The organism is Leucobacter weissii (genome assembly GCF_017565745.1).
In the GTDB taxonomy this organism is placed as follows: Bacteria; Actinomycetota; Actinomycetes; order Actinomycetales; family Microbacteriaceae; genus Leucobacter; species Leucobacter weissii.
This window is the reverse complement of record NZ_JAGDYM010000009.1, coordinates 56447-112670: the sequence shown is the minus strand read 5'-3', so window position 1 is coordinate 112670 and position 56224 is coordinate 56447. Positions and strand designations below refer to the sequence as shown.

Genomic DNA, 56224 nt, shown 5'->3' with positions numbered 1-56224 from the left:
GACGCAGCCGGCGAGATCAAGCGAAGGCTCCTGGCTGGGCGCGCGGCGCAGTCCGTCACGTCTCCCGCCGCTGTAGCGGCCGCCCGAGCTGCTGGACAGGCGTCTGCTGTCGCCCACATGGGCGCTCACGCGTTGGGGGCTGCCGCATATGCGGCAAAGGCGGCTTCACTTGCCTCCTGCGATCAGGAGACTGCGCGCCGCGAAGAGGTTCGCTGGCAACTGGAGCACATGACGTCGGACGCTCGTGCCGCGTTGTCCCGTCTGCCGCTCTTGGGCGAAGACTCATCAGGGCCATTGGGGGCGGGGCTCCTGTCGTCGGGCATGCTCGCACAGACGATCCGTGAGATCCAAGCAGACCTGGCCCCCGCCCGATAGCTGAAGCTCTACCTCGACGTGCAAGAGGCGTGAGCCGTCAAAGCAGGGTCTCTGAACGCTGATGATCGGATGTAGTCCGCATACCGCGCGGACGGGGGAGACCGGTTCGCCGACGAACCTGGCAATGCGCCGATTCCCATGCCATATTCCGAGTCCGCGCGGGAGGAGCCCCTAGCCTTGAACCAGGCGATCGGCACTTGCCCTTTGGCCCCACTCCTCCGGCACCCGAAAGGACCGCCGGCTTCAGCAAAGGGCGCTCTCATCTCATCCAGCCTTGTCTTTAGCTCCAGCACTCTCGGACCGATCCGACAGACCTATGCCCGGAAGGAAGATTTTCCGCCGATCGCCCGCGCCTACGTTCAGGTGTCGCAGGTCGTGCGGGAGAGCGGGCTCCTGGGGCGAACCCCCTGGTTCTACCTCCTCGTCGGCTGCGCGCTCGTCCTCGGCTTCGGCGGGGCGATCGCGGGGTTCGTCCTCCTCGGGGACAGCTGGTTCCAGTTGCTCATCGCCGCGGCCCTCGGCATCCTGTTCACCCAGGTCGCCTTCCTCGCCCACGAGGCCGGGCATCGTCAGATCCTCTCCTCCGGCCCCGCGAACGACCGCCTCGCGAGCGCGCTGGCCGCCGTTGCGGGCATGAGCTACTCCTGGTGGGATGCGAAGCACAGCCGTCACCACGCCAACCCGAACCGGGTCGGCAAGGATCCCGACATCGAAGTCGACACGATCTCCTTCCTCGACGCGGATGCGGCGCAGGCGAGGGGGCTGCGTCGGATCATCACCCGGCGCCAGGGCTGGTTGTTCTTCCCGCTGCTCACCCTCGAAGGCCTGAATCTTCACGTCCAGAGTCTCAGATACCTGTTGGGTCGCGGCCCGGTCAAGCGTCGCTGGCAGGAGCTCGGGATGGTCGCCGCGCGGTTCGCCGTCGTGCTCGCTCCGGTGTTCGTGCTGCTCCCACTCGGGATGGCCTTCGCCTTCACCGGGGTCATGATGGCCGTGTTCGGCGTCTACATGGGGGCCTCATTCGCCCCGAACCACAAGGGGATGCCGGTCATCGCCCCGGACGCGAAGATCGACTTCTTCTCGAAACAGGTCCGCACCTCGCGGAACATTCGCGGCGGATGGTGGGCGACGTCCCTCATGGGAGGATTGAACCACCAGATCGAGCACCATCTGTTCCCGAGCATGGCCCGCCCGCATCTGGCGAAGGCCAGGGAGATCGTACGTGAGTTCTGCGAGACCCATGACGTCCCCTACACGGAGACGTCGCTGTGGAGCTCCTACGCCATCGTGATCGACTATCTGAATCGGGTCGGCCTCGCCGCACGGGATCCCTTCGGCTGCCCCATGGTCGCGCAGTACCGGAGGGGGTGACGGTGCCCGGGACCGGAGGGGCACCGCCGGGCCGCGGGGTCCCGCTGACGAGACGAGACGCGGTCCATCGAGACGAACGCGGGGGAACGAGGAGGATCATGGGTCACGAGACAGGGGCGGCGGCATGAGCGGGCGGGTGGTCGAGCGGGTGGCGACACCCGAGGAGCATGCCGCGCTCGCCGCATCCGTGGGGTGGGAATCGCATTTCGACGAAGAGCTCCGGTCGGCATCGCTGAGGGGGTCGATCGCCGGCGTCGTCTACCTGGACGACGCGGACGGAGCGGTGGGGATGGCGCGCGCGGTCGGGGACGGGTTGCAGTACGCCTACATCCAGGACGTGATCGTCCACCCCGACCATGAGGGGGAGGGCATCGCCACCGAGCTCGTCGCCCGCTTGATCGATCTGCTGCGTCCACCGCCGGGGACCGACATCTTCATCGGTCTCTTCGCGAGCGAGGAGGCGCACGGCGTGTACGAGTCCCTGGGGTTCTCCAGCACGGGCGCGATCGGCATGCACCAGCGGGTCGCGAGCCCCGGCGACGCCGGAGGGCAGCCCTCCTAGGGCCGCCGCCGCTGCTCGGCCTCCTGCTGCTCGGCCTCCGCGCCGCCGATCGCCTCGCCCCGCGCCACGAGACCGGCCTGCTCGGACAGCGGGATCTGCTTGAGGAGCAGCGCGACGATCAGCGCAGCCGCGAGGAACGGGATCACGTACCAGAAGACCGGGGCGAGAGCCTCCGCGTAGGCGTCGACGATCCCCTCGCGGAGATGCTCGGGAAGACTGCGCAGCGTCTCGGGATCGATGGTCGCGGTCGCGGTCGCCGCCTCGTCCGGGTCCGCTCCCGCGCCCGAGAACGCCGCTACGAGGCGCTCGGTGAGGCGCGTCGTGAAGAACGCCCCGAAGACCGCGGTGCCGAGCGAGGCGCCCACCTCGCGGAAGTAGTTGTTGGTGCTCGTGGCGGTGCCGATCTCGTCGGCGGGCACCGCGTTCTGCGCGACCAGCACGATGATCTGCATGACGAGCCCGAGCCCGAGCCCGAACACCGCGAGGTAGGCGCAGATCAGCCAGATCGGCGTGCTCGCGGTCAGCGTGGTCATCGCCAGGAGCGCGACGATGGTGATGCCCAGCCCGGCGATGGGGTAGATCCTGTAGCGGCCGGTCTTCGACACCAGGATGCCCGACAGGATGGAGGCGCCCATCATCGTCGCCATGAGCGGCAGGAGAAGCAGCCCGGAGGCCGCGGCAGAGGTTCCGGATGCCATCTGGAGGAAGGTGGGTACGAAGCCGATCGCAGCGAACATGCCGATCCCGAGGGTGAAGCCGATCGCCGTGGTCTGCACGAAGATGCGGTTGCGGAACAGGGAGAGCGGGATCACCGGATCCTCGGCGCGGGATTCCACCAGGACGAACAGGCAGGCCGCGATCAGCGCACCCGCGCCCCAGGCCCACGTGACCGGGGACGCCCAGCCGTGCTCGGCGTCCCCGCCGAAGTCCGTGAAGAAGATCAGGCACGCCGTCGCCGCCGACAGCAGCACGACGCCCAGCACGTCGAGCCGCTTCTCCGGTCGTTTGCTCGGCAGCTTCAGGGTGAAGTAGCCGATCAGGAATGCCGCGATCCCGATCGGGATGTTGATGTAGAACGCCCAGTGCCAGGTCAGATGGTCGACGAAGTAGCCCCCCAGCAGCGGGCCGGCGACGGACGAGAGCCCGAAGACGGCGCCCAGCGGGCCCATGTACTTGCCGCGTTCGTTCGCCGGGACGATGTCCGCGATGATCGCCTGGGAGAGGATCATGAGACCGCCGCCGCCCAGCCCCTGGAGCGCCCGGAACACGACGAAGGTCCAGAAATCGCCGGCGAACGCGCAGCCTACGGAGGCGAGGGTGAACAGCGCGATCGCGATGAGGAAGAGATTGCGCCGCCCCAGCACGTCTCCGAACTTGCCGTAGATCGGCATCACGATCGTCACCGCGAGCAGATACGCGGTCGTGATCCACACCTGGTGCTCCACGCCGCCGAGCTGCCCCACGATCGTCGGCATCGCCGTCGAGACGATGGTCTGGTCCAGGCTCGAGAGCAGCATGCCGGCGATCAGCGCGGAGAAGATCAGCCAGATGCGGCGCTTGGTCAGCAGGAGAGGGGCCGACGTCGTCATGGGTGGATCCGTTTCGGTGCGGGGCGGAGCAGCATAAGATGCAGAAACTGCAGATAAATACTACAGTAACTGAATATTCAGTTCGCGACTGGACGTGTATCGTGAGTCCGGAGGGGTGGAGGACGATGTCGGGAACGCGGGGAGCCGCGACGGCGGCGGCGATCGAGGACGCTGCGCTCGATCTGGTGCTGGACCGCGGCTATGAGCGGGTCACGGTCGATCTGATCTGCGAGGTCGCCGGGGTGAGCCAGCGGACGTTCTTCAACCACTTCCCGACCAAGGACGACGCCCTGCTCGGACGCGATGTCCCGGACATCGACGAGCCGGCCGCCAGGCGCTTCATCGTGGGCACCGGTCCCATGCTCCAGGATGCGCTGTCGCTGGTCGCGCCGCCCGCCGAGGGGGCGTCGATCTCCCGGCTCGCGGACCGCATGAAGGCGATCTCGTCGGTGCCGTCGCTCCTGGCCGGACACCTGGCGAGGATCGCGGCCGTCGACGACGAGGTGCGCGAACTGGTGGATCTCCGTCTCCGAAGGCAGAAACCCGAGATGGACGAGCGACGGCGCCTCGAAGAGGCCGAGATGCTCACCAGCCTGCTCGGCGCGGTCATGCGCTGGATCGCGGTCGCCTCGTCCCGCGACGACTCCGACACCGTCGGCTTCGCCGACCTCGTCCGACGGGCGCGGCTCGTGCTCGACGAGGTGGTCCGGGATTCGCCGCCCGCGCCTGCCGACCCGCTCTGAGCGGCCTGCTCGTCTTTACCCCGCGGAACGCGTGGGATACCATCGTTGCATTGTGGCTGTCTCCGCTTCGACTCATCACCCGGGCCCTTCCCGGACGCCCCGCGTCCGCGGGATCGGGGCCGCCGCCGCGGTGCTCGCGCTCTTCGGCACCGCGGTCCTGGCGCCCCTGTCGGTGTCGAGCGCCTTCGCCCGCGACGGGCTCGGAGCGATGGCCGCCGAGGTGCCGGATCAGGAATTCACCTCCGCGGCCTCGGTCGAGCAGGATTTCGAGCTGACCGTGTCGACGGTCGAAGCCGTGCCGGGGACGGAGCGTGGATCCGGCTTCACCGGCAAGGCCGTCGCGGGCGCGCTCTACACGCTGCAGCAGTTCATGTTCAGCGGGGTAGTCGAATGGCAGGGCTACAAGTTCACCTACTACAGCCAGCAGGTGCTTCCCGGTCCGGGGCTTCAGATCCCCGGCCGCCACGTCAACGAGGACGGCTATGTGAGCGACGAGGACGGCTACATCGTGCTCGCGGGGTCGGCCCCCAAGGGCACCGTGTTCGAGACGCCGTTCGGTCATCCGGGGAAGATCTACGATCGCGGCACCGTCGGCAACCACCTCGACGTCTACATCCGCTGATCGAGCTCCCATCCGGGTCCCGTCGCACGGCAGGGGCCGAGTCGCTCACAGCCCGATCCGGCGTGCGCCGGAGCCGCTGTCTCCGAGGCGATCGTCGGGGTTGAGCAGCCGACACGCCCTCATCGAGAGGCAGCCGCAGCCGATGCAGCCGGTGAGCTCGCGCTCCAACTGCTCGATGCCGCGCCTCCGCTGCTCCAGGGTGCGCTTCCAGCGGCGCGAGGCGCGCTGCCAGTCGGTGTGGCTCGGAGTCGAGGTGAGCGGCACCTCCGCGAAGGCCTCCTGCACGTCGGCGAGCGGGATGCCGAGCCGCTTCGCCACCGAGATCAGCGCCACGCGTCTCAGCATGTGACGCGGGTATCGGCGTTGCCCCCCGGACGTCCGCTCGGCGGCGATCAGTCCGAGGCGCTCGTAGTAGTGCAGCGCCGAGACGGCGACCCCGGTCCGGGCGCTCATCTCGCCCACCGAGAGCAGCGCGGGCGTCTCCGCCGGGGTCTCTGGTGTCGACGTGCCCATGATCCTCTCCTCTCGTGCTTGACCTCAACCTTACTTGAGGTTGTAGCGTGAGAACCATGTTGGAATCACGAGCCGGGTCCCCGCCGGCGTCCTCCCGATCCGAACTCGCAGCTCCGGCAGAAGCAGACCCGCGGTGAGCGCGGGGGCTGGAGGAGACGTCGCGAACGCCTTCAGGACGGCATTCCGCGGGCATCCGGCCGGGATCGCGCTGATCACCGCGCGCGGCGCAGACGGCGGTCCCGTCGGGCTCACCGCATCGAGCGTCGCGTCGGTCAGCGTCGATCCCGCGGCCCTCGCGTTCTCCGTGACCCGCGCGACGGGCAGCGCGGGCGCGCTGCTCGCCGCGGACGCGCTGCTGGTGCACCTGCTCGACTCCCGCCACATCGGGCTGGCCCAGCAGTTCGCCCGCTCCGGGGGCGAACGGTTCACCCCCGAACAGGGCTGGCGGACGCTCGAGACCGGCGAACCCTATCTGCCCGGCGTGCGCGCGGCCCTGCGCTGCGCTCCCCTGCAGATCACTCCGGTGGGGGAGTCGTCCGCCGTGATCGCGGAGGTGCTCGAGGTGCTTCCGGGAGAGACGGGCGCCCCCCTGGTCTACGTCGATCGGGCCTTCCAGTCCCTCGCCGGGGATGCCGACCGGCCCGGCTCCGCTCCGCACTCCGAACCCCAACCGAAAGGACACCTCCGATGACCGCCTACACCCTTCCCGAACTGACCTACGACTACTCGGCGCTCGCCCCGCACATCTCCGCGCGCATCATGGAGCTGCACCACTCGAAGCACCATCAGGCCTATGTGACCGGAGCGAACACGGCGCTGGAGCAGCTCGCCGAGGCACGGGCCGCGGGCGATCTCGCGGGCGTCAACAAACTCGAGAAGGACCTCGCCTTCAACCTCGGGGGGCACATCAACCACAGCGTGTTCTGGCAGAACCTGTCGGCCGACGGCGGCGGCGATCCCGAGGGCGAGCTCTCCGCGGCCCTCGAGGACTCCTTCGGCTCGCTCGACGCCTTCCGCGCGCACTTCACCGCGACGGCGCTCGGCGTGCAGGGCTCGGGCTGGGCGGTGCTCGCCTGGGAGACGGTGGGGGAGCGGCCGGTGATCTTCCAGCTCTTCGATCAGCAGGGCAACGCCCCCCTCGGCGTCGTCCCCCTGCTGCAGCTCGACGTGTGGGAGCACGCCTACTACCTCGACTACCAGAACGTGCGGGCCGACTACGTGAAGGCCTTCTGGAACGTGGTCGACTGGAGCGACGTGCAGCGGCGCTTCGAAACCGCGCGGCGCGATGCGCGCGAACTCATCGTGCGCCGCGACGTCTGAGCGCGCCGGCGGCGCCCGTCGGCGGCGCTACCGCGCGTCGGCGGGCGCGCTCGCCGAGTGGCGATCCCGGAAGGCCTCCCGCGGTACGAAGCACAGCAGCACCGCGGCGAGCATCGCCGTCGCGCCGCAGACGAGCCACACGGTGACATAGCCGGACAGGGAGCCCGCGGTGCCGGCCGTCGCGCCGGCGCCCTCCGCGACGCCCTGCATGAGCGCGATCCCGAACACCGCCGAGGCGATCGCGCCGCCCACGGTCTTCACGGAGTTCGTCAGTCCCGTGGCGACCCCGGTCTGCGTGGCCGGCGCTGCGGATGCGGCGGCCGCGGGAAGGGCCGCGACCAGCGCGCCCGAGCCGATCCCGGCGATCACCATGTTCGTCACGACCTGCGCGTAGCTCGCGTGGAACGGCAGGAAGAGGAGATAGCCGACGCCGACGAGCGCCGCCGCGCCGATCAGGGTGACGCGGGGTGAGAACCAGCGCGAGAACTTCGGGAAGAGCAGCGCCCCGACGATCATGCCGATCAGATACAGGCCGATGATGAGCGAGGTCGCGAAACCGCTCGTGCCGAGACCGTAGCCGTGCGCATCGGGATCGGTGCGCGCGAAGGTCGACAGCGGCGCCTGGGCGCCCAGCACGCTCACGCCGAAGAGCCCCGCCGTCAAGAACACGGGCCCGAGGGCCGGCGACCGGAACATGCGCACGTCGATGAGCGGATCCGGATGCCGCAGCTCGACGAGCACGAAGGGGATCAGCAGGGCGATGCCGAGCACCACCACGCCCCAGGCCAGCGGGGATCCCGCGCCGTGGAGCCTGAGCAGGCTGAGCCCGCCCGTGAACGCGATCAGCGCGACGGAGACGAGGCAGAGTCCGAGCAGGTCGAGTCGGCCGCCGTTCGGATCGGGCGACTCCTGCACGCCGAACCGGATCACGAAGTAGCAGGCCACCACGAACAGGGCCGGCACGAGCAGCACGATCCAGAGCGGCAGCGTGTCGACCAGCTGGCCGCCGAGGAGGGCGCCGCTGATGGCACCGGCCTCGAGGGTGGCGACGAGGATGCCGGCGGCGCGCGCGGTGAGCAGCGATCCGCCCTCCCGTCCGCGCGTGCGCGACCAGATGATCGCGATCTCGAGCGGCAGCCAGACGACGTAGAAGCCCTGCAGCGTCCAGGCGACCAGGAACACCGCGAACGAGTCGGTGAAGGGGAGCGCCAGCGAAGCGATCGCCGTGAGCGCCGTCGACCACAGCAGCATGCGCTTGTGGCCGAACATGTCGCCGAGCTTCGCGAAGGCGGGCACGACCAGGGCGGAGAGCATCAGCTGCGTGCCCTCGAACCAGTTCACGTCGGCGTCGTGGATCCCGAGGTGCCGCGCGATGTCGGTCAGCATCGGCGTGTAGTAGCCCTGCAGGATGCCGCTGGTGAACTCCACGAACGCGAGGAAGCCGACGATGCCGGTGAGCGGGCCGAGCCGCACCGGCGCGCGGCGGCCGGGCGGGCGGGTCGATCGGCTCATGCGGGCAGCCCCTCGATCAGTGCGCGGTGGAAGCGCTCGCCGCGATGCAGCTCGGCGATCTCGACCCGTTCGTCGACGCCGTGGATGGTGGCGCGCAGCTCGGCGTTCATGGCGAGCGGCGCGAAACGATAGGTGCTCGCGCAGAAGCGGTGGAAGTAGCGCGAGTCGGTCGCGGCCATCGTGACGTAGGGCACCGTGACCGCTTCGGGATGCGAGGCGCCCACGGCGCGCGCGATGAGCGCGAAGGGCGCGTGGTCCGCAGACGACTCCGGGGAGGGATCGTTGCCCTCCACCACCTCGATGTCGACCAGCGGGTCCGCGATCCGGCGCCGCAGGCGCCGCACGGCGCCGGCGACCGTCTCCCCGAGTGCGAGGCGCAGATTCACCGTCGCACTCGCCTGCGAGGGAAGCACGTTGTTCGCCGTCCCGCCGCTCAGCCTGGTGGGCGCGATCGTGGTGCGCACGAGCGCCGCGGCCTCGCCGCCCAGAGCCGCGAACGCGCGCGCGTTCAGCCAGGGCCAGGCGGAGAGCGTGCGGTAGAGGATCCGGCCGGCCCCCGAGCTGCGTGCCGCGAAGAGTCGCAGCATGCGCGGGATCGCCCGAGGCGCGCGGGCGGGGAAGATGCGCGGGGTGAGCCGGTCCACCGCGCGGGCGACCCGACCGACGGCGGTGAGACGGGGCGGCACGGAGGCGTGGCCCCCCTCGCTGCGGGCCGTGAGGCGCACCGTGGCGAGTCCCTTCTCGCCGACGCCCACCATCGCCGCGGTACCCGACACGAAGGGCAGCGGCGCATCGGTGACGGCCCCGCCCTCGTCGAGCACGATCCACGGAGCGATGCCCCTCTGGTGCAGGGTCTCGGAGATCTCCCGCGCCGCGGCGCCGAAGCTCTCCTCGTTGCCGCCGAAGGAGAGATAGACGTCGCGGGCCGGCACGAAATCGGCCGCGAGCAGGTTCTCCACCGCCTCCAGGATGACGAGCAGGGGGCCCTTGTCGTCGAGCGCCCCTCTCCCGTGGACCCAACCGTGCTCGATCCGTCCGGCGAACGGGGGATGCGTCCAGGGGTCGCTCTCATCCACCGGCACGACGTCGTAGTGGGCCATGAGCACCGCCGGATCGGCGTCTCGGTTGCGGCCGCGCCAGTGGAACAGCAGGCCGAACTGCGTGATCCGCTCGCGGGCGAGCCGGCGATGCACGAGCGGATAGAGCTCTTCGAGCAGCGAGACGAACGCCTCGAAGGGCCCACCGCCGCGCTGCTCCAGCTCCGCCGATACCGTGGGGATGCGGATCATCCGGGCGAGGCGCTCGTCGCTGCCCGGCCGGGGGTCCACCTCGACCGCATTCGCCATGAGTTCACTCTAGTGTATGCACACCGCGTCGAGCCGGGGTGGGGGGGGGGGGGGGGGGGGGGCCCGCCGAACGCCCAGGCGCCCCCCCCCCCCCCCCCGCCCCCCCCCCCCCCCCCCCCCCCCCCCCCCCCCCCCCCCCCCCCCACCCCGATTCGCCCCGAGGGCAGGATCAACCGTCCATGAGCCGGGAGCGGGTGAGGAAGCGCTTGCCCTCCGGCGCCTCGACCGAGAAGCCCGAGCCGCGGCCGTCGACCACGTCGATGGTGAGAAAGGTGTGCTTCCAGTACTCGAACTGCTCCGCCGACATGTAGAACGGCACCGTGCGGTGCGCGCCCGACAGGTCGCCCGGTGCCGGCCCGAGGTCGACGGTCCCGAGCTGCACGTCGGCGCCGCCGATGATGAAGTCGCCGAGGGGGTAGCACATGGGCGAACTGCCGTCGCAGCACCCTCCGGACTGGTGGAACATCAGCGGGCCGTGTCTGTCCCAGAGCGCGTGCAGCAACTCGACCGTGTCCGAAGCGAACGCCAGTCGGGGGCGCGTCTCGCCGGGGATCGCCGGATCGGCGAGGATCTCCTCTGACATCGTGGTGCTCCCTCCTGGGGCAGCGGCCGGAGCGCTCCGCTCCGGCCGCTCCGCCCGGGCCTCGTGCTCGGGTTCAGAAGAACCCGAGCTTGTTCTCGCTGTAGCTGACCAGCAGGTTCTTGGTCTGCTGGTAATGATCGAGCATCATCAGGTGGTTCTCGCGCCCGATCCCGCTCGACTTGTAGCCGCCGAAGGCGGCGTGCGCGGGGTAGGCGTGGTAGTTGTTCACCCACACGCGGCCGGCCTGGATATCGCGCCCCGCCCGGTAGGCGACGTTGCCGTTGCGGCTCCACACGCCCGCGCCGAGCCCGTACAGGGTGTCGTTGGCGATGCTCAGGGCGTCGTCGTAGTCGGAGAAGGTGGTCACCGCCACGACCGGCCCGAAGATCTCCTCCTGGAAGATGCGCTGCCTGTTGTGGCCTCGGAAGATCGTCGGCTGCACGTAGAAGCCGTCGGCGAACTCGCCGCCGATGTCGGCGCGACCGCCGCCGGTCAGCACCTCAGCGCCCTCCTGCTTGCCGATGTCGATGTAGGAGAGGATCTTCTCGAGCTGGTCGGTGGAGGCCTGCGCGCCCACCTGCGTGTCGGTGTCGAGCGGATTGCCCTGGATGATCGCCTGCGTGCGGGGCACCACATCGCCCAGGAAGCGATCCGCGATGCTCTCCTGGATGAGCGCGCGCGACGGGCAGGTGCAGACCTCGCCCTGGTTGAAGGCGAACAGCGTGAAGCCCTCCTGCGCCTTGTCGTAGAAGGCGTCGTCCTGGGCGACGACGTCCTCGAAGAAGAGGTTCGGGCTCTTGCCGCCGAGCTCCAGGGTCACCGGGATGAGGTTCTCGGAGGCGTACTGCGAGATCAGGCGGCCCGTCGTCGTCTCGCCGGTGAAGGCGATCTTGCGGATGCGCTTGTTCGAGGCGAGCGGCTTGCCGGCCTCGAGCCCGAAGCCGTTGACGATGTTGACCACGCCGGGGGGCAGCAGATCCCCGATGATCTCGAACAGCACGAGGATCGACGCCGGGGTCTGCTCGGCCGGCTTCAGGACGACCGCGTTGCCGGCTGCGAGCGCGGGGGCGAGTTTCCAGACCGCCATGAGGATCGGGAAGTTCCAGGGGATGATCTGGCCGACCACGCCCAGCGGCTCGTGGAAGTGGTAGGCGGTGGTGTCGTCGTCGAGCTGCGAGAGGCGCCCCTCCTGCGCACGGATCGCGCCGGCGAAGTAGCGGAAGTGGTCGACCGCGAGCGGGATGTCGGCGTTGAGCGTCTCGCGCACCGGCTTGCCGTTGTCCCAGGTCTCGGCGACGGCGATCTGCTCGAGGTTCTCCTCGATGCGATCGGCGATCCGGTTCAGCACCAGCGCTCGCTCGGCCGGGCTGGTCCTGCCCCAGGCGGGCGCCGCGGCGTGCGCGGCGTCGAGGGCGGCCTCGATGTCCTCGGCGGTGCCGCGCCCCACCTCGGTGAAGGCCTTGCCGGTCACGGGGGTGACGTTCTCGAAGTACTGGCCCAGCTTCGGGGCGACCCATTCGCCGCCGATGTAGTGCTCGTAGCGACTGCGGAAGGTCACCTTGGAACCGGGCGTCCCCGGCGCTGCGTAGACGGTCATGTCGTTCTCCTTGACATCTTTGTCGGTCGTCATGCCCCGGTAGTGGGGTGTCCGAGACGTTACGCGGTGCAACGTTGCAACCACGTTGCAGTCGTGTCTCAGACGCGCGACCGAGGCCCCTCAGTCCGAGCCGGCGAGGTGCTCGAGGTGGGCGACCACCTGCGCGCGCTTCGGAGACCGGGCCGGCAGCCGGCGCAGGAGAGCCCACCAGATCTCCGGATCGTCCACAGCATGGTCGCTCCTCGCGTACGCCTCGAGCACGTCCACGGCGGCATCCGCGAGCATCGCCTCGCGGAGCGACCCGGCGACCCGGTCCCGTATCTCCAGCACCCCCGGCGAATTCGAATCTGGGAGGACCGGCCCCGCGGCCAGGCCGAGCGCCTGCCGATGGGATCCGCGGTGGAGCAGGCGCAGCACCCGCGCCGCGTCGGAGCCGAGCGGTGCGGAGAGGCGGTAGGGCTTCGGGAGCAGTTCCAACCCCGTTCGCAGCCCGCTCAGCTGCTGCCTGAGCCGCACGAGCTCGGCGCGCAGCGTGCCTTCCGAATCGGGGCTGCCGTAGATCAGCTCGGCGAGCCGCCGGCTGCTCAACCCGTCCGGATGCCAGGCGAGGAGCAGCAGGATCTCGGCGTGGCGCAGGCTCAGCCGGGTCTCGCGCGCGCTCGCGTCCGCGCGGAGCCGATGGGCGGCGGCGCCCAGGACCGACAGCTCGGGCGAGGTCCTCCTGCGCGCGGCGGTGAGAGTCGGGTTCGTCGCGGGCTCGACCATCGCGCGGAGCGCCGTGAGCCGAAGCTCGGTCTCCAGCACGGCGACGGCGGCCTCGATGAGCGTCAGCGTCTGCGGCTCGACGGCCTCATCGCCTCCGGTGATGTCGATCACCCCGAGCACGGATCCCGTCACCGGATCGTGGACGGGCGCCGCGGTGCAGCTCCAGCGGTGCACGTGCCGGTTGAAATGCTCCGCTCCCATCACCTGCACGCCGTGGTCGAGGGCGATGGCGGTTCCGGGCGCGCTGGTGCCGACCACCCGCTCCGACCATTCCGCTCCTGCGACGAACCCCATCGCCTCGGCCTCCGCTCGGAGCCGGTGATCGCCCTCGACCCAGAGCAGGCGTCCCGAGGCGTCCCCGACGGCGACGAGCAGGCCGGCATCCTCCGCCTCCGCGATGAGCAGTCTGCGCAGCACGGGCAGCAGGGGATGAAGCGGATGCGCGCTGCGCCGCGCCCGGAGCTCGGCCTCCGCCGGGATGTCCTGATCCGGAAGCCGATCCGGGTCGAGCCTCGGCGCGGATCGGGCCCAGGAGTCGAGCACGATCCGCCGCATCCCCGCGCGTCGGGAGGGATCCTCGACACCGGTCAGCGCGACCGTGCCGGACGACCGCTCGGCGAGCAGCAGCTCGTGGGCGAGCGCCACGGTTCGCTTCCGCTCCTGCACGGAAGCACCGCGATTCACCGCCACCCAGGGATTCTCGCGCATCGGCACCTCATCGTGTATCGCGATCGCGGGCCGAACGCACTCGGTCGGCGCCTGCGACTCGTCCCATCATCATAGTGCGAAGTCGCGTCGGCCGGGCGAGCGCGATGCCGTCGCGAGCGGGGTCCGGCTCAGGCCCGCGTGACGATGGTGGTGCGGGGGAGTGCCTGCAGCACTCCGTGGCTGACCGATCCGAGCAGCAGGCGCTGCAGCCCGCCGCGGCCGCGGCTGCCCACGACGATGGTATCGGCGTCTTCGGCCGCCTGCAGGATCGCGGCCACCGGCGGGGCCTGCACGATCCTGCGCTCCACCGAGAGATCCGGGTAGCGCTCGGCGAGGCCCGCCGTGCCGATCGCGATGGACTCCTCGGCAGCGGAGCGCTGGGATTCGACCAGCTCCTCGCTCCAGAGGTACTCGAGCCCGGGGGTGAGCGGGGGCATCCAGGCGTAGACCGCGATCAGGGGGACCCCGCGGAACGACGCCTCCTCGGCTGCGAAGGCGATGGCGCGCTGGGACGCCTCGCTGCCGTCGACGCCGACGACCACGCCCGGCTGCGGCTTCCCCTCGACGTTGCTCGGCACGACGGCGACGGGGCAGTGCGCCACCGCAGCGATCTTCACGGCGCGCGTGCCGAAGAACGAGCCCGCGAGCTTGCTGCCGGCGTGCGCTCCGAGGATCACGAGATCCGCGTGCCGCGAGGCGTTCTCGACCTCCGCGATGGGATGTCCGACCACCGCGGTGCCCGAGATCTGGCCGGTGAAGCCGGATTCCCGCGCGAACTCCCGCTCCGCCTCGAGCATCTTCTCCGAGGCGGCCTGCGCCTCGGAGAGGAACGCCACGCTCTCGGACAGGAAGGAGTCGTCCGCGACGTGGAGCAGTTCGACCGTCGCCCCGCTCTGCGCGGCGCGGGTGAGGCCCCATTCGAGCGCCGTGCGGCTCTGCTCGGAACCGTCGACTCCGATGATGTACTTCTCCGCCATTTCGGTGACCCTCTTTCCTCGTGGATGGATGCGGACGCTCGTCCCGGCCGTCAGTCGGTGCGCGCCGGGAGATGAGCCGGGTGGCTCCCAGCCAGCTGCTCGATGATGCGCACGACCTGGCAGCTGTAGCCGTACTCGTTGTCGTACCAGACGTAGAGCACCGCGCTGTCGCCGGAGGCGATCGTGGCGAGCCCGTCGACGATGCCCGCGCGGTTGCTGCCGACGAAATCCGTCGACACGATCTCCGGGGACTCGACGTAGTCGATCTGCGTGCGCAGCGCCCCGGTCAGCGCGACCCGCTCGAGGTGGGAGTTGATCTCGTCCCGGGTGACCTCGCGCCCGAACTGCAGGTTCAGCACCGCCATGGAGACGTCGGGCGTGGGCACCCGGATCGCGTTGCCGGTGAGCTTGCCCTCGAACTCGGGCAGCGCCTTGGCGACGGCCTTGGCCGCGCCGGTCTCGGTGAGCACCATGTTGAGCGCGGCCGAGCGTCCGCGGCGGTCGCCCTTGTGGAAGTTGTCGATGAGGTTCTGGTCGTTGGTGTAGGCGTGCACCGTCTCGACGTGCCCGCGCTTCACGCCGAAGGTGTCGTTGAGCACCTTCAGCACGGGCGTGATCGCGTTGGTCGTGCACGAGGCGGCGGAGACGATCGTGTGCTCGTCGGTGATCGCGTGACTGTTCACGCCGTACACGACGTTCAGCATGTCTCCCTTGCCCGGAGCAGTGAGCAGCACCCGCGCGATGCCGCGGTTCCGCAGGTGCTGGCCCAGCCCCTCGGCGTCGCGCCACCTGCCGGTGTTGTCCACGAGGATCGCGTTCTCGATGCCGTAGCCCGTGTAGTCGACGCTCGCCGGATCGTCCGAGTAGATCACCTGGATGCGCACGCCGTTGGCGAGGATCGCGTTCTCCTCCTCGAGCACCTTGATGATGCCGTTGAACGGGCCGTGGACCGAGTCCCTGCGGAGGAGGTTGGCGCGCTTGACGAGATCGTTCTCCGATCCCTTGCGCACCACGATCGCGCGCAGGTTCAGGGTGTTGCCGCTGCCGGAGTGATCGATGATGATGCGGGCCAGGAGGCGGCCGATCCTGCCGAAGCCGTAGAGCACCACATCGGTCCCCGTCTTCCGCTCGGTGCCGATCGCCGGAGCGAGATGCTCGCGCAGATACGCCTCCAGATCGTCCGCTCCCGACTGGCGGAAGCCGTTGACCAGCAGCGCCAGGTCGAGGGACACCGGGCCGGGCTGGATCGCCGCGAGCGCCTCGACGACCCGGGCGGTCTCGTCGAGCGGCAGCTCGACGTCGTCGATCTTCCTGGCGTAGCTGTGCGCCCGGATGACATCGATGGCGGACCGGCCCACCAGGCTGCGGCCGTGGACCGACATCACCACATCGTGGTCGCGGTACAACTGCCCGATCAGCGGGATCAATCGCTCGGCGAGCTCCTGCTTGGCCTTCCACGCTTCAAGGTACTCGTCGGCTTGCTGGTTCATCTGAACGGTGGGTTCCTTCCGCTGCTCGGATCGAAGTGGCCTGCCCGCCTCGGCGTCGTCTGCGCCTGCCTCCAGTATCCCACGACCGGGCAGGTCACGGGGGCGTAACGATCTCGTGACCTCCTGTGACGCGAGCATTTCGCGGTGCGTCGGCGATTGGTCACGATGGAAGGCGTCGCAGCCGACGACACTCACCGAGGCTGCCGTTCACGAACATCCACCGAAACACAGATCAAGGATTCGACCATGTCTCTGAAGAAGCGCGGCTCACTCGCCGTTCCCATCGCAGCTCTCGCCCTCGCGCTCACCACGGCGCTGGCCGGATGCGCGACCCCCGCCGCCGAGGAGGCCCCCGCGGACGAGACCCCTGCCGCGGAGAGCGTGAAGCTCGGCGTGGTCGGTGCGAGCGACCCCTACTGGGAGGTCTTCGTCGACGCCGCCGCGGAGGAGGGCATCGAGGTCGAACTCGTCGACTTCTCGGACTACAATCTGCCGAACCCCGCCCTCACCGCGGGGGAGATCGACCTGAACCAGTTCCAGCACATCATCTACCTGGCGCAGCACAACAACGCCACGGGCGATGATCTGCAGCCGATCGGCTCCACGGCGATCTATCCGCTGGGCCTCTACTCGACCCAGTTCGAGAGCGTCGAGGACATCCCGGATGGCGCCACGGTCGCCGTCCCGTCCGACGAGACCAACCGGGCCCGGGGCCTCCTCGTGCTGCAGTCCGCCGGGCTCATCGCGCTGGAGGGCGGCGGGTCGGTCACCTCCACCCCCGACGACATCATCGCCGATCAGTCGCGCGTGGAGGTGACCGAGCTGGACGCGGCGCTGACCGCGACCTCGCTCGGCGACGTGGCGGCGGCGATCATCAACAACGACTTCGTGCCGGACGCCGGGCTCGAGTTCTCGGACGCCATCGCGCAGGACGATCCCAGCGATCCCGCGGCATTCCCCTACATCAACATCTTCGCCTCCCGCGCCGCGGACAAGGACAACCCGACCTACCTCAAGCTGGTGGAGATCTACCAGAACAACCAGGACGTGCTCGACGGCGTGCAGGAGGTCTCGGGCAACACGGCCGTCTTCACGACGACGCCCGCGGCCGAGCTTCAGGAGAGCCTCGCGCAGGTGCAGTCCGACATCGCCGAGTAGTAGACTCAGCGGCTATGACGCGGGTCACACTCACCGGGGTGGTGAAGCGGTTCCCCCAGCCGGGACGCGACACCGCCCCGGTGCTCGCCGTAGACGACGTGTCGATCGACATCGCCTCCGGCGAGATCCACGCGATCATCGGCTACTCGGGCGCGGGCAAGAGCACGGTGCTGCGACTCATCAACGGGCTCGAGCAGGTGACCGAGGGGCGGATCGCCGTGGGCGAGCAGGTGGTGAGCGGGCTCGACGAGCGACAGCTCCGCCGGGTGAGGCCGGGTCTCGGGATGATCTTCCAGCACTTCAACCTGCTCCACTCCAGGACGGTGGCGCAGAACGTGGAGTATCCGCTCGTCGTCGCGGGCATGCCGAAGGCCGAGCGGGCGGCCCGCGTCGATGAGTTGCTCGCCTTCGTCGGCCTGGAGGACAAGGCCGGCGCCTACCGCGAACAGCTCTCGGGCGGGCAGAAGCAGCGCGTCGGCATCGCCCGGGCGCTCGCCACGAACCCCGGCGTGCTGCTGGCGGACGAGGCCACGAGCGCCCTCGACCCGGAGACCTCCCTCGAGGTGCTCGCGCTGCTGCGCCGGGTGAACCAGGAGCTCGGCATCACGATCATCCTGATCACCCACGAGATGAGCGTGGTGCGCGAGCTCGCGCATCGGGTCACGGTCATGGACGGCGGGCGGGTCGTCGAGCAGGGCGACGTCTTCGAGGTGTTCTCCCGGCCGCAGAGCGACACCGCGCGTCGCTTCGTCGCGACGGCGCTGCCGACGCGCCCGGGCCCGGAGCAGTTGAGCGAGCTGCGGGCCCGGCATCGCGGCGCGCTCGTGAGCGTCATCTTCCGCGACGAGGGGGTCGATCAGCCCTTGATCTTCCGGACGCTGGCCGAGCGCGGCGTCGGGGTGAGTATCGTGCACGGTGGCGTCACCGAGGTGGGCGGCCGGTTGTTCGGCCAGGTGACTCTCGAACTCATCGGCGACGAGTTGCGCATCGAGCACGCGATCGCGGCGCTCGGCCAGGTGGCGGAGATCGAGGTGATCCACTGATGGACGGACTCCTCGAGCACGCCGACAAGTTCCTGCCCGCCACGGCGGAGACGCTGCTCTACGTCGGCGTCGCCATGCTGGTCGGCGGTCTGCTCGGTCTGGCGATCGGGGTGCTGCTGGTGGTCACGCGCCGCGGCGGCCTCACTCCGAACGCGCTGGTCTACTGGCTGCTGAACCTGCTGGTCAACTTCTTCAGGCCGATCCCGTTCCTCATCCTGATGGTGGCTCTCCAGCCGCTCGCTCGGATCGTGGTCGGCACCGGTATCCAGGATCCGGCCTTCATCTTCGTGCTCTCCTTCGCAGCGACCTTCGGCGTCGCCAGGCTGGTCGAGCAGAATCTGCTCACCGTCGACCCGGGCGTGATCGAGGCGGCCCGGTCCATGGGCGCCGGTCCGCTGCGGATCATCCTGACCGTGCTGATCCCGGAGGGGCTCGGGCCGTTGATCCTCGGCTACACCTTCGCCTTCATCGCGGTGGTCGACATGAGTGCGCTCGCGGGCATCATCGGCGGAGGGGGGCTGGGCAATCTCGCGCTCCAGTACGGCTTCCGGCAGTTCAACCCCTACATCACCTGGGGGGCGGTGCTGCTCATGATCCTCATCGTGCAAGTCGCGCAGGTGCTCGGCAACGTGCTCGCCAGGAGGGTGCTCAGACGCTGATCCGCACGGCCTCGTCCGGGCGCGCCGACCGCGCTACGCTCGATGCATGGACGACTTCAGGCTGCGGGACCTGCGAACCACTGCCGAGAGCCTCTGGCCCGCGGCGACAGCCGAGGACTGGGACCGCGTCGGTCTCGTCTCCGGCCGGGACGACGCCCCGCTGCGGCGGGTGCTGCTCGCGGTCGACGCGGTCGGGGCGACGGTGGACGAGGCGCTCGACCGGCGGGCCGACGTCCTGCTGACGCATCACCCGCTGCTGCTGCGCGGCGTGCACAGCGTCGCCGAGGACACGGCGAAGGGCGCGCTGCTCGCCCGACTGATCCGAGGAGGGTGCGCGCTGTTCGCCGCCCACACCAACGCAGACGCGCCCGCCGGAGGGGTGTCCGACGCCATCGCGGAGCGCCTCGGGCTGCTCGGGGCCGAGCCGATCGTGCCCGGGGCCGACCCGGAGTCCGGTCTGGGTCGCGTCGGACGTCTGCCCGCGGCCGAGACGCTGAGCGCGTTCGCGAATCGGGTGGCCGGCATCCTCCCCGCCACCGTCGGCGGCGTGCGGGTGGCGGGAGACCCGGGCCGACCGGTCGAACGGGTGGCGCTGTGCGGGGGAGCCGGAGACGGTCTCCTCGATCATCCCGCCGTGCGGAGCGCGGACGTCTACGTGACGAGCGATCTGCGCCATCATCCGGCGCAGGAGTCGCTGGAGGCCTCCGCGGCGGCGGGCGGGCCCGCGCTGATCGACATCGCGCACTGGGCCGCCGAGTCGCTGTGGCTGGAGGGGGCCGCGGAACGGTTGCGGGCGCTGCTGCCGGGCGTCGAGTTCCGGGTGAGCGGCATCCGCACCGATCCCTGGACGTTCTCCGTGGCCGCTGAGTCGACCGGGTAGCGGCGAGCCGACCGAGTAGGGTTGAGCCATGAGAGCGACCCCCCGGCAGCAGCAGCTGCTCGTCGAACTGCAGGACCTGGACCATGCGACGGCGCGCCTGCGGCGGCGGCGGGAACAGCTTCCCGAGCGGGCGCAGCTCGCCGGCATGCGCGACGAGTACGCGAACGCCAAGAGCGCCCTGATGGCGACGCAGCGCGAGCTCGACGTGCAGAGCGCCGAGATCGCGAGGCTCGAGAGCGACACCGAGACGGTGCGGCAGCGACGGGAGCGGGATGAGCGCCTCCTCTCCGCGAGCACGTCGCCGAAGGAGGCGCAGGCCCTGCAGAGCGAGCTCGACACGCTCGCCAGACGCCAGAGCGAGCTCGAGGATCGGGAGCTCGAGGTGATGGAGGCGAACGAGGAGACCCGCGCCGGCTTCGACGCCGCGGCCGCGGCGCTCGCCGACCTGGACACCAGGAGAGCGGCCGTGGAGGCGGAGATCGCCGAGGCGGAGCGTCTGATCGATGCCGAGCTCGCCGCCGCCGCCGAGGAGCGCGCCGGGCTCGCCGCCGAGGTGCAGGGCGACCTCCTCGCGCTCTTCGAGGATCTGCGCTCGCGCGTCGGCGTGGGCGCGGCCCGGCTGCGCGCGGGCGTCTCCGAGGCGAGCAACATGGCGCTCACCCCGGCGGAGCTCGCCGAGATCCGTTCCGCCGAGCCCGATGAGGTGGTGTTCTGCCCCCAGACCGGGGCGATCCTCGTGCGCGGCTTCGAGGAGTAACGGGCCGGGCCCCGGTGCCGCGCCGCATCCGCCGCGCCGGGATCCGCTCGCACGCGGCGGAAGAGGGTAGAATCTTCCGTGGAATGGGTCGGTGAGACGATCGCGTCGCGCGTCGCTTCGGCGGCTGCGCGCCGAGGAACGTCCGGGCTGCGCAGAGGAGAACGGTGGGTAACACCCACCCGGGGCAACCCGCGAGAAAGTGCAACAGAGAGCAGACCAGCCATCCCGGCTCCGTCGGGATGGTCCGGGTGAAAGGGTGGTGTAAGAGACCACCGGCGTCCGTGGTGACACGGGCGGCCAGGCAAACCTCGTTCGCAGCAAGGCCAGACAGAAGACGATGACGCTCCTCGCCGAGTCTTCGGGTGGGCTGCTAGAGGGCGTCGGCAACGGCGTCCCGAGAGAGATGATCGTCGCCCCGCCCCCGGGCGGGGAACAGAACCCGGCGTATGATCCGGCCCATTCCGCCAACGGTCTGCGAGTTCTTCGTCCCGCATCCTGACGCGAGGCCGAGACGGCCTCGCCGCCGTGTCGCGCGCTACTCCGAAAGGGTCAGGATCTCGGCGCCGTCCTCGCGCACCACGAGGGTGTGCTCGAACTGCGCGGTGAGGCTCTTGTCCCGTGTCGTCACGGTCCAGCCGTCGTCCCACATATCCCAGGCGATCCCTCCGACCGTCAGCATGGGCTCGATCGTGAACACCATGCCGGGCACGATCACGTCGTCGAAGCGCGGGGCCGAGTCGTAGTGCGGGATGATGAGGCCGGTGTGGAACGCGGATCCGACGCCGTGGCCCGTGAAGTCCCGCACCACCCCGTAGCCGAAGCGCTTGGCGTACGTCTCGATGACCCGCCCGATGACGTTGACGGCTCGGCCCGGCCGCACGGCCCTGATCCCCCGGTGGAGCGCCTCCTCCGTGCGGTGCACGAGCAGGAGCGTCTCGTCGGCGGCGTCGCCGACCACGAGGGTGCGATTGGTGTCGCCGTGGTAGCCGTCGAGATACGCGGTCACGTCCACGTTCACCAGATCTCCGTCGCGCAGCACCGTGTCGTCCGGGATCCCGTGGCAGACGACCTCGTTCACCGAGGTGCAGCAGGACTTGGGATACCCCCGGTAGCCGAGCGTCGACGGGTAAGCCCCGTGCGCCGTCACATACTCGTGGGCGATCCGATCCAGCTCATCCGTGGTGATTCCGGGCCGGAGAGCGGCCTCCACCTCATCGATGGCGCGCGCGGCGATGCGGCCGGCCGCACGTATCCTCGCGACCTCGTCCTCGCGGTAGGTGTTGTCTCCCGTATAGGCCGGCGGCGTCTCGAGCCCGACATAGGGAGGCCGCCCGATGGACCGCGGCACGGAGCGTCTGGGAGAGAGTCTGCCTGGAATGAGGTGGCCGAGCGCGTCGAAGGGCATATCCTCGATTGTAGAGCGGTGAGCGCGGAGGTTTCGCGATCGCGGGCGCCGCGACCCACGACCGTACGGAGGAGGTCCGCATGAGCAAGCGGGACTGGGGGATCGAGGATCCTCAGGAGCAGTACTGGTTCAACACGCGAACGGGCGCGGTCGAAGAGGGGCCGCAGTCGTTGGCCCAGGAGAGGCTCGGCCCCTTCGCCACTCGGGAGGAGGCCGAGCGCGCCAACGAGATCGTCGCTGAGCGGGCGCGGAGGTGGGCTGAGGAGGATGCCCGCGAAGAATGACGGCGGGCATCGCGAAAAGTGCGGCCGAGGGTGACGGCATCCGCCCCCGCTGCCGATAGTCTGAGTGCATACGGCCGTCGAAGGGAGTCGGTGTGAGTAAGCAGCGGGATTTCGTCCTCCGCACCATCGAGGAGCGCGGTGTCAGGTTCGTGCGACTCTGGTTCACCGACGTCGCGGGAACCCTGAAGTCCGTCGCGCTCGCTCCCGCGGAGGTGGAGGGCGCCTTCAGCGAGGGCCTCGGCTTCGACGGCAGCGCGATCGAGGGGCTCACGCGGGCGTATGAGAGCGATCTGCTCGCCCTCCCGGATCCTTCCACCTTCCAGCTGCTCCCCTGGCGCAGCAGCACCGAGCCGACCGCCCGGATGTTCTGCGACCTGACCACGCCGAACGGCGAACCGGCCGCCGCCGACCCCCGCAATGTGCTGAAGCGCACGCTGGCACGCGCCGCCGACCGGGGCTTCAGCTTCTACATCCACCCCGAGATCGAGTTCTACCTGCTGAAATCGGGGGAGTTCGGACCGGAGGGGCCGGTTCCGGTCGACCGAGCGGGGTACTTCGACAATGTCCCCGGCGGCACCGCGCACGACTTCCGCCGCGAGAGCGTGAACATGCTCGAAGAGCTCGGCATCTCCGTCGAGTTCAGCCACCACGAGGCCGGGCCGGGCCAGAACGAGATCGACCTGCGCTACGCCGACGCCCTGACGATGGCCGACAACATCATGACCTTCCGCACCGTGGTCAAGGAGGTGGCGATCGGACAGGGCGTGTACGCCACGTTCATGCCCAAGCCCCTCGCCGGCCAGCCCGGCAGCGGCATGCACGCGCACATGTCCCTGTTCGAGGGCGACACCAACGCCTTCTACGACGCGGGCGCGAAGCATCAGCTCTCGCAGACCGGCCGCCGCTTCGTCGCCGGGCTGCTCCGCCACGCCCCGGAGTTCACGGCCGTGACCAACCAGTACGTCAACTCCTACAAGCGCCTGTGGGGCGGTGACGAGGCGCCGTCCTACGTGAGCTGGGGGCACCTGAACCGCAGCGCGCTCGTCCGCGTGCCGATCTACAAGCCCGGCAAGGGCAGCAGCGCGCGCGTCGAGTACCGCGCGATGGACAGCGCCGCCAACCCGTACCTGGCCTTCTCCGTCCTGCTGGCCGCCGGTCTGAAGGGCATCGACGAGGAGTACGAGCTGCCGCCGGAGGCCGAGCACAGCATGGGCGCGCTCAGCGACGGCGAGCGGCGCGCGATGGGCTTCGACCCGCTGCCGTCGAGCCTCGATCACGCGCTCGCGGTGATGGAGCGGAGCGAGCTGGTCGCCGAGACGCTGGGCGAGCAGGTCTTCTCCTACCTCATCCGCGAGAAGCGGCAGGAGGTCGCCGCCTACCGCCAGCAGGTCACGCCGTTCGAATTGAGCTCGATGCTGGGCACCGTCTGAGCGGGGCGATGACTCGAGACGAACGGAGGCACCCGCTCGGTCTGTTCGCGCGCGCGGGCTTCCTCGACCTGAGCGCCGCCCGCACCGGGGTGCTCCATCTCGAGGCCGAGACGGCGTGCGACGCCGTCGAACTCATAGAGACGTTCGCTCTCGCCGCGGATCCCGATACGGCGCTGCGTCGGATCTCGGCCATCGCCGAAGCACACCCCGAGGTGCTGCGCGGCCTGGGCCGGCAGGAATGGGAGCGGCTGACGCTGCTCGTCGGCTCCTCGCCGGCACTGGGGGACTTCTTCCTCCGCCGACCCGAGCGGCTGGGCGAGATCCTGCGCCTGGGCGGTCGTCTGATCGGTGCGCAGGAAGCGCGCGCGGAGCTGCTCCGCGCGGTCGGCGCCTCGGCTGAGGGCGGCGGGGCGCCCGTCGCCGCCCTCCCGGACGAGGCGGGCTGGATCGCGATGCGCGTCCGCTACCGCGAGCTTCTCGCCGAACTGATGCTCTACGACCTGCGGACAGGGGTCGACGGGGCCGCGACGACGGCCTTCGACGATGTCGCCGCGGTGCTCAGCGATCTCGCCGCCGCCGCTCTCGAAGCCGGCCTCGCCGTCGCCCGGGCCGGGGCGCTCTCGGGCGCGGGCGGTGTCCCGGTCCCTCCGGAGCGCCTCGCGGCGACCCGGCTGGCGGTCGTGGCCATGGGCAAGTGCGGGGCTCGGGAGCTGAACGTGGTGAGCGACGTCGACGTGATGTTCGTCGCGGAGGCCGCACCCGTCCAGGAGGGATCGGCGTTCGAATCGGAGGCCGTGCTGCGGATCGCCACCCGTCTCGCCGCGGACATGATGCGGGCGGTGCACGACCCGGCGCTCGAACCGCCGCTCTGGCAGGTCGACGCCAACCTCCGCCCCGAGGGGCGGCACGGGCCGCTGGTGCGCACGCTCGGCTCGATGCTCAGCTACTACGAGCGCTGGGGCAGGACCTGGGAGTTCCAGGCGCTGCTGAAGGCCCGACCCATCGCGGGCGACCTGGCGCTCGGGGGAGAGTTCGTGGAGCGCACGCGGCCGATGGTGTGGAGCTCGAGCGCTCGGGAGGACTTCGTCGGTTCGGTGCAGCGGATGCGCGAGCGCGTCACCGAGCACATCGCCGACGACGAGCTCGAGGTGCAGGTGAAGCTCGGACCCGGAGGGCTGCGGGACATCGAGTTCAGCGTGCAACTGCTCCAGCTCGTGCACGGACAGTACGACGATCGTCTGCATCTGCGGGGCACGATCCCCGCGCTCGCGGCGCTCGTCGATGGCGGATACGTCGCCAGGAGCGACGGCGAGCGCCTGGCCGCGGACTACCGGAGCCTGCGGGTGCTCGAGCACCGGCTCCAGCTGAGGGAGCTGCGCCGCACCGCCCTGATGCCGCGCGAGGAGGAGGACCTCCGCATCCTCGCGCGAGCCTCCCGCCTCGCCGCGACCGCAGGCGAGCTCGTCAGGCTCTGGCAGGGGATCAAGCAGGAGGTGCGCCGGCTGCATCTCAAGATCTTCTACGCTCCGCTGCTGAGCGCCGTGGCCTCGCTGCCGGACGAGGAGCTGGTGCTCGGCAGCGAAGAGGCTCGGGCGCGCCTGCACAGCATCGGGTTCAGGGATCCAGAGGGCGCCATGCGGCATCTCGCTGCGCTCACCAGGGGCACCTCCCGCAACGCCCGCATCCAGCGGAATCTGCTGCCGGTGCTGCTCCAGTGGCTCGCCGAGGGCACCGACCCGGATCACGGGCTGCTGGCGTTCCGGCGCGTGAGCGAGGCCAATCGCGAGACCCCCTGGTACCTCCGACTGCTGCGGGACGGCAGCGAGGCGGCGGAGCGGCTGACGCTGGTGCTGTCGAATTCGCGTTTCGCCGCCGAACTGCTGGAATCGGTCCCCGAGGCCGTGGCGTGGCTGGAACGGGACGAGCTCCTGCGCCCGGTGCCGCTCGAGCAGTTGCGGGCGGAGATGCGGGCGCTCGTCTCCCGCCGCGACGGTCCGCAGGCGGCGGCGGAGGCTCTGCGCACGGTGCATCGGCGGGAGGTGCTGCGCTTGGCGCTCGGCCGGTTGACCCTGGTGAACGACGAGGCCGATGTGGCGGTCGGGCTGGACGCCGCGCACACCGCGCTGATCGACGGCCTGCTCCTGGCGCTCGAACGCGCGGGCGCGGAGCCGCGGGACGCCCGGCCTGCGGTGCCGCTCGCGTTGATCGCGATGGGGCGCTACGGCGGCCAGGAACTCGGCTTCGCGAGCGACATCGACCTGATCGCAGTCTATCGAGCCCCCGAGGGGATGGATCCGCAGCAGCTGGCGGCCGTCGCGCGGACAGCCGAACGCACCGTCGCGGAGCTCAAGAGACTGGTCGAGGATCCCCGGTTCCCGGTCGATCTCGACTTCGATCTGCGGCCGGAGGGCCGCAACGGCCCGCTCGTGCGCAGCCTCGACTCCTATCGCGCCTATTACGAGCGCTGGTCCCTCACCTGGGAGGCGCAGGCGCTGCTGCGGGCCCGCCCGGTCGCCGGCGACCCCGGACTGGGCGCCGATTTCATCGCGCTGGCCGACGCCATCCGCTATCCGGAGACCTTCTCCGAGTCGGATGTGCGCGAGGTGCGGCGCATCAAGGCGCGGGTCGAATCGGAGCGGCTTCCCCGGGGCGTCGACCCCAAGCGCCACCTCAAACTCGGACCCGGCGGCATCAGCGATGTCGAGTGGCTGGTCCAATTGCTCCAGTTGGAGTACGGGGCGCACCACGCCGCCCTCCGCACCTCCTCGACGTTGGGGGCGCTGTCCGGAGCCGTCGAGGCCGGCGTCCTCGACGGGGAGGCGCGCGAGCAACTCGAGGCATCCTGGTCGCTCGCCAGCAGCATCCGCTCTGCGATCAAGCTCTGGAGCGGGCGGGGCGGAGACGCTCTGCCGGTCAACCGGAGCGAACTCGAGGGCATTGCCGGGGTGCTGGGCCTTCCCTCCGGACGCACGACGGAGATCGAGGAGCAGTGGTTCGCCGCCGCCCGGCGCGCACGCGCGGTGTTCGAGCGCGACTTCTTCGGCTACAGCGACCGGCCGGCCACCTACCCGCTGATCCTGCCCCGGGGCTGACCCTGCCCCTCTGGCGCCGGGCTCCGGCCGCCCTCACCGAGTGAGGGGCGACGAGAAGTGCTGAGTTGTGCAGGGCACGCAGCGTGCGCACCCTGCACAACTCAGCACTCAGCGCTTCCCAAGAGTGTTACACGCCGTAGTAGAGTTCGAACTCGAACGGGTGGGGCCGCAGCGCCATCGGCTCGATCTCGGTCTCCTGCTTGAGATCGATCCAGGTCCGGATCAGCTCCTCCGTGAAGACGCCGCCCTCGAGCAGGAACTGATGGTCCGCCTCGAGCGCCTCGAGGGCCTCCTGCAGCGAGCCGGGCACCTGCGGGATGTTCTTCAGCTCCTCCGGGGGCAGCTCGTAGAGGTCCTTGTCGATCGGCTCGAGCGGCTCGATGCGGTTGCGGATGCCGTCGAGGCCCGCCATCAGCTGCGCGGCGAAGGCCAGGTAGGGGTTGCCGGACGAGTCGGGAGCGCGGAACTCGATGCGCTTCGCCTTGGGGTTCGAACCGGTGAGGGGGATCCTGATCGCGGCCGAGCGGTTGCCGGCGGAGTAGGCGAGGTTGACCGGCGCCTCGTAGCCCTTGACCAGGCGGCGGTAGCTGTTGATCGTCGGGTTGGTGAACGCCAGCAGCGCGGGCGCGTGCTTCAGGATGCCGCCGATGTACCAGCGGGCGACGTCGCTGAGTCCGGCGTAGCCGTTCTCGTCGTAGAACAGCGGCTCGCCGCCCTTCCAGAGCGACATGTGCGTGTGCATCCCCGAGCCGTTGTCTCCGAAGACGGGCTTCGGCATGAACGTGGCCGTCTTGCCCCAGAGCTCGGCGGTGTTCTTGACCACGTACTTGAACTTCAGGATGTCGTCGGCCGCCTTCACCATGGTGTCGAAGCGGTAGTTGATCTCGGCCTGGCCGGGTGCGCCGACCTCGTGGTGCGAGCGCTCGAGCTCGAGCCCGGCCTCGATGAGGCGGAGCGAGATGTCGTCGCGCAGATCCGCCTGCTTGTCGACGGGCGACACGGGGAAGTAGCCGCCCTTCGGCGCGGTCTTGTGCGAGAGGTTGCCGCCCTCGTCCTCGCGAGCGGAGTTCCACAGGGCCTCTTCCGCGTCGATGGCGTAGAGCGTGCTCTCCGGTTTGGTCTCGAAGCGCACCGAGTCGAAGATGTAGAACTCCGCCTCGGGGGCGAAGAACGCGGTGTCCGCGATGCCGGTCGAGGAGAGGTAGCGCTCCGCCTTCTTCGCGACCTGGCGCGGATCCTTCGCGTAGATCTCGCCGGTGCGCGGATTGAAGATGTCGAAGAGCAGGACGAGGGTGCGCTCCGCGCGGAACTGGTCGATGTAGGCCGTCGTCACATCGGGGATCAGCTGCATGTCGCTCTCTGCGATGCCGGAGAAGCCGCGGACCGAGGAGCCGTCGAACATCTGACCGACCTCGAAGAAATCGAGGTCGACCGTCGCAGCGGGGATGTTGAAGTGCTGCTGGACCCCGGGGAGGTCGGTGAACCTGACGTCGAGGAACTTGACATCCGTTTCCTTGATGAAATCGATGACCTCTTGCGGGGTGGTGAACATGCTGCTCCTCTGGGTACTGCGGTACTCGGACCGATGACTTTCCGTTCCAGCCTATGCCCGGACGGTTTCAAAGCTGTGAGCCGCATGTTTCGCGCGTGTTACGGACGCCGCCCGCGGTGACGGCCCTCCCCGCTCCGGTCGACCTGACCGGAGCGCCCGTCGGGTCGCCGTAAACTGGAGGCATGCCACGATCTCAGCCGCAGCGTTTCGGGGACCTCGAGCCGAGCAGATGGCCGGGGGAGCGACTCGGGCTCCCCGAGCAGGGACCGCGATCGGTCGCCAGGATCGGACGTCGCCTGCTCGGCATCATGATCGACTGGGGGATCGCCATGCTGATCTCCCTGCTCTTCGCGCCCTACGCCTCCCAGACCTACAGCTGGGTGAACATCGTCGTGTTCGTCGTCATGCAGGTGCTCTTCATCCCGACGATCGGCGGCTCCATCGGGCATCGGATCGTCGGACTGCGGGTGGTGCCCATCGCGGGAGGCTGGGTCGGTCCCTGGCGTCCGATCCTCCGCACGCTGCTGCTCGCGCTCGTCATCCCGGTCCTGGTGTGGGACAGCGACCAGCGCGGGTTCCACGACAAGATCGCGGGAACCGTGCTCGTGCGCGCGTAGCGCGCTGGCGCCGGCCGCGGCCGCGGTTGCGGCGGATCAGCGCGGGCGTCCGGCCCTTGCCCGATACGGATCCATGCCCTTCGGGATGCCCACCGGGTCGGACTTCATCGAGGAGAGGCGGTTGAAGACGGCCTGGACCTCGCGCTTGTTCAACGCCGGCTTGAGCTTGACGAGCGTGCGGGACAGGCGGTGCAACGGCACCTGATCCTCTTCGACGCCGACGTGCAGGGTCGTCACCGGAACGCCGCTGAGCGCGCGTCGGAGCTGCGTCTCCTCGCGCGTCACGAGCTGCTTGGCGCGCTGGGGCGATCCCTCGACGAGGAGCACCGCGCCGCCTCGCCCCACGACCCGGTAGACGGCGTCCTTATGGCGATTCATCGCCACCGGCACCTCGCTGCCTCGCCAGGAGCGTCGCAGTGCCCCGTTGATCACCGCGCCGACGGCGCCCGGCTGCCCCTCGAGCTGTCGGTAGGCCACCGATTCCGCTCGCCGTCCCAGCACGATCATCGCGATCAGGACGCCCAGGAGGATGCCGGTGATCGGCCAGACGATCCATCCGAAGACGTTGTTGTTGAAGACGTACGCGGCGAGCAGCGACAGCAGGAGCGGGCCGAGGAAGCAGACGAGGAGCCAGAGCGTGAGGTTGCGGTCGTGTCGCTTGGTCTGCTGGTAGACCTGCACCATCTGCTTGATCCGGCCGGGCGGTTTCGGGGCCCGCGCCTTCTTCTCTTTTGCCATGCCTGCTAGTTTATCGTCCGATGCTCCGTGTCGCCCCTCACCGGGCGCGTGCGGGCGTCGTTCCGGACGACTTCTCCCCAATCGGCGAGATCCGGGGAGGGGGTCCGATGCGACGGTCACACTGGTCGTATGAGGAGAACGAGGCCGGGGCGCCTGAGCGCAGCGGAACTCGCCTGGGCGCTGCTGGCGCTGCTCGAGACGTGCATCCGGTTGCGCGACGACGGCTGGTGCGCGGGGGACCTGCACCCCGGTGACCTGCTCCTGCACCGGGGAGGAGTGGCGCGAAGCGCACCGCGGCGATCGATCTCCGGCCGTTTCAGCGTCCATCTGCAGCGGTTCCGCCGTCGTCGGCATCTTCGTCGGGGTCACGACGAGGGCTGCGCGCTGACCGGAGTGCCCGAGGAGGCGGTCAGGCGCCTGCTCCGCGCCTGGGGAGAGCGCCGGGCCGTGCACTTCGCGACCGACCTGGCGGACGAGGTGCGCCTGGAACTGCGCGCCTCGGGCATCGGGCCGTCGCAGGGCTGGTCGCGAGCCGCGGCGATCGAGCTCGCGGAGTTCGTCGTTCGGCGGAGGATCACGCCGAGACCGGCGGCCGGCCTGCCAGGAGATCGTGGGCGTCTCGGCCGGCGAGCGCGTATGCGTCGGGGATGACGCCCATGCCTGCGGCGACGAGCGCGCCCTCGTGGAGCAGCATGAGCGAACGGCCGGTGGCGGCCGGATCGGCGGCGTCCGCATCAGCGGCGATGGTCGCGAACAGATCGAGCATCCACTGCTTCTGGCCCACGATCACCGGATAGGCGGGGTGGCTCGGGTCGCTGATCTCGGCGTGCGCGTTGATCATGGAGCAGCCCTTACGGCTGTGCTCGGCTGTCCACGCCGCGGAGGCGGCGAACACCGCCGCGAGTCGAGTCGCGGGATCACCCCCGGCCTCGGTCAGTCGGTCCGCGAGGAACGAGCGCCACGCCTGGTCGCGCCCGACCAGATAGGCGACGACGAGGCGCTCCTTGGAGCCGAAGCGGTCGTACAGCGTCTTCTTCGTCACCCCAGCCCGCTCGGCTATCGCGTCCACCCCCACGGCGTGTATGCCGCGGGAGTAGAACAGCTCATTCGCAGCGGCCAGGATCTGCCGGGCCTTGGGGGTCCAATCGATCGCCGTCGTGTCGTCAGCCATACGATAACTATACAGATCTGTTTATTCACCGCTAGGCTGATCCCGTGAGTAAACAGATCGGTATACTTCTGGACGGCCGGAGGCTCGCCTCCATCGGGCTGGGCGCGCTGTTCGTGCTGTGCTGGTCCTCGGGTTTCATCGGCGCGAAGCTCGGTGCATCCGAGGCCCCGGTCTCCACGGTGCTGATGTGGCGGTTCGTGCCGCTCGCCGTGCTGCTGGCCCCGTTCCTGTTCGCGCCCTCCGCTCGATCCGGCGGTGCGGCCGGTGTCGGGAGACAGGTGCTGATCGGCGCGCTGTCGCAATCGGGCTACCTGCTCACCGTCTACTGGGCCATCGGTCTGGGGGTCAGCACCGGTACCACCGCGCTCATCGACGGCATCCAGCCCCTCATCGTGGTCGCCCTCGCCGGTCCGCTCCTGGGCCTCGCGGTCCCCGGCCGGCAGTGGCTGGGACTGATGCTCGGTCTCGCCGGGGTGGTCCTGGTGACCTGGGCGGACGCCACCGCCCCGTCCGCCGGCGCGCCGCCCTGGGCCTATCTGGTGCCCTTCGCAGGGATGGGCTGCCTGGTCGCGGCGACCTTCATCGAACACCGCGCGCCCGCACCCGTGGCGCCGATGCGAGCGCTCGCCATCCACTGCACCACCTCGGCCGTCGTCTTCACCGTCATCGCCCTGTTCGGAGGCGCCGCGGCGCCTCCGGTCTCCGTGTCGTTCTGGACGGCGATGGCCTGGCTGATCCTGCTCTCGACCTTCGGCGGCTACGGCCTGTACTGGTATCTGCTGCGCCGGATCGGGGTGACCCGGGTCACGACCCTGCTGCTCCTGATCCCGCCGGTCACCGCGGTCTGGGGCTCGCTGATGTTCGCCGAGCCGTTCACCGCGGCGACCGCGATCGGGCTCGCACTCGTGCTGTGGGCCACTTGGATCGTCGCCCGCGCATGATGACCCCGGATCATCGTCGCGCCGGGGCCGCCGAGCGGGCCCCGTGCCCTCGCGCGGACCGGGGTCTCAGATCCCGAGATTCTCCTCGAAGAGCCCCTCCTCGAGCCGGCCCTTCACCTGGGTGAGGAATCGAGCGGCGTCGGCTCCGTCGACGATCCGATGATCGTAGGAGAGCGCGAGGTACACCGTCGAGCGGACCGCGATCGCGTCCCCGTCGGGTCCGCTGAGCACGACCGGGCGCTTCACGACCGTCCCGGTGCCGAGAATGGCCACCTGCGGCAGGAAGACGAGCGGCGTGTCGAACAGCGCGCCCCTCGAGCCCGTGTTGGTCAGAGTGAAGGTCCCGCCCGACAGCTCGTCCGGCGTGAGCTTGTTGTCGCGGGTCCGTGCAGCCAGATCGGCGATCTCCACCGCGAGCTGGGCGATCGACTTCTCGCCGGCGTCGCGCACCACCGGGGTGAGCAGTCCGCGCTCCGTATCGACCGCGATGCTGAGATTCTCGCCGCCCGGGTAGACGATGCTGTCGTCCTCCACCGTCGCGTTGATGATGGGGTAGGTGCGCAGGGCTTCGGTCGCCGCCAGCGCGAAGAAGGGCAGGAAGGAGAGCTTCGCTCCGGTCTTCTGCTGGAACTCGGCCTTCTTCGCCTCGCGGAGCCGCGCGACACGGGTGACGTCGACCTCGACCACCGTCGTGAGCTGCGCCGTCTGCTGCAGCGAATCGACCGCCCGTTCGGCGATCACCTTGCGCAGTCGGCTCATCTTCTGCGTGGTGCCGCGCAGTTCGGAGATCTCGACGGGCGCCGGAGCCTGTGAGGCGGCGGCGGACGGTGCGGGCTGGGCGCTCTGAGCCTTCTCCGCAGCGGCGAGGACGTCCTCCTTGCGGATCCGCCCGCCCACGCCGGTGCCGACCACCGTGCTCAGATCGATGCCGGATTCGCTCGCGAGCTTGCGCACGATCGGCGTGACGTAGGCGCTGCCGAGATGCTCGCCGACCTCGGGCGCCGTCGGCTTCTCGGCGTGCTGGGGTCCGGAGGTCGTCGCGGGCTTCGACACCGGCTCGGGTTCGGGGCTCGGAGCGGGCTCCGGCTCCTGGGCGGGCTCGGGCTCCGGCGCGGGTTCCGGTTCCGGAGCGGGCTCCGGCTCGGGCGCGGGCTCCGGCTCGGCCGCAGGGGAATCCTCGCTCGCGCCCGCACCGCTGCCGTCGCCGATTCGGGCGAGCACCGCGCCGACCTCCACGGTCTCGTCCTCCTGGACGAGGATCTCTTCCAGCACGCCTGAGACCGGAGACGGGATCTCGGTGTCGACCTTGTCGGTCGAGACCTCGAGCAGCGGCTCGTCGACCGCGACGGCATCGCCGACGTTCTTGAGCCAGCGGGTCACCGTGCCCTCGGTCACACTCTCGCCGAGCGCGGGGAGCGCTACCGATTCGCTCATCGTGGTTTCTCCGATCGTTTTGTAGATGCTGTCGTGTCTGCGGGCCCGGCCGTGCGAGCGCGTCAGATGGAATGCAGAGGCTTGCCGGCGAGCTTCAGGAGGGTTTCGCCGATGGTCTCGTTCTGGGTGGGGTGCGCGTGGATCAGCGGCGCGACGTCCTCCGGATAGGCCTCCCAGTTGACGATCAACTGCGCCTCGCCCACGAGCTCGCCCACGCGGGCGCCGATCATGTGCACGCCGACCACCGGGCCGTCGTTCACGCGAACGGCCTTCACCGAGCCCGAGGTCCCCAGGATCGAGCTCTTCGCGTTCCCGGCGAGGTTGTACTCGAAGGCGGTGACGTTCTCGGCACCGTACTTCTCCGCGGCCTTCGCCTCGGTGAGTCCGACCGAGGCGATCTCGGGGTCGCAGTAGGTCACCTTCGGGATGTTGACGTCCTCGACCACGACGGGGTGCAGGCCCGCGAGCTCCTCGGCGAGGAAGACCCCCTGCTGATAGCCGCGGTGGGCGAGCTGCAGGCCGGGCACGATGTCCCCGACCGCGTAGACGCCGGGCACATTGGTCGCGAGCCGTTCATTCGTCGGCACGAAGCCGCGGTCGAGCTCGATCCCGACCTCTTCGAAGCCGAGCCCCTCCGTGACCGGACCGCGGCCGACGGCGACGAGCAGGTAGTCCGCGTCGAGTTCCGTGCCGTCCTCGAGACGCACGCGCACGTTCGTGTCGCTCTGCTCGACGGACTGGAAGCGGACGCCGAGCTTGAAGTCGATGCCGCGCTTGCGGAACGCGCGCTCCAATTGCTTGGAGACCGATTCCTCCTCGTTGGGGACGAGGTGGGGGAGCCCCTCGACGATGGTCACCTCGGCTCCGAAGGAGCGCCAGACGCTCGCGAACTCGACCCCGATGACACCGCCTCCGAGGATGATGACGCGGCTGGGAACCTCCTGGAGCTCGAGCGCGTGCTCGCTCGTGATCACGCGGCCGCCGATCTCCAGTCCCGGCAAGGAACGCGAGTACGATCCCGTGGCGAGCACGATGTGCGTGCCGACGATGCGATCGTCGCCGACCTGGACGGTGTTCGCCGAGACCAGTCGCCCCTCGCCCGCGATGACGGTGATGCCGTTGGCCTTGAGCAGGCCCTGGAGCCCCTTGAACTTGCCGGCGACGAGATTCTCCCTGAAGGCGTTCACCCCGGCGATGTCGATGCCGTCCACGCTGGATCGGATGCCGTAGGCCGCGCCCTCGCGCGCGACGTCCGCGATCTCCGCGGAGTGGAGGAGCGCCTTGGTCGGAACGCAGCCGCGGTGCAGGCAGGTGCCGCCGAGCTTGTCCTTTTCGATGACGGCGACGCTGAAACCCAGCTGCGTCGCACGGATGGCCGTTGCATACCCGGCACTGCCGCCGCCCAGTACGACGATGTCAAACCGCTGTTCACTCAAGTGGGTTCTCCCTGTGATCTTGGAGTCCGATGCTGCGCTCGGTGCGGGACGCCCTGCGGCCGATCGGGCCGGCGCATGCCGCGCACCGTGATAAAGCCTACTACCCGATGGTCCGCCCGCACTGCATTCCCGATCCGGAGTCCCCGGTTTCGCTGAGGGCGTGACGATCCTGGCCTCCAGGACCGCTGTCGCTTCGTAGGATGGGAGGGTGAGCGATCCGATCATCTCGAGCGTCAACGCCGAGCTGCACGAGGCGGTTCCCAAGGGGCTGCCGATGGTCGTCGCGCTCGGAGGGCTCAGCGATGCGGGAGGCGTGATCTCGCAGTTGCGGGAGTTCCTCCGCGAGCGCAGCGAGCCCGAGGAGGTCGTGCGGTTCAACGCGGATCTGCTGCTCGACTACCGGTCCCGCAGGCCGCTGATCACCTTCCACGAGGATCACTTCGCCGATTACACGCCCGAGACGCTGACGCTCGAGCTCGCCACGGACGAGCTCGGCTCCCCCTTCCTCCTGCTGAGCGGCTTCGAGCCCGATTTCCGCTGGGACCAGTTCATCGACGCGGTGCTGCTGCTGGTGGACGAGTTCGAGGTCTCGACCACGGTGTGGAGTCATGCGATCCCCATGCCCGTGCCGCACACCAGGCCGATCCGGGCGACGGTCAGCGGCTCCCGCGAGGATCTGATCGAGGGGCGGTCCGTGTGGAAGCCGACGAGCAAGCTCCCCGCCTCGATCTCGCACGTGCTGGAGTATCGCCTGCACGGCCTCGGAGAGGATGTCGCGGGGTTCGCGCTGCTGGTTCCGCACTATCTCGCGAACACCGAGTTCCCGGATGCTCTGCTCGCGACGCTCGACGGCTTCATGGCGGCCACCGGGCTGCTGTTCGACACCAACGAGATCTCCGAGCTGTCGCGCGAGTTCCATCTGCAGGTCGACCGCCAGATCGAGGAGAACGACGAGTCGCTCGAGATGGTGCGCGGACTCGAGCTGCGCTACGACGCCTACATGGCGGAGGAGCCGACGTCGAACTCGCCGCTGGTCGGCGATGACGGGACGATACCGACCGCGGATCAGCTCGCGAGCGAGTTGGAGCGCTTCCTGGCGCAGCAGCGCGAGAACGGCGACGGGACGGCCGCGTCGGGGGAGACCCGGTGAGGCGGGCCGGCCGCGTGGTAGTATAGGTGGCGGTAGCCCGTCTTGAGCCGCCCGTCGCTCCGAGTCTCTCGGAAGCACGAGGGGCTTGACACGGGTTTTAGCGGTATGTGCGTCTGTCGATTCGCGCCTGCTTCACCTCGTTACATCCAGACTCCAGCCAAAGAGAGGCGGCCGAGTGGCGACTGCATCGAAGTCAACCGCTGCTACGCGTAGTGCGGTCGAGGAACCTTCAGAGGGTCCCGGCACCGAAGACAAGAAGACCTCGGCGGCGAGGACTGCCGCCGGAAAGGCCGCCGCGGGCAAGAAGGCGGCCGCGAAGAAGCCCGCTGCGGCGAAGAAGCCCGCTGCGAAGAAGAAGGCCGTCGCGGATCCCGTGGAGACCTCCCCGGATTCCCCCGAGGAAGCCGAATCGCTCGATGAGTCGACGCAGACGGCGGAGGCCGCGGATGGCGAGGCGAGCGCGAGCCCGACGAGGGACGAACCGCTGCCGACGGGCGCCATCGTCCTGAAGGCCGGTGACGAGGAGGACGTCCCGACCGTCACCACCGCGATCCCCGGGGCCACCGCCGACCCGGTGAAGGACTACCTCAAGCAGATCGGCAAGGTGGCGCTGCTGAACGCCGCCGAAGAGGTGGAGCTCGCGATGCGCATCGAGGCCGGGCTCTTCGCGGAGGAGAAGCTCGCCACCGAGAAGAACCTGCCGAAGAAGCTGCAGCGCGAACTGAAATGGGTAGCGCGGGACGGTCAGCGCGCCAAGAGCCACCTGCTGGGCGCGAACCTCCGGCTCGTCGTGTCCCTCGCGAAGCGCTACACCGGTCGCGGCATGCAGTTCCTGGACCTGATCCAGGAGGGCAACCTGGGCCTCATCCGCGCCGTCGAGAAGTTCGATTACACCAAGGGCTTCAAGTTCTCGACGTACGCGACCTGGTGGATCCGCCAGGCGATCACCCGTGCGATGGCGGATCAGGCGCGGACGATCCGCATCCCGGTCCATATGGTCGAGGTCATCAACAAGCTCGCTCGAGTCCAGCGCCAGATGCTGCAGGATCTCGGCCGCGAGCCCACGCCCGAGGAGCTGAGCCGCGAGCTCGACATGACCCCGGAGAAGGTCGTGGAGGTGCAGAAGTACGGCCGCGAGCCGATCTCGCTGCACACCCCGCTCGGCGAGGACGGCGACAGCGAGTTCGGTGATCTGATCGAGGACACCGAGGCGGTCGTCCCCGCGGACGCGGTCGGGTTCACGATGCTGCAGCAGCAGCTCGAGCAGCTGCTCGACTCGCTCAGCGAGCGCGAGGCCGGCGTGATCCGGATGCGGTTCGGCCTGGGCGACGGCATGCCCAAGACCCTCGATCAGATCGGCGACACCTTCGGCGTCACGCGGGAGCGGATCCGGCAGATCGAGTCGAAGACCATGGCGAAGCTGAGGCATCCCTCGCGGAGTCAGCAGCTGCGCGACTACCTGGAGTGACGCCGAGGAGAAGTGGCCCCCACGAGAAAAGCCCCGGTTTCGGCCGGGGCTTTTCTCGTGCAGCGCTTATGCGGCGGTCAGCCGGTGGCTCTCGTCGTGCCAGATCTCGGCGATCGGGCGCAGCTTGTCCTCGTGCTTGCGGGCGTGGTGCGCGCAGAAGAGCAGTTCGCTGCCGCCCAGCACCGCTCGGACGTAGGCCTGAGCACCGCAACTGTCGCAGCGATCCAACCCGGTGATGGGTCGATCGGCCGCGAGCGAGCTCTCGGTGCGATTCTGCTCGAGTGTCTCCATGTTCGGCCTCCGTTCCGTCGTGCCTGATTCGATGCACCCATCCAATCACGTTTCACCGCGACGCGCGTTCAGATGGCGGCGGGTTTCGCTTATCGCGTAGAAGTCACGGCCTTCCCGGCGCGCGTGCGCGACGTGGACGGCCCGGCGTTCTAGGGTGGTGGGGTCCGTCGAGAAAGAGGTGCTGCCCGTGGCCCGATCCGAAGAGACGCCGTCCGAAGCAACGCCGTCGAACTACTCCGCCCGCCATCTCACCGTGCTCGAGGGGCTCGAGGCGGTGCGGAAGCGGCCGGGCATGTACATCGGAACGACCGATTCCCGGGGCCTCATGCACTGCCTCTGGGAGATCATCGACAACTCGGTCGACGAGGCGCTCGCCGGCCACGGCGCCGAGATCGATATCGAGCTGCATCCCGACGGCAGCGTCACCGTGAGCGACCGGGGGCGCGGTGTGCCGGTCGACGTCGAGCCCCGGAGCGGCCTGAGCGGCGTCGAGCTGGTGTTCACGAAGCTGCATGCGGGCGGCAAGTTCGGAGGCGGCGGCTACGCCTCCTCCGGAGGCCTGCACGGCGTCGGCGCCTCGGTGGTCAACGCGCTCTCCTCCAGGCTCGACGTGGAGGTCGACCGCGACGGCAAGACCTGGGCCATGTCCTTCCGGCACGGCGAGCCGGGCGTCTTCGCCGGCGACGACCCGACGAGCGAGTTCACCCCGTTCGAGGTCGCCTCGGAGCTGCGGGTCGCGGGCAAGGTGAGAAAGGGGGTCAGCGGCACCCGGGTGCGCTACTGGGCCGATCCTCAGATCTTCCTCTCCACCGCGCGATTCGAGCTCGAGGCGCTGCTCTCGCGGGCGCGGCAGACCGCCTTCCTGGTGCCGGGGCTCGCCATCGAGATCAGAGACGCCCGCACCGAGTCGCTCGACGACGCCGGTGCACCGGCGGTGCACCGCTTCCAGTACGACGGCGGACTCAGCGAGTTCGTCGACTTCCTGGCGGTGGACGCACCGCTCACCGACACGTGGCGGGTGACCGACGCCGACTCCTTCACGGAGACGGTCCCGGTGATGGACGAGGAATCCGGCGCGCTGGTGTCGCGCGAGATCGAGCGCCGCTGCGAGGTCGACATCGCGCTGAGATGGGGGACCGGCTACGACACGGAGGTGCAGAGCTTCGTCAACATCATCGCCACGCCGAAGGGCGGCACGCATCTGAACGGCTTCGAGCAGGGGTTGGTGAGGTTCTTCCGCAAGCAGATCGAGCAGAACGCGCGCAAGCTCAAGGCGGGCGGCGACAAGCCGGAGAAGGACGACATCCTCACCGGACTGACGGCAGTCGTCACGGTCCGTCTGCCCGAGCCGCAGTTCGAGGGGCAGACCAAGGAGGTGCTCGGCACGGCCGCCGTGCGTCAGATCGTCGCGAAGGCCGTCGCGAAGGGGCTCGAGGCGCGGTACGCCTCGACCAAGCGCGACGAGAAGGCTCAGGCGGGCGCCCTCCTCGAGAAGATGGTGTCGGAGATGAAGTCTCGGATCGCGCTGCGCGCCCAGCGCGACACCGCGCGCCGCAAGAGCTCGCTCGAGAGCTCCTCGCTCCCGGCGAAGCTCATCGACTGCCGATCCCGCGACGTGGCCGACACCGAACTGTTCATCGTGGAGGGCGACAGCGCCCTCGGCACGGCCCGCCCGGCTCGGGACAGCGAGTTCCAGGCGCTGCTCCCGATCCGCGGCAAGATCCTCAACGTGCAGAAGGCGTCGGTCGCCGAGATGCTCGGCAACGCGGAATGCGGGGCCATCATCAAGGTGATCGGCGCCGGATCCGGCAGGGACTTCGATCTCGCCTCCGCCCGCTACGGCAAGGTCATCCTCATGAGCGACGCCGATGTCGACGGCGCGCACATCCGGACCCTGCTGCTCACGCTCTTCTTCCGATACATGCGCCCGATGGTCGAAGCCGGGCGGGTCTACGCGGCGGTCCCGCCGCTGCACCGAGTCATCGTGCAGCACGCGGGCCGGAAGCCGAACGAGATCGTCTACACGTACAGCGAGCAGGAGCTGCAGGGGCTCCTCGCCGACCTTCGGCGGCGGGGCAAGAAGTATCTCGAACCGATCCAGCGCTACAAGGGACTCGGCGAGATGGACGCGGATCAGCTGGCGGAGACGACGATGGATCGCGAGCACCGCACCCTGCGCCGGGTGAGGGTGGAGGACGCCCACGCGGCGGCTCAGGTCTTCGAGCTGCTGATGGGCAACGAGGTGGCGCCGCGCAAGGAGTTCATCGTCGACAACGCGGGCGATCTCGACCGGGAGCGCATCGACGCCTGATCCTCACGGCTCCCGGCCGGTCGTCCCGGCCCCCTCCGGCCCTCAGAGGTGGGAGACCGCGAGCGCGGCGGTGGAGAGCGCGAGCATTCCGAGGCAGTTCACCCAGAACGCGGACCCCGTGAATCTCGCGCGCAGGTGGGCGGCCGCGGCGCAGACGAAGTAGGCGACGACGCCCGTGTTGGCGGCGAAGCCGACACCGGGAAGCCAGAGGCCGGCGATGAGACCGGCTGCGGCGACGCCCTTGATCGCGATGAGCGTCCACCACCAGGCGCGCGGGAAGCCGACCCCGTCGAGGCAGTCGCGGATGAAGCGGGGCGGGCGCAGGGAGAGCAGGGCGTCACCCAGCAGGATCGCGGCGAGGACCGCCTGCGGCCACCACGGATCGGGCGCGAGGATCATGATGCCGCACCTCTCCGGTCCTCCTCGCGGTCGAACGATGCGAACACGTCGCGCAGGCGCCCCTCGAGCGCCGCGAGGTCGGGCGACGTGCGATCGCCGGCGCCGGCCGCCGAGAAGAGCACGCCGAGGTACGAGTAGTAGGCGGCCCGCGCCCGGGCCCTCGCCTCGGCGGGGGCCCGGCCGGCCGCCTCGAACCGGTCGCCGAACTCGTCGGTCAGCCTGCGTGCGAGCGAGTCGAAGACCTCGGAACGGTGCGCTCCCGCGACGAGGATCGCCGCGTAGCGGCGCGCGAGCGCAGGATCCGCGGTGAAGAGCCCGAGGAAGGGTTTGACGATGGCGAGCAGCGCCTCGGCCGAGGACGATGCCGGTCCGGCTGCGGATCCGCGGGCGCCGGGCGCCTGCCGATGCAGCTCCGCGATCCCGCGGTCGAACACCTCGACCAGCAGCGACTGCTTGTCGCCGACGGCGAGGACCGAGCCCACGCTCACTCCCGCGTCGTCGGCGATCCCGCGGATCGTGGCGGCGTCGAAGCCGTCCTGACGGAAGCGATGTGCGGCGCTGTCGAGCACGCGCGCCCGCGTGCGCTCCCTCGCCTCGTCCCGTACTCCCATCGCGACCGCCCCTTTTCCATATGATGAACGTATTCACTGAACTTGTTCATTCTACACCACTTCTCCTGCTCCGTCCTCCGCCCTGCCCCTTCCCCCTTTCTCTTCCTCATTCCCATTCCTCACCGAGTAGGGGACGCATACGCCGGTTTCACGGCCCAGACAGCCGTCATTCACGTCCCCGATTCGCTGGAGAGGACGATCGGAGGGGACCGGATCGGTCGTCCCTCGCTGTTTTGCCGCGGCGGCGAGTTATCCACCGATCCGGGTGCGGCGGGAACCCGCGGCTCCCGGATCCGCGAGACTCGAGGCATGCCCCGTCGGATCACCCCGCTTCCCGCCGGTCTCGGCGCCGCGTTCTCCGCTCGCAACGCCAGGCAGCAGGGCGTGACGAGGTCGCGGCTCGCGGGACGCGACCTCGAGCACCCGTTCCACGGCGTGTACCGGCGTCTCGACGATGGGGCCGATACAGAGGGGGAGCGGCTGGGGGATCCCCGCACGCTGCTGTCGCCTGGCGCGCCGGTCAGCTGCGCCGCGCACGAGCTCTGGCGTCCGTGCTGCCGCCGGAGGACTTCTTCTGCGGTCGGACCGCCGCGGTGATCCGGGATCTGCCGGCCCCACCGGGCGGCGACGACGCGCTTGAGGTCGCGTGCTCATCGCCCGGTCGGGCCCCACGGATCCGAGGGGTGCGCGGCTCGAGAACGGACTCCGGATTCGTGCGGGTCGTTCGGCATCGCGGCCTTCCGGTGACCGACGCGGTCAGCACCTGGTGCATGCTCGCGCCGCGCCTGGCGCGACGCGATGGGATCGCGCTCGGCGACGGAGTGATTCGCCGGGACCGGATCCCCGGCACGCAGCGGCTGGCACGGCCGCCGCACGCGACGATCGAAGACCTCGAGGGTGCGGTGGCCGTTCGCTTCCGCCGGGGTCGATCCGTGCTGCGGGAACTGCTGCCGCGGCTCTCGACCCGCAGCGCCTCGGCGCCCGAGACGCATCTGAGGCTCGCGCTGGCGGAGTGGGACGTGCCGGATCCGGAGCTCGACTTCGACGTGTACGGACGCAACGGCCGACTGCTGGGGTGCAGTGAGATCGCGCTCCCCGAGTCCAGCGTATGCGTCCCCGGTTTCCCGGACGAGGGAGGGGATCAGGGGGCGAGCCCGAGGTGGGCGGCCGCGCCGTCGATGGGGGTGCCGCTGCCGTCGCGCTTGCCGGGTTCCGCCGGCAGTTTGCGGACGGCGCCGTCGGCCGCGAGCGCCCGTGGCTCGCCGGCGCCGACCCAGGCGCAGGCGAGGCGATCCTCGCCCTTCAGGAAGCGCTGCGCGCGCACTCCGCCGGTCGCCCGCCCCTTCGCCGGGAACTCCGCCCAGTCGCTGATCTTGGCGGTGGCGACATCGGTGCCGGGCAGCGTCACCGAGCTCTCGGCGACGGTGACGACCCGGGCCTCGACCCCGGCGGAGACGGCGCCCGCGAAGATCACTCGCGCGTTCGCGCCGAGCTTCATGCCGGCCATGCCGCCAGCGGGACGGCCCTGCGGGCGCACCGACGAGACGGGGAAGCGGAGCAGCTGCGCGTCGTCCGCGACCGCCACGAACTCCGCGCCGTCGGGGGCGGGGAACGCCGCGATCAGACGATCATCGTCCTTGAGCCCGATCACCTCGAGCTCGGGTTTCGCCGGAAGCTGCTCCAGCACCACCCGCTTGACGACGCCCTGCGCGGTGAACAGGCCGATCGGCGTCTCGCCCTCGAGCGGCACGAGACCGACGACGCGGAGACTCCGGTCGCCGATGCCCAGGTAGGCGGTGAGGGACACCCCCGCGGAGAACGAGATCGACGCCTTCGGCACGAGCGGCAGATCGACGGGAGTGAACCTGCGCAGCGTGCCGTCGCTCAGCACCGCACCGAGTTCTCCGCGCACCGTGCCGTCGACCGAGGCCGCGACCGCGCCGTGCTTCGCCGGACGCGACGGCGCGCGGGCGGACAGATCGAGGGTCTCGGGATCCCGATCGACCCGCAGCGCGCGCCCGGTCGGGGACAGCAGCACCGTGCAGGCGGTGTCCGCGACCTCGAGCGCCGCAGCGCCTGACGCGGACGAGCGGGCCGGCTTCGCGACGGCGCCCGTCAGCACGGTGCGGCGCGGGGTGCCGTGAGCCGCCGCCGCCTCATCGAGCTCCTCGGCCACGACGGCGTGGAGCCTCGCCTCGCTCTCCAGGATCTCCTGCAGCGCGCCGATCTCGGCGAGCAGTTGATCCCGTTCGCTCTCCAACTCGACCCGGGAGAACCTGGTCAGCCGTCGCAGGCGCAGCTCGAGGATGTACTCCGCCTGGAGCTCGGAGAGATCGAACACCTGCATGAGGCGGGACCTCGCCGACTCGGCGTCGTCGCTCGTGCGGATGAGCTGGATCACCTCGTCGATGTCGAGGATCGCGATGAGGAGCCCCTCGACCAGGTGCAGGCGCTCGCGCCGCTTCCGGAGCCGGTGCTCCGAGCGCCGCCGCACGACCGAGACCCGGTGATCGACGAAGACGCGGAGCATGTCGCGCAGGCCGAGCGTCTGGGGCTGGCCGTCCACGAGCGCCACCGAGTTGATGCTGAAGGAATCCTCCAGCGGTGTGACGCGATAGAGCTGCTCGAGCACCGCCTCGGGGTTGAAGCCGGTCTTCACGCTGATGACGAGCCGCAGCCCGTTCTTGCGGTCGGTGAGATCGGTCGCGTCGCTGACGCCCGAGAGCTTCTTGGTGTCGACGGCCTGCTTGATCTTCTCGATGACCCGTTCGGGGCCGATCAGATAGGGCAGCTCGGTGATGACGAGCCCGGTGCGGCGCGGGCCGAGCTGCTCCACCGAGACCTTCGCGCGGGTGCGGAACGCGCCCCGGCCGGTGCGGTAGGCGTCCCTGATCCCGTCGAGGCCCACGATGATCCCTCCGCCCGGGAGATCCGGGCCGGGCACGAACTCCATCAGCTCCTCGAGCGTCGCATCCGGGTGCGCGAGCAGATGCTTCGCGCCCTCGACGACCTCGACGAGGTTGTGCGGCGCCAGATTGGTGGCCATGCCGACCGCGATACCGCTCGCGCCGTTGACCAGCAGGTTCGGGACGGCCGACGGCAGCACCTCGGGCTGCAGGAACTGATTGTCGTAGTTCGGGACGAAGTCGACCACGTCCTCGTCGAGGGAGTCGGTCATCGCGAGGGCGGATCCGGCGAGTCGCGCCTCGGTGTAGCGCGCCGCAGCCGGGCCGTCGTCGAGCGAGCCGAAGTTGCCGTGCCCGTCGACCAGCGGCAGCCGCATCGCGAAGCCCTGCGCGAGCCTCACGAGCGCGTCGTAGATCGAGGAATCGCCGTGCGGATGGAGCTTGCCCATCACCTCGCCCACCACACGGGCCGACTTCACGTGCCCCTTCTCCGGTCGCAGGCCCATCTCGGTCATCATGAAGAGGATGCGCCGCTGCACCGGCTTGAGGCCGTCGCGCGCGTCGGGCAGGGCGCGCGAGTAGATCACCGAGTAGGAGTACTCGAGGAACGACTGCTGCATCTCCTGCGAGATGTCGATGTCGTCGATGCGCTCGGCGGAACTGCGGTCGACGGAGTTGCCTTCGACGTCGGTGCGGTCGGTCACGGTTCGGGTCGTGCCTTTCGGTCGGAGAGGAGGGGCGCCCGGGCGGTCACGGGCCGAGAACCGGCGCGGCGGTTCGGATACGATGAGCCCATGCTACCGACGGTCACGGACAACGGAGCGAGGCTGGCCGCGATTCTGCCGACCGGTATCGCCGCCCTCGCGAAAGGGCTCGGCGCGGATCCGGGAGCGGTGCTCGGCGAGTCGCTCGCGTCTCCGGGCGCGATCCGCCCGCCCGAGAGCCTGCCCGGGATCCGCGGTTTCGTCCTCGTGGTCGTCGACGGGCTCGGGGCGGCCAATCTGCGGGCGATGCGCGCCCATGCCCCGGTCCTCGCGGGTCTCGCCACCCGTCGCGTGGAGACCGTGCTGCCGAGCACGACCGCGGCGGCGCTGACCTCCCTCTGCACCGCTCGCCTGCCGGGATCCCACGGGCTGATCGGCTACCGCATCCGCCACCCCGAACTCGGCCTGATCAGTCCGCTCAAGGAGTGGCAGGGCATCGACGAGGTGCGGGAGTGGCAGCGCGCGACCCCGCTCTGGGATCTCGCGGCCGGGATCGGCGCCCGCGCGGTCGCGATCGGCCGGCCGGCGCACCGCTCCGGGGGACTGACCGAGGCGATACTCGGGGGCGCGGAGTATCTCGGCGCCCAGCGCATCGAGGATCGTCTCGCGACGGCCGGAGAGGTGCTCAGGGGCGGCGATCCCGCGCTGGTCTACGTCTACATCGACGAGCTCGACAAGGCCGGTCACGCCGAGGGCTGGCGGAGTGCGCTCTGGGTGAGGCGCCTGGAGGCGCTGGACGCGGCGCTGGACGACTTCCTGCGGACGATGCCCGGCGGCATCGGCGTCGCGGTCACCGCCGATCACGGCATGGTCGACGTGCCGCCGGAGCGGCAGGTCTTCGTGGACCGCTCGGCCGCGCTCCGCGACCACGCGTTCGAGATCGGCGGCGAGCCGAGGTTCCGGTCCCTCTATCTGGATCCCGGCGTCGATCCCGGGGCCGTCGCGCGGGAGCTGTCGGCGGATCTCGGCCGTCAGGCCTGGGCCGTCCCCCGCGACGAGGCGATCGCCGCCGGGTGGTTCGGGCCCGTCGCGGACGAGGTCGCGCCGCGCCTCGGCGAGGTGCTCGTGGTGGCTCGCGCGCAGATCGCGCTGGTGACCTCCGGCGATTCGCCCGAGGCGCTCCGAATGATCGGCCAGCACGGCGGGCTGAGCGCCGAGGAGCGCGGAGTGCCGCTCTCGCTGGCCGGGGCGCTCTCGGGAACCGGATTCGCCTCCGCGGTGACGGCGGTCGCGGGTCTCGTCGGCTGAGGGCCTCAGCTCGGGTCTTCGTCGCCGCGGGTGCCGAAGAGGATGTCGTCCCAGCTGGGGATCGCCGTCCGGCCCTTCTTCCGGTTCTTCTCCGCGGCGGAGCTCTCCGCGGCGGCGGCGTCGGGCTCCGCCGGCGGCGCCTGCTCCGAACCGTCCGCTCGCGGCTCGTCGGATCCGTCCGCGCCGACCGGCTCGCCGAGATGCTCCCCGGTCGCCGCCTGTCCGGCGCCGGGGAAGGGCAGCGGCTCGTTGTCCCGCACCGCCTCGGTGTGCTCGACGTCGCGCTCGCCCCGGCGCCGGCGCAGCGCGTCGAGCAGGTCCGCGGTCTGGCCGAGATCCGGGAGTTCCGCCTCGGGCGTCTTGATCGCCCGTTCCTCGATGTGCTGCCGTCGCAGATACTCCGATTCGGCGTCGATCACGGGGATGGAGCCGGTCGACGGGTGGTCCGCCGCGACGTGGCTCGAGATCGGGCGCTCCGGCTCATCCCCGTCCGCCTGCGCGTCGATCCCCGCCGTGAGGCGCTCGGGATCGAAGGCGCCGGAGTCGAAGCGGTCCTCGGCGTCGACGGCCCTGAGCTTCGGGATCAGCTGATCCCCGAGATCCCCCTGCTTCGAGAGCGAGACGGCGTGGGGGGTCACGGGGGAGAGCAGCGCCTTGCGGTGCTCGAACGACCACACCGCCTGATGCGCCGCGTCGCGGGAGACGAAATCGAGGCCGATCATCCAGCCGGAGTCCTCGTCGCGCCAGGACCTCCACACGACGTTCTCGGCGGCGAGGCCGTCGAGCCGCGCCGTGATGACGTCGCCGAACCGCTCCTCGGGGCTCTCGCCGGGGCTGGTCCGCACGGGAACGGCCTGTGCGAGTTCGAGGATGTAGCGCCGTTCGGCGAGCACCGGTTCCTCGTAGCGCTCGATGTCGCTCTCCTCGGCTCCGGTGGCCGCGGCCACCTCGGAGCGGGTCTTGCCGGAGCGGAGCAGCGACTGCACTTCTCGGGGGTTGATCCTCAGGGACCCGCGCGGAGGGCGGGAGAGGTGGCGGAGCTCCGCGAGCAGCGAGTCGTCGACGACGAGCCGGAACTCCTCGCCGGAGTCCGTCGCCACGATGAGCGAGCGGTCCTCGCGCCGCACCAAACGCAGTTCATCCATCGCGACATCCTCCTTGCGAATCCAGCCTAGCGTCGCATATCCGAGCCCGCATTCCGCTCATTGACGCGGCGGTTGGGCAACTTCACCGGACGATCTCCGTCGCCTCGACCCTCGGTCGCTTACGCACTCAGCGAACTCACGGGCCGAGAGTTTGCGCGCGAGGCCCAACTCGGGCAAACTATGGCCGCAGTCGATGCAGTCAGGCGGAGACAGACGACGAGAAACAGGAGAGCATGGCCACCGATTACGACGCTCCGCGCAAGTCCGAGGAAGACGCCGAGTCCATCGAGGCGTTGAAGGAGCGCGTGCCCGCGAAGGGCGAGTCCGCGATCGATTCGGAGGACGCCGACAACCCGGGGTTCGAGCTGGCGGGCGCCGATCTGTCGGACATCGAGCTCGATGTCGTGGTGCTGCCGCAGCAGGATGACGAGTTCACCTGCGTGAGCTGCTTCCTGGTCCGGCACCGCTCGCAGATGGATCACGAGACCGATCTCGGTCCGATCTGCGCGGAATGCTCGAACTGAAAAGCATCGCTTTTCAGGCATTCTGCGGCGGCGCCACTGCGCCGGAATGCTCGAACTGAAAAGCATCGCTTTTCAGGCATTCTGCGGCGGCGCCACTGCGCCGGAATGCTCGCACGGGGCGGGGCGGTTCCTCATCCGCTCCTGGCGGCGTCGATCGCGGCGATCAGCTCGTCCGGCCGGCGCGTGGTGATGATCCAGCACGGGGCGGGATCCGCCGGGTCGCGGACGTCGATGCGCACCGCCCGATGGATGTATCCGCGCACCAGCAGGTAGCTGCGGGCGTCGAGGCCGGGCCCGATCGCCTCGCGGAGTCCGTCTCTGCCGAGTGCCTCGGCCTCGCCCAGCACGGTGATGGGGATGCGTGCCGCGCCTGCGGTGAGCTCGCCGTGCTCGACGCGGACGACGGGTGCGAACAGCACGAGCGATCCCGCCACCGCCGCGTAGGCCATGACTCCGATCGGGACGGCCAGGGCCGGATTCAGCGGAGTGACCACCAGCATCACCGCCGGCACCAGCAGGAGCAGGGCGATGAACATCCAGGGGCCGGGCGACAAGCGCTCCCGGTAGCGGGCGGCGGCGGGTATTGCGGTCATACTCCTATTATCTCGGCAGGAGCGGCGGGCGATCCGCTAGCCTATCGGGGTGAGCGATCTCGTAGACCTTCCGACCGTCGGCTCTCCGGAGCAGTTCCCGCTGTACGCGAAGCCCGGGGACGCCGGCGCCGACCTGCGCAGCGCAGAGGAGCTGGTGATCGGACCGGGGGAGCGCGCCCTGGTCGGCACGGGCATCGCTTTCGCGCTGCCGGAGGGGTTCGCCGCATTCGTGGTGCCGCGGAGCGGCCTCGCGGTGAGGCACGGGATCACCGTGCTGAACGCTCCCGGCACGATCGACGCGGGGTATCGGGGCGAGATCAAGGTGCCGCTGATCAACACCGACCGGAGCGAGCCCTTCCGCATCGAGGCGGGGGACCGCATCGCCCAGCTGATCGTCGCGCCGGTGTCGCAGGCGCGATTCCTGCCCGCGGACGAACTGCCGCCGAGCGAGCGGGGAGTCGGCGGGTTCGGCTCCACGGGTGTCCGGGATTCCGCGTGACCGCGCGGCGGCGAGTGCGTGCGAGCAGTTCCAACGACCGAATCGTAAAGGAAGCAAGACGAGGATCATGAGCGACGAGACATCTGAGAACCCTTCGGAGGCGGGCGACGCGGTCGCTCTGAGCGAGATCGACCCCGAGGAGGGCCGCGCGGCGGAGGACGACGCCAAGTCGGCTCCGGAGGATCGCGAGACGGCCGGGCCCTTCGACGCGTCGGAGGTGCCCGCGATGCGCCCCTACGTCGATCTGGGGGGTGTCAAGATCGCGCCTCGGGAGGGGCTCCAGCTCCGGCTGGAGGTGGATGAGCGCTCGAAGCGCGTCGTGGCGGTGACGCTCGAGTACGCCGATTCGGTGCTCCAGCTCCAGGCGTTCAGCGCGCCGAAGAGCTCGGGGCTGTGGCACGGCGTGCGCCGCGAGATCGCGCAGCAGTTCGCCTCGCAGGGCAGCAGCGTGCAGGAGGAATCCGGCGCGTTCGGACCGGAGCTCGCCGCAGCGGCGCCGGTGCCCGCGGAGCAGGGCGGCGGCACGCGCGCGGTGCGCTTCGTGGGGGTGGACGGCCCGCGGTGGTTGCTGCGCGGAGCGATCATGGGGCGCGCCACCGGCGATTCCGAGGCCCGGGCCAAGGTGGACGAGCTCTTCCGGGACACGGTGATCGTGCGCGGGGATCAGCCGATGCCTCCGAGCGAGCTGCTTCCCCTCAGTGTTCCGGCCGGCGTTCAGCCGAACGGCCAGGCGGCCGCGGGCGGGTCGGCGTAGGCATGGGCCCGGACCGGCCGGGGGGTCGCGCGGAGCCCGAGGATTCGGCGGAGCCGAGCGGCGACGGCGAGCGGGATGCGCGGCTCGGCGGCCTCGGCCGTGCCGTCCAGGCCGGGCTCGGCGGGGAAGCGGTCACGGCGCGGGGCGTGCTCGACGCGATCGGAGGCGTGCGCGGCCTCGTCGAGGCGTTCGTCCCCGCGACGCTGTTCCTGGTGGTCTACGTGCTCGCGAAGGACGCGCGCATCGCGGCGATCGCCCCGTTGGCCATCGCGGTGCTCGCCGTCGTGGTGCGGCTGATCCGCAGGGAGCCGCTCTCCGCCGCGCTCTCCGGGGTCCTCGGCGTGGTGGTCTGCGTGGCTGCCGTGATGTTCACCGGGGAGGGGAGCAGCTACTTCGTCCCCGGTTTCTTCATCAACGGTGCGTGGATCCTGGCGCACACCGTCTCGCTGCTGGTCGGCTGGCCGCTGATCGGTCTCCTGCTCGGCTTCCTGCGCGGCTCGCTCACCGCCTGGCGCAAGGTGCCGGTGCTCCGTCGCGCCGCGGTGCTGTGCACGCTGGTCTGGATCGCCCTGTTCGCGGCCAGGCTCCTCGTCCAGCTCCCGCTCTACTTCGCGGATGACACCGAAGCGCTCGGCGTGGCCAGACTGGTGATGGGGGTTCCGTTGTTCGCGCTCGCGGTGCTGTTCACCTGGCTGGTGCTGGCGAGGGTCAGCTCGGCGGTGGACGCGGACGAGGCCCGGGCCGAGGCCGCGGGCTCCGCGCCAGGTGAGGGCACCCGTTCTTCATCCGACGAATGACACGCCGGTCGGAGCTCCGGCGCGTGGGTCCGATCGAACCGCCGCGTCCGCGGGGCGGTGTAGAATTGTCTTGATATCAAGATATTTTTGGATGGAGCGGTGATGGCATCACTCAACAGTTTCGGCGCCCAGAGCACTCTCGAGGTCGGTGGGAAGGGCTACCAGATCTTCAACGTGGGGAGCGTCGAGGGCGCGAAGCGCCTGCCCTACAGCCTGAAGGTGCTGCTCGAGAACCTGCTGCGCACCGAGGACGGCGCGAACGTCACGAAGCAGCACATCGAGGCGCTGGGCGGCTGGGATCCGGGCGCCGAGCCCGACACCGAGATCCAGTTCACGCCCGCGCGCGTCATCATGCAGGACTTCACCGGCGTGCCCTGCGTGGTCGATCTCGCCACGATGCGCGAGGCCGTGGTCGACCTCGGCGGCAGCCCCGACCGGATCAACCCCCTCGCCCCCGCCGAGCTGGTGATCGACCACTCGGTCATCTCCGACGTCTACGGCACCCCCGGCGCGTTCGCCAAGAACGTCGAGATCGAGTATCAGCGCAACGGCGAGCGCTATCAGTTCCTGCGCTGGGGCCAGGGCGCCTTCGACGAGTTCAAGGTGGTGCCCCCGGGCACCGGCATCGTGCATCAGGTCAACATCGAGTACCTCGCCCGCGTGACCTTCACCCGCGAGGTGGACGGCGTGCTGCAGGCCTACCCGGACACGTGCGTCGGCACGGACTCGCACACGACCATGCAGAACGGCCTCGGCGTGCTCGGCTGGGGCGTCGGCGGCATCGAGGCCGAGGCGGCCATGCTCGGCCAGCCGATCTCGATGCTCATCCCGCGCGTGGTGGGCTTCAAGCTCTCCGGCCAGATCCCGGCCGGCGTGACCGCGACGGACGTCGTGCTGACGATCACCCAGATGCTGCGCAAGCACGGCGTCGTCGGCAAGTTCGTGGAGTTCTACGGCGAGGGCGTAGGCTCGGTGCCGCTCGCCAACCGCGCCACCATCGGCAACATGAGCCCCGAGTTCGGCTCGACCGCCGCGATGTTCCCCGTCGACGAGGTCACCCTCGACTACCTGCGCCTCACCGGCCGCAGCGAGGAGCAGCTCGCGCTCATCAAGGCCTACACGCAGACGCAGGGCATGTGGCACGATCCCGAGCACGAGCCCGAGTACAGCGAGTACCTCGAGCTCGATCTCAGCACGGTCGTGGCCTCGATCGCGGGGCCGAAGCGCCCGCAGGACCGCATCGAGCTGTCGCGCTCGAAGGAGCAGTTCGAGAGCGATCTGCTGAACTACGCGCAGGCGGCGAACCCGGCCAAGGTGAAGGATCAGCAGGGGCGCGAGTTCGAGATCGACCACGGAGCCGTCACACTCGCCTCCATCACCTCGTGCACGAACACCTCGAATCCGTCCGTGATGCTCGCGGCCGGCGTGCTCGCGCGGAACGCGAACGCGCGCGGGCTCAAGGCGAAGCCGTGGGTCAAGACCACGCTCGCCCCCGGCTCGAAGGTCGTCACCGATTACTACGAGAAGTCGGGCCTGAAGTCCCACCTCGAGGATCTCGGCTTCTTCCTGGTCGGCTACGGGTGCATGACCTGCATCGGCAACTCGGGGCCGCTGAACGAGGAGATCTCCCAGGCGGTGAACGAGCACGACCTCGCCGTGACCGCGGTGCTCTCGGGCAACCGCAACTTCGAGGGCCGCATCAACCCCGACATCAAGATGAACTACCTCGCCAGCCCGCCGCTGGTCGTGGCCTACTCCCTCGCCGGATCGATGGACTTCGACTTCGAGAACGAGCCGCTCGGCCAGGACTCGGAGGGGGCCGACGTGTTCCTGCGCGATATCTGGCCCGATCCGGTCGAGGTGCAGAAGATCGCCGACGAGTCGATCGACAGCGACATGTTCAACTCGAAGTACGCGACGGTGTTCGACGGCGACGAGCACTGGAACTCGCTGCCCACGCCGACCGGCAACACCTTCGAATGGGACGAGAAGTCGACCTACGTGCGGAAGGCGCCGTACTTCGACGGCATGCCGCTCGAACCCGCCCCGGTCTCCGACATCACCGGTGCTCGTGTGCTCCTGAAGCTCGGCGACTCGGTCACCACCGACCACATCAGCCCCGCCGGCAGCTTCAAGGCGGAGACCCCCGCCGGCCAGTATCTCGTGGAGAACGGCATCGCCCCGAAGGACTTCAACACCTACGGCTCGCGCCGCGGCAACCACGAGGTGATGATCCGGGGCACCTTCGCGAACATCCGCATCCGCAACCAGCTGCTCGCCGCGGAGAACGACGGCGCGGGCGTGGAGGGCGGCTTCACCCGCGACTTCACGCAGCCCGGCGCCCCCCAGGCCTACGTCTACGACGCGTGCCAGAACTACGAGGCGGCGGGCATTCCGCTCGTCGTCCTCGGCGGCAAGGAGTACGGTTCGGGGTCCTCGCGCGACTGGGCGGCGAAGGGCACCAGGCTGCTCGGGGTCCGGGCCGTCATCACCGAGAGCTTCGAGCGGATCCACCGCTCCAACCTGATCGGCATGGGCGTGCTGCCGCTGCAGTTCCCGCTCGGGCAGAGCGCGGACAGCCTGGGACTCGACGGGACCGAGACCTTCGACATCATCGGGGTGACGCAGCTCAACGAGGGCGTCACGCCGAAGACGCTGACGGTCACGGCGACGAAGGAGGACGGCTCGGTCGTGTCCTTCGAAGCCGTCGTGCGCATCGACACCCCGGGCGAGGCCGACTACTACCGCAACGGCGGGATCCTGCAGTACGTCCTGCGCTCGCTCGTCTAGGCGGGAGGAGCCGGGGGCGGCGCGCCGCCCCCGGGCCTCGTGGCCCCTCAGGAGATGCCCAGCCCGGCGTTACTCCTCGGTTACGCGGCGAAACAGTCGCGAAGCATTGATCTGCTGGAATGGTCCCCATGACCCTTCCGGTGACCGTGGAAGTCCGACGCCAGACGAGCCCTGACCAATCCGGTGACGCCATCGCCTGGATCGACGAGGGGCTCGCCCTCGCACGGAGCTTCGAGGGCTGTCTCGGCGGGGGAGTGCTGCGCGATGCGGAGGACGAGAACGTGCTGCACGTCGTCTATCGCTTCAGGGACGAGGCGGCGCTGCGGGCGTGGGAGAACTCCGAGGAGCGCCTGCGTTGGCTCCGCAGCGGCGACCCGCTCGTGCGGGGCGAGCGGGTCCAGCGACGCACGGGCATCGAGGGCTGGTTCGACGGTCCCGATCTGCGCCGCGAGGTCGTGGGCCGGACGGGCACGGTGCGCACGATCGGAGTCAGATCGGCGCCTCTCCGCTGGAAGCAGATGTGCGCCATATGGATCGGCGTCTTCCTGATGAATCTCGCCGTGGTGCCGGCGGTGGCACTGCTGCCCGGTTGGGAGACCTGGCCTCTGGCTCTCCGCGCCGCCGTGCTCGCCGGGGTGCTCGCGCCGCTGATGATCTTCGCCGTGATGCCGGTCGTGACCCGCGTGCTCCGCCCGTGGCTGCGCCGCAATCCCGGGGTGATCCGGAGCGAGCGCTCGCTGCGCGAGGCGCTCGACGCGCGCGCGGCCCGCGGATCCTGAGCGCCACGGCGAGGAGGTCGGCGCGGCGCGCACTAAGCTGGGGTGATGCTCGAACGAATCGACGGGCCGCGCGACCTGGACGCGCTGACGACGGAGGAGCTCAAGCGGCTCGCCGCGGAGATCCGCGAGTTCCTCATCTCGGAGGTGTCGAAGACCGGCGGTCATCTGGGGCCCAACCTCGGCGTCGTCGAGCTCACCATCGCGCTGCATCGCGTATTCGACTCGCCGCGCGACCCCATCGTGTGGGATACCGGACACCAGAGCTACGTGCACAAGCTGCTGACCGGGCGCAAGGACTTCTCCGAACTGCGCCGCCGCGGCGGACTCGCCGGCTATCCGCAGCGGGCCGAGAGCGAGCACGACATCGTCGAGAGCTCGCACGCCTCGAGCTCGCTGAGCTGGGCGGACGGTATCAGCCGCGCCTTCGCGAGGCGCGCGCAGAGCGATCCCGAGCAGCAGGATCGTCATGTCGTTGCCGTCGTCGGCGACGGCGCGCTGACGGGCGGGATGACGTGGGAGGCGCTGAACAACATCACCGACGACAACGACCGCAACCTGGTGATCGTGGTCAACGACAACGGCCGATCCTATGCGCCGACCATCGGCGGCATGGCGAGATTCCTGAACAGCGTGCGCGTCACCGGCGGGTACCGCGACCTGCAGGAGGGCAGTGAGCGGCTCTTCGGCGCGCTCGGCGCGCCGGGCCGCGTGATCTACCGCGCGGCCCGCGGAGCGGTGCGCGGGCTGGTGAGCCGCGCGTCGGACAACCAGGATCTGTACAGCAATCTCGACATCAAGTACGTCGGCCCGGTGGACGGGCACGATCTGGAAGCGGTCGAGGAGGCGCTGCGACAGGCGAAGGGCTACGGGCGACCGGCGCTCGTGCACGTCATCACCGAGAAGGGGCGCGGGTACGCGCCGGCCGAGAACGACCTGGCCGACCAGTTCCACGCGATCGGACAGATCGACCCGGACACGGGGGCCGCCGTCAACGGGGGGACGGGTCCGAGCTTCACGAGCGTGTTCGGCGAGCGCCTGGTGGAGCTCGCGCGGGACGACGAACGGCTGGTCGGCATCACCGCGGCGATGCTGGCGCCCACCGGGCTCGACCGTTTCGCCGAGGAGTTCCCGGATCGCGTCTACGACGTGGGGATCGCCGAGCAGCACGCGGCGACGACCGCGGCAGGCCTCGCCTACGGCGGGCTGCATCCGGTCGTCGCCCTCTACGCGACCTTCGTGAACCGCGCCTTCGACCAGCTGTTGATGGACGTCGCCCTGCACCGCGCGGGCGTCACCTTCGCCCTCGATCGGGCCGGCGTCACCGGGCCGGACGGGGCGAGCCACAACGGGGTCTGGGATCTCGCGGCGCTCCAGGTGGTGCCCGGGATCCGGATCGCGGCGCCGCGCGACGAAGCGACCCTGCGGGAGCTTCTGGGTGAGGCCGTGCAGATCGACGACGGACCGACCGTGGTGCGCTATCCGAAGGGGGCCGTGGGCGAGCCCATCTCCGCGTCGCGCCGGACGGACGACGGGACCGATGTGCTGCGCGATCCCGCGCCGGGGGACTCGGCCGAGGGCGCGGAGGTCGACGTCCTGTTCGTCGGCGTGGGGCCGATGAACCGGATCTCTCTCGAGGCCGCCGCGCTCCTCGAGGAGCACGGCATCACCTCGACCGTGATCGACCCCCGCTGGGTGGTGCCGGTCGCGGCGTCGGTGGTGGAGTTCGCCCGCGGCCACCGCCTGCTCGTCAGCATCGAGGACGGCATCCGCGTGGGCGGCGTGGGCACGAGGATCCGTCAGGCCCTCCGCGACGCCGGGGTGGACACCGCGGTGAGCGAACTGGGCGTGCCCGACGAGTTCCTCGAGCACGCGAGCCGGGCCGAACTGCTCGCGGAGGCCGGGCTCACGGCCGACCGGATCGCCGCTGATGTCATCGAGCAGGTGCGTGGGACCAAGATCCCCGTCGCCCGCCCCCGCTGAACGCGAGCTGATTTCGACGACGAGTGCGACTGCGCGTGCAGACTTCAGCAACGTACCCTGGTAGTCGTGAAGCGCCAGCCCGTGAATCTCCGCCTCCTGCCCGGCGACCGTTTGCAGCTGCCCTCCGGTGTGCGGCTCGATCGTGCCGTCGATGATCCCGAGCAGGATCGGGAGAGCGTGGCCGCCGAGGTCGCGCGCGCGGATCACGTCATCTACTGGTGGTACGGGGCACCACTCGCGGACATCACCGGTGACTCCGCCCGCATCGGCGCGCTGATCGAACTGCTCGATGCGCCCTTCCCGGGAGACACGTGCGCCCTTCGGTACACGGGGTCCGGTCTGCTCGCCGTCGTGTTCAACGAAACCCACTGACGGCCGGGGCGTTCACCGAATCGGGGACGCATATGACGGGCATGCTCGGAATGCAACCGTCATATGCGTCCCCGAGAACCGTTCCGGGCGGTCGATCCCGGCTCAGCTCACGCCGGCGACCGGAGGGTTGTGGAACGTGGACCCGAAGGCCCGCTCGCTCGCGCCGACCCGGT

53 protein-coding genes and 1 other RNA gene (2 of these 54 cut by a window edge) are annotated in these 56224 nt (G+C 69.9%); 32 read left to right on the top strand and 22 right to left on the bottom strand.

Annotation, left to right across the window (positions count from 1 at the left end; all coding sequences use genetic code 11):
- The 3 genes from J4H92_RS08140 to J4H92_RS08130 all read left to right on the top strand — a co-directional run.
- On the top strand, nt 1-375 hold the 3' portion of the coding sequence (locus tag J4H92_RS08140; RefSeq protein WP_208097680.1) for a putative immunity protein. It extends 165 nt beyond the left edge of the window; 375 of the gene's 540 nt are visible here — the last part of the coding sequence; its start codon lies beyond the left edge, outside the window; its stop codon occupies nt 373-375.
- 261 nt (nt 376-636) lie between these two features.
- Complete coding sequence (locus J4H92_RS08135; RefSeq protein WP_341783046.1) at nt 637-1746, top strand: fatty acid desaturase family protein; 1110 nt, start codon at nt 637-639, stop codon at nt 1744-1746.
- Between the two features lie 124 nt (nt 1747-1870).
- Complete coding sequence (locus J4H92_RS08130; RefSeq protein ID WP_208097678.1) at nt 1871-2308, top strand: GNAT family N-acetyltransferase; 438 nt, start codon at nt 1871-1873, stop codon at nt 2306-2308.
- Here J4H92_RS08130 and J4H92_RS08125 read toward each other — a convergent pair.
- The gene (locus J4H92_RS08125) at nt 2305-3897 is read right to left on the bottom strand and encodes an MDR family MFS transporter (RefSeq protein WP_208097677.1); all 1593 of its coding nucleotides are present in this window, start codon (nt 3895-3897) and stop codon (nt 2305-2307) included. The genes J4H92_RS08130 and J4H92_RS08125 overlap by 4 nt on opposite strands.
- A gap of 125 nt (nt 3898-4022) precedes the next feature.
- Here J4H92_RS08125 and J4H92_RS08120 point away from each other — a divergent pair, with 125 nt between their 5' ends.
- Both J4H92_RS08120 and J4H92_RS08115 read left to right on the top strand, forming a co-directional pair.
- A complete protein-coding gene (locus J4H92_RS08120) occupies nt 4023-4640 on the top strand; it encodes a TetR/AcrR family transcriptional regulator (protein ID WP_208097676.1) in 618 nt (205 codons plus the stop codon).
- Between the two features lie 52 nt (nt 4641-4692).
- Nucleotides 4693-5262: a hypothetical protein gene (locus J4H92_RS08115; protein ID WP_208097675.1), complete on the top strand. Its 570-nt coding sequence runs from the start codon at nt 4693-4695 to the stop codon at nt 5260-5262.
- Between the two features lie 45 nt (nt 5263-5307).
- On the opposite strand, the gene soxR is transcribed toward J4H92_RS08115, so the two are convergent.
- Complete coding sequence (soxR, locus tag J4H92_RS08110; protein WP_208097674.1) at nt 5308-5775, bottom strand: redox-sensitive transcriptional activator SoxR; 468 nt, start codon at nt 5773-5775, stop codon at nt 5308-5310.
- A 133-nt stretch (nt 5776-5908) separates the two neighbouring features.
- On the opposite strand from soxR, the gene J4H92_RS08105 reads away from it, so the two are divergent.
- Nucleotides 5909-6466, top strand: a complete 558-nt coding sequence (locus tag J4H92_RS08105; RefSeq protein WP_208097673.1) for a flavin reductase — start codon at nt 5909-5911, stop codon at nt 6464-6466.
- Nucleotides 6463-7095, top strand: a complete 633-nt coding sequence (locus J4H92_RS08100) for a superoxide dismutase (RefSeq protein ID WP_208097672.1) — start codon at nt 6463-6465, stop codon at nt 7093-7095. The genes J4H92_RS08105 and J4H92_RS08100 overlap by 4 nt, the downstream gene beginning before the upstream one ends.
- 27 nt (nt 7096-7122) lie before the next feature.
- Here the strand turns inward: J4H92_RS08100 and J4H92_RS08095 are convergent, their stop codons facing one another.
- The 7 genes from J4H92_RS08095 to J4H92_RS08065 all read right to left on the bottom strand — a co-directional run bounded on the left by J4H92_RS08095 (nt 7123) and on the right by J4H92_RS08065 (nt 16073).
- Nucleotides 7123-8607, bottom strand: coding sequence for an MFS transporter (locus J4H92_RS08095; protein ID WP_208097671.1), 1485 nt, complete (start codon nt 8605-8607; stop codon nt 7123-7125).
- Nucleotides 8604-9953, bottom strand: a complete 1350-nt coding sequence (locus J4H92_RS08090; RefSeq protein ID WP_208097670.1) for a M20/M25/M40 family metallo-hydrolase — start codon at nt 9951-9953, stop codon at nt 8604-8606. Before J4H92_RS08090 ends, J4H92_RS08095 begins: the two co-directional genes overlap by 4 nt.
- A gap of 169 nt (nt 9954-10122) precedes the next feature.
- Complete coding sequence (locus tag J4H92_RS08085) at nt 10123-10536, bottom strand: DUF779 domain-containing protein (protein ID WP_208097669.1); 414 nt, start codon at nt 10534-10536, stop codon at nt 10123-10125.
- A 73-nt stretch (nt 10537-10609) separates the two neighbouring features.
- Entirely contained in the window at nt 10610-12133 is a 1524-nt protein-coding gene (gene exaC / locus J4H92_RS08080; RefSeq protein WP_208097668.1) for an acetaldehyde dehydrogenase ExaC, read from the bottom strand.
- A gap of 120 nt (nt 12134-12253) precedes the next feature.
- The gene (locus J4H92_RS08075) at nt 12254-13606 is read right to left on the bottom strand and encodes a GAF domain-containing protein (RefSeq protein ID WP_208097667.1); all 1353 of its coding nucleotides are present in this window, start codon (nt 13604-13606) and stop codon (nt 12254-12256) included.
- Between the two features lie 128 nt (nt 13607-13734).
- Nucleotides 13735-14583 (bottom strand): universal stress protein, encoded by an 849-nt coding sequence (locus J4H92_RS08070; protein ID WP_208097666.1) that lies wholly within the window; start codon nt 14581-14583, stop codon nt 13735-13737.
- Between the two features lie 50 nt (nt 14584-14633).
- Nucleotides 14634-16073: a glyceraldehyde-3-phosphate dehydrogenase gene (locus J4H92_RS08065; protein WP_208097665.1), complete on the bottom strand. Its 1440-nt coding sequence runs from the start codon at nt 16071-16073 to the stop codon at nt 14634-14636.
- Nucleotides 16074-16319: 246 nt separating this feature from the next.
- Between J4H92_RS08065 and J4H92_RS08060 the strand changes: the two genes are divergently transcribed.
- From J4H92_RS08060 to rnpB, 6 genes are all read left to right on the top strand, one after another.
- Nucleotides 16320-17231 carry a MetQ/NlpA family ABC transporter substrate-binding protein gene (locus J4H92_RS08060; RefSeq protein ID WP_208097664.1) on the top strand — a complete coding sequence of 304 codons (912 nt, stop codon included), beginning with the start codon at nt 16320-16322 and terminating at the stop codon, nt 17229-17231.
- A 14-nt stretch (nt 17232-17245) separates the two neighbouring features.
- Nucleotides 17246-18274 (top strand): methionine ABC transporter ATP-binding protein, encoded by a 1029-nt coding sequence (locus J4H92_RS08055; protein ID WP_208097663.1) that lies wholly within the window; start codon nt 17246-17248, stop codon nt 18272-18274.
- Nucleotides 18274-18933 (top strand): methionine ABC transporter permease, encoded by a 660-nt coding sequence (locus J4H92_RS08050; protein ID WP_208097662.1) that lies wholly within the window; start codon nt 18274-18276, stop codon nt 18931-18933. Before J4H92_RS08055 ends, J4H92_RS08050 begins: the two co-directional genes overlap by 1 nt.
- A gap of 46 nt (nt 18934-18979) precedes the next feature.
- On the top strand, nt 18980-19813 hold the full coding sequence (locus J4H92_RS08045) for a Nif3-like dinuclear metal center hexameric protein (RefSeq protein WP_208097661.1): 834 nt from the start codon (nt 18980-18982) through the stop codon (nt 19811-19813).
- A gap of 28 nt (nt 19814-19841) precedes the next feature.
- The gene (locus tag J4H92_RS08040) at nt 19842-20570 is read left to right on the top strand and encodes a zinc ribbon domain-containing protein (RefSeq protein ID WP_208097660.1); all 729 of its coding nucleotides are present in this window, start codon (nt 19842-19844) and stop codon (nt 20568-20570) included.
- An 84-nt stretch (nt 20571-20654) separates the two neighbouring features.
- An RNA gene (gene rnpB / locus J4H92_RS08035) (RNase P RNA component class A) lies at nt 20655-21033 on the top strand.
- Nucleotides 21034-21105: 72 nt separating this feature from the next.
- On the opposite strand, the gene map is transcribed toward rnpB, so the two are convergent.
- Nucleotides 21106-21975: a type I methionyl aminopeptidase gene (map, locus tag J4H92_RS08030; RefSeq protein WP_208097659.1), complete on the bottom strand. Its 870-nt coding sequence runs from the start codon at nt 21973-21975 to the stop codon at nt 21106-21108.
- Between the two features lie 80 nt (nt 21976-22055).
- Between map and J4H92_RS08025 the strand changes: the two genes are divergently transcribed.
- The 3 genes from J4H92_RS08025 (at nt 22056) to J4H92_RS08015 (ending at nt 26781) form a co-directional block, all read left to right on the top strand.
- Entirely contained in the window at nt 22056-22259 is a 204-nt protein-coding gene (locus J4H92_RS08025; protein ID WP_208097658.1) for a methionine aminopeptidase, read from the top strand.
- A 92-nt stretch (nt 22260-22351) separates the two neighbouring features.
- Complete coding sequence (locus J4H92_RS08020) at nt 22352-23689, top strand: glutamine synthetase beta-grasp domain-containing protein (protein WP_208097657.1); 1338 nt, start codon at nt 22352-22354, stop codon at nt 23687-23689.
- An 8-nt stretch (nt 23690-23697) separates the two neighbouring features.
- Nucleotides 23698-26781, top strand: a complete 3084-nt coding sequence (locus tag J4H92_RS08015; RefSeq protein ID WP_208097656.1) for a bifunctional [glutamine synthetase] adenylyltransferase/[glutamine synthetase]-adenylyl-L-tyrosine phosphorylase — start codon at nt 23698-23700, stop codon at nt 26779-26781.
- A gap of 127 nt (nt 26782-26908) precedes the next feature.
- On the opposite strand, the gene glnA is transcribed toward J4H92_RS08015, so the two are convergent.
- Nucleotides 26909-28333: a type I glutamate--ammonia ligase gene (gene glnA, locus J4H92_RS08010; RefSeq protein WP_208097655.1), complete on the bottom strand. Its 1425-nt coding sequence runs from the start codon at nt 28331-28333 to the stop codon at nt 26909-26911.
- A gap of 182 nt (nt 28334-28515) precedes the next feature.
- Between glnA and J4H92_RS08005 the strand changes: the two genes are divergently transcribed.
- A complete protein-coding gene (locus J4H92_RS08005; protein ID WP_208097654.1) occupies nt 28516-28950 on the top strand; it encodes an RDD family protein in 435 nt (144 codons plus the stop codon).
- A gap of 36 nt (nt 28951-28986) precedes the next feature.
- Here the strand turns inward: J4H92_RS08005 and J4H92_RS08000 are convergent, their stop codons facing one another.
- Nucleotides 28987-29688: a DUF4191 domain-containing protein gene (locus tag J4H92_RS08000; RefSeq protein ID WP_208097653.1), complete on the bottom strand. Its 702-nt coding sequence runs from the start codon at nt 29686-29688 to the stop codon at nt 28987-28989.
- A 129-nt stretch (nt 29689-29817) separates the two neighbouring features.
- On the opposite strand from J4H92_RS08000, the gene J4H92_RS07995 reads away from it, so the two are divergent.
- The gene (locus tag J4H92_RS07995) at nt 29818-30339 is read left to right on the top strand and encodes a hypothetical protein (protein WP_208097652.1); all 522 of its coding nucleotides are present in this window, start codon (nt 29818-29820) and stop codon (nt 30337-30339) included.
- Here J4H92_RS07995 and J4H92_RS07990 read toward each other — a convergent pair.
- Nucleotides 30263-30859: a TetR/AcrR family transcriptional regulator gene (locus J4H92_RS07990; protein ID WP_208097651.1), complete on the bottom strand. Its 597-nt coding sequence runs from the start codon at nt 30857-30859 to the stop codon at nt 30263-30265. The two genes, J4H92_RS07995 and J4H92_RS07990, sit on opposite strands and share 77 nt — an antisense overlap.
- Before the next feature lie 44 nt (nt 30860-30903).
- On the opposite strand from J4H92_RS07990, the gene J4H92_RS07985 reads away from it, so the two are divergent.
- Nucleotides 30904-31800 carry an EamA family transporter gene (locus J4H92_RS07985; protein WP_208097650.1) on the top strand — a complete coding sequence of 299 codons (897 nt, stop codon included), beginning with the start codon at nt 30904-30906 and terminating at the stop codon, nt 31798-31800.
- Between the two features lie 66 nt (nt 31801-31866).
- Here the strand turns inward: J4H92_RS07985 and sucB are convergent, their stop codons facing one another.
- Nucleotides 31867-33234 carry a 2-oxoglutarate dehydrogenase, E2 component, dihydrolipoamide succinyltransferase gene (sucB, locus tag J4H92_RS07980; protein ID WP_208097649.1) on the bottom strand — a complete coding sequence of 456 codons (1368 nt, stop codon included), beginning with the start codon at nt 33232-33234 and terminating at the stop codon, nt 31867-31869.
- Between the two features lie 62 nt (nt 33235-33296).
- Complete coding sequence (gene lpdA / locus J4H92_RS07975) at nt 33297-34670, bottom strand: dihydrolipoyl dehydrogenase (RefSeq protein WP_208097648.1); 1374 nt, start codon at nt 34668-34670, stop codon at nt 33297-33299.
- 208 nt (nt 34671-34878) lie between these two features.
- On the opposite strand from lpdA, the gene J4H92_RS07970 reads away from it, so the two are divergent.
- Together J4H92_RS07970 and J4H92_RS07965 are read left to right on the top strand one after the other, a co-directional pair.
- Nucleotides 34879-35820 (top strand): proteasome assembly chaperone family protein, encoded by a 942-nt coding sequence (locus J4H92_RS07970; RefSeq protein WP_341783040.1) that lies wholly within the window; start codon nt 34879-34881, stop codon nt 35818-35820.
- A 175-nt stretch (nt 35821-35995) separates the two neighbouring features.
- Nucleotides 35996-37288 carry an RNA polymerase sigma factor gene (locus tag J4H92_RS07965; RefSeq protein ID WP_208097647.1) on the top strand — a complete coding sequence of 431 codons (1293 nt, stop codon included), beginning with the start codon at nt 35996-35998 and terminating at the stop codon, nt 37286-37288.
- 66 nt (nt 37289-37354) lie between these two features.
- Here J4H92_RS07965 and J4H92_RS07960 read toward each other — a convergent pair whose 3' ends face one another.
- On the bottom strand, nt 37355-37579 hold the full coding sequence (locus tag J4H92_RS07960) for a DUF7455 domain-containing protein (RefSeq protein ID WP_208097646.1): 225 nt from the start codon (nt 37577-37579) through the stop codon (nt 37355-37357).
- 187 nt (nt 37580-37766) lie between these two features.
- Between J4H92_RS07960 and J4H92_RS07955 the strand changes: the two genes are divergently transcribed.
- Complete coding sequence (locus tag J4H92_RS07955) at nt 37767-39890, top strand: DNA gyrase subunit B (RefSeq protein WP_208097645.1); 2124 nt, start codon at nt 37767-37769, stop codon at nt 39888-39890.
- Between the two features lie 42 nt (nt 39891-39932).
- Here the strand turns inward: J4H92_RS07955 and J4H92_RS07950 are convergent, their stop codons facing one another.
- Together J4H92_RS07950 and J4H92_RS07945 are read right to left on the bottom strand one after the other, a co-directional pair.
- A complete protein-coding gene (locus J4H92_RS07950) occupies nt 39933-40289 on the bottom strand; it encodes a DoxX family protein (RefSeq protein WP_208097644.1) in 357 nt (118 codons plus the stop codon).
- The gene (locus J4H92_RS07945) at nt 40286-40900 is read right to left on the bottom strand and encodes a TetR/AcrR family transcriptional regulator (protein WP_208097643.1); all 615 of its coding nucleotides are present in this window, start codon (nt 40898-40900) and stop codon (nt 40286-40288) included. Before J4H92_RS07945 ends, J4H92_RS07950 begins: the two co-directional genes overlap by 4 nt.
- 309 nt (nt 40901-41209) lie before the next feature.
- On the opposite strand from J4H92_RS07945, the gene J4H92_RS07940 reads away from it, so the two are divergent.
- Complete coding sequence (locus J4H92_RS07940; protein ID WP_208097642.1) at nt 41210-41497, top strand: hypothetical protein; 288 nt, start codon at nt 41210-41212, stop codon at nt 41495-41497.
- A gap of 544 nt (nt 41498-42041) precedes the next feature.
- Here the strand turns inward: J4H92_RS07940 and J4H92_RS07935 are convergent.
- The gene (locus J4H92_RS07935) at nt 42042-44510 is read right to left on the bottom strand and encodes a DNA gyrase/topoisomerase IV subunit A (RefSeq protein WP_424960863.1); all 2469 of its coding nucleotides are present in this window, start codon (nt 44508-44510) and stop codon (nt 42042-42044) included.
- A 90-nt stretch (nt 44511-44600) separates the two neighbouring features.
- On the opposite strand from J4H92_RS07935, the gene J4H92_RS07930 reads away from it, so the two are divergent.
- Complete coding sequence (locus J4H92_RS07930) at nt 44601-45818, top strand: alkaline phosphatase family protein (protein ID WP_208097641.1); 1218 nt, start codon at nt 44601-44603, stop codon at nt 45816-45818.
- A 5-nt stretch (nt 45819-45823) separates the two neighbouring features.
- On the opposite strand, the gene sepH is transcribed toward J4H92_RS07930, so the two are convergent.
- Nucleotides 45824-46963 carry a septation protein SepH gene (gene sepH, locus J4H92_RS07925; RefSeq protein ID WP_208097640.1) on the bottom strand — a complete coding sequence of 380 codons (1140 nt, stop codon included), beginning with the start codon at nt 46961-46963 and terminating at the stop codon, nt 45824-45826.
- Between the two features lie 233 nt (nt 46964-47196).
- Here sepH and J4H92_RS07920 point away from each other — a divergent pair, with 233 nt between their 5' ends.
- Nucleotides 47197-47487 carry a DUF4193 domain-containing protein gene (locus J4H92_RS07920; protein ID WP_208097639.1) on the top strand — a complete coding sequence of 97 codons (291 nt, stop codon included), beginning with the start codon at nt 47197-47199 and terminating at the stop codon, nt 47485-47487.
- Between the two features lie 131 nt (nt 47488-47618).
- On the opposite strand, the gene J4H92_RS07915 is transcribed toward J4H92_RS07920, so the two are convergent.
- On the bottom strand, nt 47619-48080 hold the full coding sequence (locus tag J4H92_RS07915; protein ID WP_208097638.1) for a DUF3093 domain-containing protein: 462 nt from the start codon (nt 48078-48080) through the stop codon (nt 47619-47621).
- A gap of 49 nt (nt 48081-48129) precedes the next feature.
- Between J4H92_RS07915 and dut the strand changes: the two genes are divergently transcribed.
- The 7 genes from dut to J4H92_RS07880 all read left to right on the top strand — a co-directional run bounded on the left by dut (nt 48130) and on the right by J4H92_RS07880 (nt 56051).
- Nucleotides 48130-48579 (top strand): dUTP diphosphatase, encoded by a 450-nt coding sequence (gene dut / locus J4H92_RS07910; protein WP_208097637.1) that lies wholly within the window; start codon nt 48130-48132, stop codon nt 48577-48579.
- Nucleotides 48580-48646: 67 nt separating this feature from the next.
- Complete coding sequence (locus J4H92_RS07905) at nt 48647-49333, top strand: DUF3710 domain-containing protein (protein WP_208097636.1); 687 nt, start codon at nt 48647-48649, stop codon at nt 49331-49333.
- Between the two features lie 2 nt (nt 49334-49335).
- Entirely contained in the window at nt 49336-50130 is a 795-nt protein-coding gene (locus J4H92_RS07900) for a DUF3159 domain-containing protein (protein ID WP_208097635.1), read from the top strand.
- Nucleotides 50131-50229: 99 nt separating this feature from the next.
- The gene (gene acnA, locus J4H92_RS07895; protein ID WP_341783039.1) at nt 50230-52920 is read left to right on the top strand and encodes an aconitate hydratase AcnA; all 2691 of its coding nucleotides are present in this window, start codon (nt 50230-50232) and stop codon (nt 52918-52920) included.
- A gap of 128 nt (nt 52921-53048) precedes the next feature.
- The gene (locus J4H92_RS07890) at nt 53049-53699 is read left to right on the top strand and encodes an antibiotic biosynthesis monooxygenase (protein ID WP_208097633.1); all 651 of its coding nucleotides are present in this window, start codon (nt 53049-53051) and stop codon (nt 53697-53699) included.
- Between the two features lie 45 nt (nt 53700-53744).
- Nucleotides 53745-55679 (top strand): 1-deoxy-D-xylulose-5-phosphate synthase, encoded by a 1935-nt coding sequence (gene dxs / locus J4H92_RS07885; protein ID WP_208097632.1) that lies wholly within the window; start codon nt 53745-53747, stop codon nt 55677-55679.
- A gap of 66 nt (nt 55680-55745) precedes the next feature.
- Nucleotides 55746-56051, top strand: coding sequence for a hypothetical protein (locus tag J4H92_RS07880; RefSeq protein WP_208097631.1), 306 nt, complete (start codon nt 55746-55748; stop codon nt 56049-56051).
- 102 nt (nt 56052-56153) lie between these two features.
- Here J4H92_RS07880 and J4H92_RS07875 read toward each other — a convergent pair whose 3' ends face one another.
- On the bottom strand, nt 56154-56224 hold the 3' end of the coding sequence (locus tag J4H92_RS07875; RefSeq protein WP_208097795.1) for a 3-hydroxyacyl-CoA dehydrogenase NAD-binding domain-containing protein. The gene runs 2080 nt beyond the window's last position; only the last 71 of its 2151 coding nucleotides appear in the window; its start codon lies off the right edge, out of view; the stop codon is at nt 56154-56156.

Coding starts and splice junctions, on each gene's coding strand:
- J4H92_RS08130 (WP_208097678.1), top strand. CDS start 1,871: ATGAGCGGGCGGGTGGTCGAGCGGGTGGCGACACCCGAGGAGCATGCC.
- J4H92_RS08125 (WP_208097677.1), bottom strand. CDS start 3,897: ATGACGACGTCGGCCCCTCTCCTGCTGACCAAGCGCCGCATCTGGCTG.
- J4H92_RS08120 (WP_208097676.1), top strand. CDS start 4,023: ATGTCGGGAACGCGGGGAGCCGCGACGGCGGCGGCGATCGAGGACGCT.
- soxR (WP_208097674.1), bottom strand. CDS start 5,775: ATGGGCACGTCGACACCAGAGACCCCGGCGGAGACGCCCGCGCTGCTC.
- J4H92_RS08100 (WP_208097672.1), top strand. CDS start 6,463: ATGACCGCCTACACCCTTCCCGAACTGACCTACGACTACTCGGCGCTC.
- J4H92_RS08095 (WP_208097671.1), bottom strand. CDS start 8,607: ATGAGCCGATCGACCCGCCCGCCCGGCCGCCGCGCGCCGGTGCGGCTC.
- J4H92_RS08090 (WP_208097670.1), bottom strand. CDS start 9,953: ATGGCGAATGCGGTCGAGGTGGACCCCCGGCCGGGCAGCGACGAGCGC.
- J4H92_RS08085 (WP_208097669.1), bottom strand. CDS start 10,536: ATGTCAGAGGAGATCCTCGCCGATCCGGCGATCCCCGGCGAGACGCGC.
- exaC (WP_208097668.1), bottom strand. CDS start 12,133: ATGACCGTCTACGCAGCGCCGGGGACGCCCGGTTCCAAGGTGACCTTC.
- J4H92_RS08075 (WP_208097667.1), bottom strand. CDS start 13,606: ATGCGCGAGAATCCCTGGGTGGCGGTGAATCGCGGTGCTTCCGTGCAG.
- J4H92_RS08070 (WP_208097666.1), bottom strand. CDS start 14,583: ATGGCGGAGAAGTACATCATCGGAGTCGACGGTTCCGAGCAGAGCCGC.
- J4H92_RS08065 (WP_208097665.1), bottom strand. CDS start 16,073: ATGAACCAGCAAGCCGACGAGTACCTTGAAGCGTGGAAGGCCAAGCAG.
- J4H92_RS08060 (WP_208097664.1), top strand. CDS start 16,320: ATGTCTCTGAAGAAGCGCGGCTCACTCGCCGTTCCCATCGCAGCTCTC.
- J4H92_RS08055 (WP_208097663.1), top strand. CDS start 17,246: ATGACGCGGGTCACACTCACCGGGGTGGTGAAGCGGTTCCCCCAGCCG.
- J4H92_RS08050 (WP_208097662.1), top strand. CDS start 18,274: ATGGACGGACTCCTCGAGCACGCCGACAAGTTCCTGCCCGCCACGGCG.
- J4H92_RS08045 (WP_208097661.1), top strand. CDS start 18,980: ATGGACGACTTCAGGCTGCGGGACCTGCGAACCACTGCCGAGAGCCTC.
- J4H92_RS08040 (WP_208097660.1), top strand. CDS start 19,842: ATGAGAGCGACCCCCCGGCAGCAGCAGCTGCTCGTCGAACTGCAGGAC.
- map (WP_208097659.1), bottom strand. CDS start 21,975: ATGCCCTTCGACGCGCTCGGCCACCTCATTCCAGGCAGACTCTCTCCC.
- J4H92_RS08025 (WP_208097658.1), top strand. CDS start 22,056: ATGAGCAAGCGGGACTGGGGGATCGAGGATCCTCAGGAGCAGTACTGG.
- J4H92_RS08015 (WP_208097656.1), top strand. CDS start 23,698: ATGACTCGAGACGAACGGAGGCACCCGCTCGGTCTGTTCGCGCGCGCG.
- glnA (WP_208097655.1), bottom strand. CDS start 28,333: ATGTTCACCACCCCGCAAGAGGTCATCGATTTCATCAAGGAAACGGAT.
- J4H92_RS08005 (WP_208097654.1), top strand. CDS start 28,516: ATGCCACGATCTCAGCCGCAGCGTTTCGGGGACCTCGAGCCGAGCAGA.
- J4H92_RS08000 (WP_208097653.1), bottom strand. CDS start 29,688: ATGGCAAAAGAGAAGAAGGCGCGGGCCCCGAAACCGCCCGGCCGGATC.
- J4H92_RS07995 (WP_208097652.1), top strand. CDS start 29,818: ATGAGGAGAACGAGGCCGGGGCGCCTGAGCGCAGCGGAACTCGCCTGG.
- J4H92_RS07990 (WP_208097651.1), bottom strand. CDS start 30,859: ATGGCTGACGACACGACGGCGATCGATTGGACCCCCAAGGCCCGGCAG.
- sucB (WP_208097649.1), bottom strand. CDS start 33,234: ATGAGCGAATCGGTAGCGCTCCCCGCGCTCGGCGAGAGTGTGACCGAG.
- J4H92_RS07960 (WP_208097646.1), bottom strand. CDS start 37,579: ATGGAGACACTCGAGCAGAATCGCACCGAGAGCTCGCTCGCGGCCGAT.
- J4H92_RS07950 (WP_208097644.1), bottom strand. CDS start 40,289: ATGATCCTCGCGCCCGATCCGTGGTGGCCGCAGGCGGTCCTCGCCGCG.
- J4H92_RS07945 (WP_208097643.1), bottom strand. CDS start 40,900: ATGGGAGTACGGGACGAGGCGAGGGAGCGCACGCGGGCGCGCGTGCTC.
- J4H92_RS07940 (WP_208097642.1), top strand. CDS start 41,210: ATGCCCCGTCGGATCACCCCGCTTCCCGCCGGTCTCGGCGCCGCGTTC.
- J4H92_RS07930 (WP_208097641.1), top strand. CDS start 44,601: ATGCTACCGACGGTCACGGACAACGGAGCGAGGCTGGCCGCGATTCTG.
- sepH (WP_208097640.1), bottom strand. CDS start 46,963: ATGGATGAACTGCGTTTGGTGCGGCGCGAGGACCGCTCGCTCATCGTG.
- J4H92_RS07920 (WP_208097639.1), top strand. CDS start 47,197: ATGGCCACCGATTACGACGCTCCGCGCAAGTCCGAGGAAGACGCCGAG.
- J4H92_RS07915 (WP_208097638.1), bottom strand. CDS start 48,080: ATGACCGCAATACCCGCCGCCGCCCGCTACCGGGAGCGCTTGTCGCCC.
- J4H92_RS07905 (WP_208097636.1), top strand. CDS start 48,647: ATGAGCGACGAGACATCTGAGAACCCTTCGGAGGCGGGCGACGCGGTC.
- J4H92_RS07900 (WP_208097635.1), top strand. CDS start 49,336: ATGGGCCCGGACCGGCCGGGGGGTCGCGCGGAGCCCGAGGATTCGGCG.
- J4H92_RS07890 (WP_208097633.1), top strand. CDS start 53,049: ATGACCCTTCCGGTGACCGTGGAAGTCCGACGCCAGACGAGCCCTGAC.
- dxs (WP_208097632.1), top strand. CDS start 53,745: ATGCTCGAACGAATCGACGGGCCGCGCGACCTGGACGCGCTGACGACG.